General features: G+C 71.5%; 41 protein-coding genes and 1 pseudogene. 19 read left to right on the top strand and 23 right to left on the bottom strand.

Going from position 1 to position 45978, the window contains the following annotated elements:
• Positions 1-91 precede the first annotated feature (91 nt).
• Positions 92-583, bottom strand: coding sequence for a DUF5709 domain-containing protein (locus ABT116_RS09375; RefSeq protein ID WP_351630181.1), 492 nt, complete (start codon positions 581-583; stop codon positions 92-94).
• Positions 584-991: 408 nt separating this feature from the next.
• On the opposite strand from ABT116_RS09375, the gene ABT116_RS09380 reads away from it, so the two are divergent.
• On the top strand, positions 992-2461 hold the full coding sequence (locus tag ABT116_RS09380; RefSeq protein WP_351630085.1) for an APC family permease: 1470 nt from the start codon (positions 992-994) through the stop codon (positions 2459-2461).
• Positions 2462-2471: 10 nt separating this feature from the next.
• The gene (locus ABT116_RS09385) at positions 2472-3440 is read left to right on the top strand and encodes a hypothetical protein (protein WP_351630088.1); all 969 of its coding nucleotides are present in this window, start codon (positions 2472-2474) and stop codon (positions 3438-3440) included.
• A 218-nt stretch (positions 3441-3658) separates the two neighbouring features.
• Here the strand turns inward: ABT116_RS09385 and nicT are convergent, their stop codons facing one another.
• The 5 genes from nicT to ABT116_RS09410 form a co-directional block, all read right to left on the bottom strand.
• Positions 3659-4807: a Nickel transporter NicT gene (gene nicT, locus ABT116_RS09390; protein WP_351630090.1), complete on the bottom strand. Its 1149-nt coding sequence runs from the start codon at positions 4805-4807 to the stop codon at positions 3659-3661.
• 236 nt (positions 4808-5043) lie between these two features.
• The gene (gene prcB / locus ABT116_RS09395; protein ID WP_351630093.1) at positions 5044-5892 is read right to left on the bottom strand and encodes a proteasome subunit beta; all 849 of its coding nucleotides are present in this window, start codon (positions 5890-5892) and stop codon (positions 5044-5046) included.
• Between the two features lie 75 nt (positions 5893-5967).
• On the bottom strand, positions 5968-7446 hold the full coding sequence (locus ABT116_RS09400) for a hypothetical protein (RefSeq protein ID WP_351630096.1): 1479 nt from the start codon (positions 7444-7446) through the stop codon (positions 5968-5970).
• Between the two features lie 117 nt (positions 7447-7563).
• Entirely contained in the window at positions 7564-9918 is a 2355-nt protein-coding gene (locus ABT116_RS09405; RefSeq protein ID WP_351630099.1) for a glycoside hydrolase family 65 protein, read from the bottom strand.
• Positions 9915-10652 carry a beta-phosphoglucomutase family hydrolase gene (locus tag ABT116_RS09410; RefSeq protein WP_351630101.1) on the bottom strand — a complete coding sequence of 246 codons (738 nt, stop codon included), beginning with the start codon at positions 10650-10652 and terminating at the stop codon, positions 9915-9917. The genes ABT116_RS09405 and ABT116_RS09410 overlap by 4 nt, the downstream gene beginning before the upstream one ends.
• 145 nt (positions 10653-10797) lie before the next feature.
• Between ABT116_RS09410 and ABT116_RS09415 the strand changes: the two genes are divergently transcribed.
• Both ABT116_RS09415 and ABT116_RS09420 read left to right on the top strand, forming a co-directional pair.
• Entirely contained in the window at positions 10798-11454 is a 657-nt protein-coding gene (locus tag ABT116_RS09415; protein ID WP_351630104.1) for a nucleoside/nucleotide kinase family protein, read from the top strand.
• Positions 11455-11587: 133 nt separating this feature from the next.
• Positions 11588-12124, top strand: a complete 537-nt coding sequence (locus ABT116_RS09420; RefSeq protein ID WP_351630107.1) for a GNAT family N-acetyltransferase — start codon at positions 11588-11590, stop codon at positions 12122-12124.
• Between the two features lie 237 nt (positions 12125-12361).
• On the opposite strand, the gene ABT116_RS09425 is transcribed toward ABT116_RS09420, so the two are convergent.
• The 5 genes from ABT116_RS09425 to ABT116_RS09445 form a co-directional block, all read right to left on the bottom strand.
• A complete protein-coding gene (locus ABT116_RS09425; protein WP_351630109.1) occupies positions 12362-14080 on the bottom strand; it encodes a hypothetical protein in 1719 nt (572 codons plus the stop codon).
• A gap of 2 nt (positions 14081-14082) precedes the next feature.
• Positions 14083-14985, bottom strand: coding sequence for a carbohydrate ABC transporter permease (locus tag ABT116_RS09430; protein WP_351630112.1), 903 nt, complete (start codon positions 14983-14985; stop codon positions 14083-14085).
• Positions 14982-15893 carry a carbohydrate ABC transporter permease gene (locus tag ABT116_RS09435; RefSeq protein WP_351630114.1) on the bottom strand — a complete coding sequence of 304 codons (912 nt, stop codon included), beginning with the start codon at positions 15891-15893 and terminating at the stop codon, positions 14982-14984. Before ABT116_RS09435 ends, ABT116_RS09430 begins: the two co-directional genes overlap by 4 nt.
• 119 nt (positions 15894-16012) lie before the next feature.
• Positions 16013-17335 carry an extracellular solute-binding protein gene (locus ABT116_RS09440; protein ID WP_351630117.1) on the bottom strand — a complete coding sequence of 441 codons (1323 nt, stop codon included), beginning with the start codon at positions 17333-17335 and terminating at the stop codon, positions 16013-16015.
• 274 nt (positions 17336-17609) lie between these two features.
• Positions 17610-18755, bottom strand: coding sequence for an ROK family protein (locus tag ABT116_RS09445; protein ID WP_351630119.1), 1146 nt, complete (start codon positions 18753-18755; stop codon positions 17610-17612).
• Positions 18756-19007: 252 nt separating this feature from the next.
• On the opposite strand from ABT116_RS09445, the gene ABT116_RS09450 reads away from it, so the two are divergent.
• The 3 genes from ABT116_RS09450 (at position 19008) to ABT116_RS09460 (ending at position 23740) form a co-directional block, all read left to right on the top strand.
• Positions 19008-19916 carry an N-acetylglucosamine kinase gene (locus ABT116_RS09450; protein WP_351630122.1) on the top strand — a complete coding sequence of 303 codons (909 nt, stop codon included), beginning with the start codon at positions 19008-19010 and terminating at the stop codon, positions 19914-19916.
• Positions 19917-20119: 203 nt separating this feature from the next.
• Positions 20120-22039, top strand: coding sequence for a phosphatase PAP2 family protein (locus tag ABT116_RS09455; RefSeq protein WP_351630125.1), 1920 nt, complete (start codon positions 20120-20122; stop codon positions 22037-22039).
• A 135-nt stretch (positions 22040-22174) separates the two neighbouring features.
• Positions 22175-23740 (top strand): ArnT family glycosyltransferase, encoded by a 1566-nt coding sequence (locus ABT116_RS09460; RefSeq protein ID WP_351630183.1) that lies wholly within the window; start codon positions 22175-22177, stop codon positions 23738-23740.
• Between the two features lie 19 nt (positions 23741-23759).
• Here ABT116_RS09460 and ABT116_RS09465 read toward each other — a convergent pair whose 3' ends face one another.
• The gene (locus ABT116_RS09465) at positions 23760-24161 is read right to left on the bottom strand and encodes a DUF3662 domain-containing protein (RefSeq protein ID WP_351630127.1); all 402 of its coding nucleotides are present in this window, start codon (positions 24159-24161) and stop codon (positions 23760-23762) included.
• A gap of 53 nt (positions 24162-24214) precedes the next feature.
• Entirely contained in the window at positions 24215-24376 is a 162-nt protein-coding gene (locus ABT116_RS09470) for a hypothetical protein (RefSeq protein ID WP_344455851.1), read from the bottom strand.
• A 155-nt stretch (positions 24377-24531) separates the two neighbouring features.
• Between ABT116_RS09470 and ABT116_RS09475 the strand changes: the two genes are divergently transcribed.
• From ABT116_RS09475 to ABT116_RS09490, 4 genes are all read left to right on the top strand, one after another.
• The gene (locus tag ABT116_RS09475) at positions 24532-25449 is read left to right on the top strand and encodes a MurR/RpiR family transcriptional regulator (RefSeq protein ID WP_351630130.1); all 918 of its coding nucleotides are present in this window, start codon (positions 24532-24534) and stop codon (positions 25447-25449) included.
• Positions 25450-25708: 259 nt separating this feature from the next.
• Positions 25709-26089: a hypothetical protein gene (locus ABT116_RS09480; RefSeq protein WP_351630133.1), complete on the top strand. Its 381-nt coding sequence runs from the start codon at positions 25709-25711 to the stop codon at positions 26087-26089.
• Positions 26090-26132: 43 nt separating this feature from the next.
• Positions 26133-26699 (top strand): antibiotic biosynthesis monooxygenase, encoded by a 567-nt coding sequence (locus ABT116_RS09485; RefSeq protein WP_351630136.1) that lies wholly within the window; start codon positions 26133-26135, stop codon positions 26697-26699.
• A 211-nt stretch (positions 26700-26910) separates the two neighbouring features.
• Positions 26911-29214, top strand: a complete 2304-nt coding sequence (locus tag ABT116_RS09490; protein WP_351630186.1) for a SpoIIE family protein phosphatase — start codon at positions 26911-26913, stop codon at positions 29212-29214.
• A 245-nt stretch (positions 29215-29459) separates the two neighbouring features.
• Here the strand turns inward: ABT116_RS09490 and ABT116_RS09495 are convergent, their stop codons facing one another.
• Together ABT116_RS09495 and ABT116_RS09500 are read right to left on the bottom strand one after the other, a co-directional pair.
• Complete coding sequence (locus ABT116_RS09495) at positions 29460-29948, bottom strand: flavin reductase family protein (protein ID WP_351630139.1); 489 nt, start codon at positions 29946-29948, stop codon at positions 29460-29462.
• A gap of 9 nt (positions 29949-29957) precedes the next feature.
• Positions 29958-30668 (bottom strand): peptidoglycan-binding domain-containing protein, encoded by a 711-nt coding sequence (locus tag ABT116_RS09500; protein WP_351630142.1) that lies wholly within the window; start codon positions 30666-30668, stop codon positions 29958-29960.
• A 219-nt stretch (positions 30669-30887) separates the two neighbouring features.
• Here ABT116_RS09500 and ABT116_RS09505 point away from each other — a divergent pair, with 219 nt between their 5' ends.
• Entirely contained in the window at positions 30888-31553 is a 666-nt protein-coding gene (locus tag ABT116_RS09505) for a TetR family transcriptional regulator (RefSeq protein WP_351630188.1), read from the top strand.
• Between the two features lie 151 nt (positions 31554-31704).
• Positions 31705-32115, top strand: a complete 411-nt coding sequence (locus tag ABT116_RS09510; RefSeq protein WP_351630145.1) for a Zn-ribbon domain-containing OB-fold protein — start codon at positions 31705-31707, stop codon at positions 32113-32115.
• 129 nt (positions 32116-32244) lie between these two features.
• Here ABT116_RS09510 and ABT116_RS09515 read toward each other — a convergent pair whose 3' ends face one another.
• Together ABT116_RS09515 and ABT116_RS09520 are read right to left on the bottom strand one after the other, a co-directional pair.
• Complete coding sequence (locus ABT116_RS09515; RefSeq protein WP_351630148.1) at positions 32245-32625, bottom strand: PPOX class F420-dependent oxidoreductase; 381 nt, start codon at positions 32623-32625, stop codon at positions 32245-32247.
• A gap of 30 nt (positions 32626-32655) precedes the next feature.
• A complete protein-coding gene (locus tag ABT116_RS09520) occupies positions 32656-33834 on the bottom strand; it encodes a MalY/PatB family protein (protein ID WP_351630152.1) in 1179 nt (392 codons plus the stop codon).
• 24 nt (positions 33835-33858) lie between these two features.
• Between ABT116_RS09520 and ABT116_RS09525 the strand changes: the two genes are divergently transcribed.
• Both ABT116_RS09525 and ABT116_RS09530 read left to right on the top strand, forming a co-directional pair.
• A complete protein-coding gene (locus ABT116_RS09525) occupies positions 33859-34848 on the top strand; it encodes a VHS/ENTH/ANTH domain-containing protein (RefSeq protein WP_351630155.1) in 990 nt (329 codons plus the stop codon).
• A 122-nt stretch (positions 34849-34970) separates the two neighbouring features.
• Positions 34971-36317, top strand: coding sequence for a S1 family peptidase (locus ABT116_RS09530; protein ID WP_351630158.1), 1347 nt, complete (start codon positions 34971-34973; stop codon positions 36315-36317).
• 32 nt (positions 36318-36349) lie between these two features.
• On the opposite strand, the gene ABT116_RS09535 is transcribed toward ABT116_RS09530, so the two are convergent.
• From ABT116_RS09535 to ABT116_RS09545, 3 genes are all read right to left on the bottom strand, one after another.
• The gene (locus ABT116_RS09535) at positions 36350-37174 is read right to left on the bottom strand and encodes an EamA family transporter (RefSeq protein ID WP_351630161.1); all 825 of its coding nucleotides are present in this window, start codon (positions 37172-37174) and stop codon (positions 36350-36352) included.
• Between the two features lie 70 nt (positions 37175-37244).
• Positions 37245-37403, bottom strand: coding sequence for a hypothetical protein (locus ABT116_RS09540; protein ID WP_162494364.1), 159 nt, complete (start codon positions 37401-37403; stop codon positions 37245-37247).
• A gap of 163 nt (positions 37404-37566) precedes the next feature.
• The gene (locus tag ABT116_RS09545) at positions 37567-38727 is read right to left on the bottom strand and encodes an ROK family transcriptional regulator (protein WP_351630164.1); all 1161 of its coding nucleotides are present in this window, start codon (positions 38725-38727) and stop codon (positions 37567-37569) included.
• Positions 38728-38899: 172 nt separating this feature from the next.
• Between ABT116_RS09545 and ABT116_RS09550 the strand changes: the two genes are divergently transcribed.
• Genes ABT116_RS09550 through ABT116_RS09565 form a run of 4 tightly spaced genes read left to right on the top strand, consistent with a single transcriptional unit; the run spans position 38900 to position 43390 of the window.
• Entirely contained in the window at positions 38900-39865 is a 966-nt protein-coding gene (locus tag ABT116_RS09550) for a carbohydrate ABC transporter permease (RefSeq protein ID WP_351630167.1), read from the top strand.
• A gap of 18 nt (positions 39866-39883) precedes the next feature.
• On the top strand, positions 39884-40801 hold the full coding sequence (locus ABT116_RS09555) for a carbohydrate ABC transporter permease (protein ID WP_351630170.1): 918 nt from the start codon (positions 39884-39886) through the stop codon (positions 40799-40801).
• A gap of 10 nt (positions 40802-40811) precedes the next feature.
• Complete coding sequence (locus tag ABT116_RS09560) at positions 40812-42161, top strand: ABC transporter substrate-binding protein (RefSeq protein ID WP_351630172.1); 1350 nt, start codon at positions 40812-40814, stop codon at positions 42159-42161.
• Between the two features lie 29 nt (positions 42162-42190).
• Positions 42191-43390, top strand: a complete 1200-nt coding sequence (locus tag ABT116_RS09565) for a Gfo/Idh/MocA family protein (RefSeq protein ID WP_351630174.1) — start codon at positions 42191-42193, stop codon at positions 43388-43390.
• A gap of 30 nt (positions 43391-43420) precedes the next feature.
• On the opposite strand, the gene ABT116_RS09570 is transcribed toward ABT116_RS09565, so the two are convergent.
• From ABT116_RS09570 to ABT116_RS09580, 3 genes and pseudogenes are all read right to left on the bottom strand, one after another.
• Positions 43421-44116 carry a L,D-transpeptidase family protein gene (locus ABT116_RS09570; RefSeq protein WP_033312439.1) on the bottom strand — a complete coding sequence of 232 codons (696 nt, stop codon included), beginning with the start codon at positions 44114-44116 and terminating at the stop codon, positions 43421-43423.
• Between the two features lie 184 nt (positions 44117-44300).
• Positions 44301-45215: an SDR family oxidoreductase gene (locus ABT116_RS09575; protein ID WP_351630178.1), complete on the bottom strand. Its 915-nt coding sequence runs from the start codon at positions 45213-45215 to the stop codon at positions 44301-44303.
• 90 nt (positions 45216-45305) lie between these two features.
• Positions 45306-45893, bottom strand: a pseudogene (locus ABT116_RS09580) (MBL fold metallo-hydrolase); the annotation flags it as partial.
• Positions 45894-45978 lie beyond the last annotated feature (85 nt).

Genomic DNA, 45978 nt, shown 5'->3' on the forward strand with positions numbered 1-45978 from the left:
GGCGCCGGCGGCGGCCCCGGGGCCCCCCGGGGTGGCGGGGGGGCGGGGGCCCCCTCTGCGTGCCGGCGGCGACCGCACACCGGCGGACGGGTCACACGCTGCCGTCGTCCTCCGGCAGTGCGCTGTCGTCCTCCACCACGTGCACGGCGGCCTCCTCCGCACCGGCCGCCCCGCCGTCGATGCCGACGTCGGAGGCGACGGTCTCCTTCGTGGTGTCGGCGTGGGCGCCCTCGTCGGGGGCGACCAGGCGCCCGGCGCGGGCGGTCCCCGCCTCGGGGTCCACCGGTTCGCCGTCGCTGTCGGAGCTGTCGCCCACGCCGTCCCCGGCGGGCTCGGCGGACACGTCGGGGACCTCCTGGGCCAGCCGTTCGTCGAGGCTCTCACCCTCGTGCTGCTCGGCCGCGGTGGTGCCGCGCTTGGTGACGCCCAGGGGCTTCTCCGGCGGGGAGTAGCCCTCGTCGAGCATGTCGTCGTACGTCCGTTCGTCGACGGCGTCCTGCAGGTCCAGCGGCGCGGCGTCCTCCTGCTCCTCGTTGGTACCGGTGGGCTGGTAAGCGTCGTCCGCCATCGGTTCGGGGCGCATCGGTTCCGTGCCCATCACTCCTGCCTTCCTGTGCGCTGCTCGGCTCGTTCGTCTCGCCTGTCCGTTCCGCGTTTCCCGTTACGCGGGCTCTAACCTCGGCGGACGTCCTCCGAAACGGGGAGGGCGCCCGAACGTCACGCGGGCCAACACGAGTCAAAACCGTGGGCGGGCCCGGACATTACCCACCGGTTAATCTTGAAAGCTCAATGAGTGGGACTATCATCACTCGCACACACGGTGTGACCGGCTGCCGACGCGGCGGCAGCACGGTATCCGCCACCCCTTCTCACGCCACCGGGACCGAGGCCACCCTTTCCTCCGTCCGGCGGCGAGCTCCACCCCCACCCCCCAACGCCGCCGGGACGGCCTGCCCGCCTCCGGTCATGCACAAGTGAAAGCAGCGCATCCATGAGCTACAGCAGGGGCAGAGGGCTGCAGGCCAATGTCCTCAGCACGTTCGACACCGTGGTGATGGCGGTCGCGGGCAGCGCCCCGGCGTATTCGCTGGCGGCCACCACCGCCGTGCTGGTCGGCGCGGTCGGGCTGGCGAGTCCGGCCGCCCTGCTGTACTGCGCGATACCCATGCTGGGCATCGCGCTGGCGTTCAGCTACCTCGGCCGGATCGACGTCAACGCGGGCGCCAGTTACTCGTGGGTGGGGCGCACGCTCCACCCCTTCCTGGGCTTCATCAGCGGCTGGGCGCTGGTGATCTCGGCGACGATCTTCATGGTGGCCGGGTCGCTGCCCGCCGGTTCGATGACGCTGGCGCTCTTCGACGACAACCTCGCGGACAACACCGCGCTGTCCACGGTGGTCGGCGCGGCCTGGTTCCTCGTGATGCTGGGCGTGGTGCTCGGCGGCGCCCGGCTCACGGTGCGCGCCCAGCTGATCATGTCCGGCGTCGAGCTGGCCGTCCTGGCGTTGTTCGCGGTGCTCGCCTTCTTCCACACCGGCAACGCCCGCGCCTTCGACTGGTCCTGGCTCGGCTTCTCGCACTTCGACGGCATGGCCGGCTTCGCCTCGGGCGCGCTCATCGCCGCGTTCTACTACTGGGGCTGGGACGTCACCAGCAACCTCAGTGAGGAGACCCGCAACAGCCGCCGTACGACGGGCCTCGCGGGCCTGATCGGGGTGGGCATCGTCTTCCTGCTGTTCGAGGTGTTCACCATCGCGGTGAACGTGATCCTCTCCTCGAAGCAGATCGAGGAGAACGACGCGAACGTGCTGGCGGTGCTCGGCGAGGAGATCTGGCCGGGCTGGGGCGGCAAGCTGCTCATCGTGGCCGTGATGCTGTCCACCATCGCCACCCTGGAGACGACGCTCATCCAGGTCACGCGCTCGCTGTTCGCGATGGGCCGGGACCGTACGATGCCGGCGGCGCTGGGCCGGGTGCACCGCCGGTGGAACACCCCCTGGGTGGCGATCGTGGTGGTCGGGGCGGTGGCGCTGCTGATGTTCATCGCCTCCAACGCCCTGGGCTCGGTGGGCGACATCCTCTCCGACGCCATCTCGGCGATCGGCCTGCAGATCGCCGTCTACTACGGTCTCGCGGGACTCGCGGTGGTCGTCGCGTACCGGAAGATGCTGCTCAAGTCCGCGGCCAACTTCCTCTTCGGCGGCCTGTGGCCGCTGTGCGGCGCCCTGTTCATGTTCTGGGTGTTCGTGGAGTCGCTGGGCGAGCTGAGCGGCGCCGCGATCTCGATCGGCATCGGCGGGCTCGCGGTCGGGCTCGTCCCGATGCTCTGGTACTGGAGGCAGGGCAGCGACTACTACCGGCCCGCGAAGCTGGACGCCTCGCGCGCGGTCGAGACGGACTACGTCCCCGACGAACAGGACGCGCGCGCCCGGGTCCACGAGGGTCTGTCCACCGACTTCTGAGGGGGCCCCGATGGCACGCGGACTCAGACGCGGTTTCACTCCCGACTTCGACCCCGACTGCGGGGACAGCGACCTCACCTCCGCCCGCCAGGACGTCGTGATCGGCCGCTGGCAGGGACTTCGGGACCTCCTGGGCGCCACCGGCCGCGACTGGACGGCCCGGGGGCACCGGATCCGGCAGCTCGCGCAGGTGTGCGCGGGCAGTTCGACGGTGGAGTCCTGGCTCTCGGCCGACCCCCACAGCGCCGACGCGCTGGTGCTGCGGGCGGCGACGGAGACCGCGCGCACCTTCAACGTGGCCATCGCGGCGGGGCGGGGCGTGCCGATCGGCCAGCACCGCGTGGACGCGGCGGTGCTGGCCTGCCTGACGGCGGCGGAGGCGCACCCGGAGGACCCGACGCCGTGGGTGTCGCTGATCTCGGTGGCGCGCCTGTACCCGACGGGGGTGCGCCGACAGGAACTGGGTCGCTGGTGGGACGAGTTGCACGGCCGGGACCCCTACAGCGTCGAGGGGCACCTTCAGGTGCTGCACTACTACTCTGCGCGCTGGCACGGCACGCACGGCCTGATGTACGACTTCGCCCGGGACGCGGCCGGAGTGGCGCCGCCGGGCTGTCCGCTGCCGGTGCTGGTGCAGTACGCCCGGGTCGAGGAGTACCGCTTCGCCCTGGACGCGGCACAGGGCAGGCACTCCGCCGTGGGCCTCTCACAGCACTGGAGCCATGACGGTGCGTCGAGCGACCTGCGGCGAACCTGGCAGCGCTGGGTCATGGGCCGGACGCAGAGCGGGATCGCGCCCGGCGAACTGCGCGACTTCAACTACCTGGCCCACGCGGCCTGCTCCGCCGGCGCCACGGACATCGCGGGCGTCCTGCTGGGCATGCTGGGACCCCGTGCGACGCGCACGCCGTGGTCGTACACGGGTGATGCGGAGAAACAGATCACCAAGTGGCGCAAGGAGCTGCGGCTGGGGGCGTGAGCGGCCGACTGTATCCTCCCCGCCGGGAGGGTGTGATGGCTGAGAACGGCTGGTACGAGGACGGCGACGTGATCCGGGAGGCCGCACGCGCGCGTCGGGTCGCCCGGCTCGGCTGTCCGTGGTGACGGGGCTGTTCGGGGCGGTCGTGATCGCGATGGCCGCCCTCGTCCTCGCGGTGTCCCTCGCCCTCGCGGTGTCCCTCGCCCTCGCCCTGGCGGTCATGGACTGACGCCGCGCCCCGGCCCGGCCAGATCCCCCGACCACTTCTCCTCGATGCGTCCGACCCTCCACACCACCAGCGCCACCACCCAGGTGGCGAAGAACAGGGCGACGACGACATAGCCGAGGATGTTGAGGTCGAGGCCGGAGATCCGGTCCCAGAAGGGTCCGTGCAGGCCGAGTCGTTCGGCGAGGAGGCCGAGGAGTTCGACCGTGCCGATGAGGAGGGCCACGGCGACGGACAGGCCGGTGATGGTGAGGTTGTAGTAGACCTTGCGGACCGGCTTGGAGAAGGCCCAGCCGTAGGCGAAGTTCATGAACGAGCCGTCGATGGTGTCGAGGAGGCACATCCCCGCGGCGAACAGGACGGGCAGGCACAGGATCGCGTACCAGGGCAGTCCGGAGGCGGCGCCGGAACCGGCCAGGACGAGCAGGGCGATCTCGGTGGCGGTGTCGAAGCCGAGGCCGAACAGCAGGCCCAGCGGGTACATGTGCCAGGGCTTGGAGACCGACTTCATGACGCGGCCCAGCAGGCGGTTCATGAACCCGCGGTTGTTCAGCTGCTCCTCCAGGGCGGCCTCGTCGTAGCGGCCCGAGCGCATGGCGCGGAACACCTTCCAGATGCCGGCCAGGACGACGAGGTTGACGGCCGCGATGAGGTAGAGGAACGTGCCGGAGACGGTCGTGCCGATCAGGCCGGTGACGTCGTGCAGGGCGGAGCCGTCGTCCCGGACCGGCCCGGCCAGGGTCTTCACGCCGAGGGTGAGCAGGAAGGCCAGGGCGAAGACGACGCTGGAGTGGCCGAGGGAGAACCAGAAGCCGACGGACAGCGGCCGCTGCCCCTCCCCCATCAGCTTGCGGGTGGTGTTGTCGATGGCGGCGATGTGGTCGGCGTCGAAGGCGTGGCGCATGCCGAGCGTGTACGCGGTGACGCCGATGCCGACGCCGAAGGTCTGCGCGCCGATGGCGTGGTGCTCCGGGGCGACGATCGCGACGAGGGTGAACCAGCCGATCACGTGCAGGGCCAGGATGAAGGCCGCCATCCCCCCGACCCTGGTCCACTCCCGCCGCGTCATGGAGGAGCGGACGCGGTGCCAGGCGGTGCGCTGGGCGGGGAGGGGCGGAGTGGACTCAGGGGCGGCCGTCATCGGGGGGAAGGTCTTTCTGCCGGACGGACGGCTGCGGTGAACAGCCTCGTGCCATCCTGCGGTACCTGCAAGTGCTGTGCAGTAAAGCCCGTGACAGGTCTTGTCCATGGAACCGAAAACTCCGCCGGGCCGCCGGTCGGGCAGGCGCTCGGACCGGGCTCTGACCGGGCTCGGGGCCGGGCTCGGGGCCGGGCTCGGGCCGCGTCGGCCGGGCCGTCGGTCGGACCCGCCGGGTGTCAGGCCTCGGCGTTCGGTCCGTCCGGCCGGTTGTGACGCTGCTCGACCATCTCTCGGCTCAGCTCCTCCGTCTCCGCCTCGGCCAGCCGCTCGAAGCCTTCCTCGGTGATGACCGAGACGATCGGGTAGATGCGGCGGGTGAGGTCGGGGCCGCCGGTCGCGGAGTCGTCGTCCGCCGCGTCGTACAGCGCCTGCAGGGCCGCCAGAGCCGCCTCGCGGCGGGACATGCCCGGGCGGTACAGCTTCTTCAACGCGCCCCGGGCGTAGGGCGATCCGGAGCCCTCGGCATGGAAGCCGAACTTCTCGTAGCGGCCGCCGACGACGTCGAAGGAGAAGATGCGGCCTTGTTCCCCCTCGGGGGCCGCGGGGTCGTAGCCGGCCAGCAGCGGGACGACGGCGAGGCCCTGCATGGCCTGGCCCAGGTTGTTGCGGATCATGGTGGCGAGCCGGGTCGCCTTCGCGGCGAGGGTCATCGGGATGCCCTCGATCTTCTCGAAGTGCGCCAGCTCGACCTGGTACAGCTTCACCATGTCCACCGCGAGCCCGACCGTACCCGCGAAGGCGACCGCGCAGTGGTCGTCCGCTGGGTGCACCTTCTCCAGGTCGCGCTGGGCGATGAGATGGCCCATCGTCGCCCGCCGGTCGCCGGCGATGAGCACGCCGTCCCGGTAGGTGAGGGCCAGCACGGTCGTGCCGTGCGGGGCGCCCTCGGCCCGGACGCCCTCCGGCAGGACGCGGCGGGTGCTCAGCAGCTCGGGGCGGTGGGCCGCCAGGAAGTCGGTGAAGGACGAGGACCCCGGAGTGAAGAACTCCTCGCCCAGCCTGCCCTCGTGGTCGCTCCCCGTCATGCCGTTCCCCCTCGATCGTGACCGTCAACCCGGCTCCTACCTGAGCCGGACGGGCGGGAAACGCGATCGGAGGTGTCAGCGGCCCGGTGCCACGCGGACGTCCAGGTCCGAGATCCGGTGGACGGGCCAGGATCGCGCGTAGCGGGGTGGCGTGCCGCCGGCCGGAGCCAGGTGTGCGACCGGGAGACGGTCCGCGGTGCGCAGGATGCCGGCCACGGTGATGTTCTCGTTGTTCCCGGACGTCGCCCCCGAGGAGCAACCGGTGTAGTAGCCGATGGGGATGGCCTCGTGGCCCGTGAGCAGACAGGGCGGGCGGACACCGATCCGGTGCAGGGCGTCGGCGGTGCGGTCCCAGTCACGGCGGCTGTCGATGTTGCGGGACACCGCGCCGTGCAGCACGGCGAGTTGTGCCGCGAGGTGCCCGGCCAGGCAGAGCGCCACGAGTGTGGCGGCCACCGGGCGCCAGGTCCCGCGCGGGGTTCTGACCAGGTGCCACAGGGCGTCGGCGACCGGGATGGCGAGCAGCGCGTAGGCCGGCTGGAGGAAGCGCGGCGCCGCGTAGCCGATCATGAAGAGGTACGGCAGCGCGGCCGTGGCGGCGCAGGCCAGCGGGACCAGGGTCCGTCCCGCGCGCCCGGCCCGGACCGCGACGACCAGCCCGAGGCCGGCCAGGACGGGCAGGGCGAACCACCAGAGGGTGACCAGGGGGGTGGGCATCGGCCCGGTGCACGGCCGGCACAGGGCGCGTCCGCCCAGGCTGCGCAGCTGGTCGTCGACGGCGATCTGCCAGCCGAGACCGCCCTGGATCCGGGAGGCCTCCGCCAGTCGCTCCCCCAGCCCGCCGTAGCTCGCGTACGCCTCGATCACCCATGGCACGGCGCCAGCCGCGAGACCCGCCACGAGCACGAGGAGGAGTCGCCATCGGCGGCGCGCCAGGGCGAGGACGAGCAGCGGCAGGGCCACGTGAGCCGCGTCGGTGGGACGCATCCAGGCCATGAGGGCGGCGCCGGCCGCGAGACCCCACAGGACCACCGGGGCGGAACGTTCCTCCCGGGCCCGCAGGAAGCATCCGACGCCGATCAGGGCGCCGATCGCGACCCAGTAGTTGGGCATGGCCTGCGGGCCGTAGAAGAGGGTCATCCACAGCGAGGCGAAGAGGGCACCGCCGACGACCAGGACGCGGGTCGGGAACAGACCCCGCCAGGCACGCAGGGCCAGGTAGAGGGCGAGGCCGGACAGCAGGGCGAGATAGACGCGCAGCAGAGGGACGGACGACGACCAGGACGCGACGGGCGCGACCAGCAGCGAGACGCCGCGGGAGCGGGGGGCGCTGAAGAAGGCCGCGGGGTGGTGCGAGGTGACCTGGCTGACGTAGACGATCTCGTCCCAGCCGAGGCCCAGGACGGGGCGGACCAGGACGAGCTGCGCGAGGGTGAAGACGGCGGCCAGGACGGCGAGCGGCCGGTTGCCGCGCGCCCCGAAGGCGGCGCGCGGCCCGGCCGCCTGTTCGCGTCTTCGCCTGCGGACGAGGATGGCGTTCGCGCCGTCAGGCATGTTCCGCCCCTTACCCAGATGATCGGAAAACACGATCAAGCTAACCCGCGGGGCGGGGAGGTGCAGGGCGGAACTCGGCCAAGTGCCTGACCCGTGGCCCGTGGCCCGTGGCGAGGATCAGCGGGCGTGCGGGGCGCGGTGCGGGGGCTGGCTCGGGGCCGGGCGGTGGGTCAGCTCGGGGATCGGCCGGGAGACGGGGGCGTCCTCACTCACCGTGAGTTCGGTGCCGTGGTGCCGGATGGTCAGGGGCATGCCGGAGTTCAGGGTGTAGGTGGCCTGGTCGGCGGTCAGTTCCACGCGCAGGCACCGGCCGAGGAAGCCCACCGTGAAGGCGAGCCGGCTGTACCGCTCGGGCAGGCGGGGCGCGAACCGCAGGGCGCCGTCGCTGCACCGCATGCCGCCGAACCCGGCGACCAGCGCCATCCAGGTGCCGGCCAGCGAGGCGATGTGCAGTCCGTCGCGGGTGTTGTGCTCCAGGTCGCCGAGGTCCATGAGCGCCGCTTCGGCCGTGTAGTCGCCGGCCAGGTCGAGATGGCCGGAGCGGGCTGCCATGACGGCCTGGACGCAGGCGGACAGGGAGGAGTCGCGAACGGTCAGCGGCTCGTAGTAGGCGAAGTTGCGGGCGATCTGCTCCTCGTCGAAGAACTCCTCGAAGAAGGCGCCGCAGGTGTACATCGCCAGCACCAGGTCCGCCTGCTTGATGACCTGCTTGCGGTACAGGTCGAAGTAGGGGAAGTGCAGCATCAGGGGGTACTGGTCGGGCCCGGTGCGGTCGAAGTCCCAGCGCTGGTAGCGGGTGAAGCCGGAGTGCTGCTCGTGCACGCCGAGCTCGTCGTTGTAGGGGACGTTCATGGCCTCGGCGGCGTCCCGCCAGGCGGCCCGCTCCTCCTCGTCGGCGCCGAGCCGCGATGCCTCGTCGGGGTGGCGCTTGCAGGCGTCGGCGGCGGCCAGCAGGTTCGCCCGGGCCATGAGGTTGGTGTAGGTGTTGTCGTCGGCGATGGCGCTGTACTCGTCCGGTCCGGTGACGCCGTCGATGTGGAAGACGCCCCGGTCGTCGTGGTGGCCGAGGGAGCGCCACAGGCGGGCGGTCTCCACCAGCAGCTCCACGCCGACCTCGCGTTCGAAGGTCTCGTCGCCGGTCACGGCCACGTACCGCACGACGGCGTCGGCGATGTCGGCGCCCACGTGGAAGGCCGCCGTGCCGGCCGGCCAGTACGCGGAACCCTCCGAGCCCTCGATGGTGCGCCAGGGGAACGCGGCGCCGCGCAGGCCGAGTTGGGCGGCGCGTTCCCGGGCGGCGGGCAGCGTGTCGAGGCGCCAGCGCAGGGCCTCGGCCGCGGACTTCGGCGCGGTGTAGGTCAGCAGCGGCAGCACGAACGCCTCGGTGTCCCAGAAGGCGTGGCCGTCGTAGCCGGAGCCGGTGAGTCCCTTGGCGGGGATGGCGCGCTGTTCGGCGCGGGCGCCGGCCTGGAGGACGTGGAAGAGGGCGAAGCGGACGGCCTGCTGGATCTCCTCGTCGCCGTCGATCTCGACGTCGGCCCGTGCCCAGAAGTCGTCGAGGTACGCCCGCTGGTCCTCCAGCAGCCCTGTCCAGCCGCTGTGCCCGGCCGCGGCCAGGGCCGCCTCGACCTGGTCGCTCATGGCGGGCCGGGAGCGCACACCGGACCAGCCGTGCGCGACCAGCTTCTCCACGCGCAGCCGCTCCCCCGGTTCGAGGACGGAGGTGACGGTCAGTCGGGCCACGTCCACGTTGCTCTCGCTGCTCGTGGTGGTCCGTTCGGGGCCGGTGACGGTGTGGTCGGCGGCCACGGCGACCCTCAGGCCACTGCGGCGGGTGCGGTGGACCAGGCGCAGCCTGCTGCCCGCGGCGAGGTCCTCCTCCGGCTCCAGCGGCGACTTCAGCGCCTTGGCGGCACGCGGGTCGCCGTCCGGCTCGGGCAGGCTCTCGTTGGCGACCAGTTCCGACTGGACGACCACGCGGGTCCGGCTGTCGACGGGCTCCACCTCGTACGCCACGGCGGCTATCGCGCGCTGGGTGAGGGACACCAGGCGGGTGGAGCGCACCCGGACGGTCGAGCCGGCCGGCGAGGTCCATTCGCAGACCCGCTCCAGGACGCCCCGCCGCAGGTCGAGGGTCCGCTCGTGGGTGACGAGCCGCCCGTAGCGCAGGTCGAACGGCTCGTCGTCGACGAGAAGCCGCAGCACCTTGCCGTTGGTGACGTTGATGGAGGTCTGGCCGGACTCGGGGTAGCCGTAGCCGGCCTCGGCGTACGGCAGCGGGTGCAGTTCGTGGACGCCGTTGAGGTAGGAGCCGGGCAGGCCGTGGGGTTCGCCCTCGTCGAGGTTGCCGCGCCACCCGATGTGGCCGTTGGACAGCGCGAAGACGGACTCGCTCTGCGCCAGGACGTCGAGGTTGAGTTCCGTCTCGCGTACGGCCCAGGGCTCGACGTTGTACGCCCGCTGCGTGATCACTGCTCGTCCCCCAGTTCTGCGAGATCCTGCACCACGATGTCGGCGCCGTGCCGGTACAGCGCGTCGGTCTGCCCGACCCGGTCGACTCCGACGACGTATCCGAAGCGCCCCGCGCGGCCCGCGTCCATGCCGGCCAGGGCGTCCTCGAAGACGGCCGCTTCGCAGGGCTGGACGCCGAGGTCCTCGGCGGCGGCCAGGAACGTGTCGGGGTGTGGCTTGCCGGGCAGTTTGCGCTCGGCGGCGACGACGCCGTCGATGCGGACGTCGAAGAAGTGCTCGGCGCCGATGGAGCGGAGCACGTCACGGCAGTTCGCGCTGGAGGAGACGATGGCGGTGCTGAGTCCGTGGGCGCGGACGGCCTCCAGATAGCGCAGGGTGCCGTCGTAGGCCTCGACACCGTCGGTGCGGATCTTCTCGAGGACCAGCTCGTTCTTGCGGTTGCCGAGTCCGTGCACGGTCTCGGCTCCGGCTGGGTCGCCGGGGTCGCCGTCGGGCAGGTCGATGCCGCGGGAGGCGAGGAAGGTGCGCACCCCGTCGGCGCGTGGTCGCCCGTCGACGTACTCGTCGTAGTCCGCCGCCTCGAACGGCCGGAAGTCCGCGCCGTCGCGCTCGCGCAGGAAGGCGTCGAACATCTCCTTCCAGGCGGCCGCGTGCACGACGGCCGTCTTGGTGACGACGCCGTCGAGGTCGAACAGACAGGCATGGATGCTTTCGGGAAGACCGAGCTGCGTCATACAGGACCGGTTCCCCCTGCGGAGACGTTCCAGTAAGTGGCGCACGCCACACGCCGGGGGCGCGAGGGGTTCGGAGCCCGGGCGCCCGAGCGGGGCTCTGATCCCGGCCCCCGCTCCGGGGCTCCGGGGTGACACAATTTCCTCCGTGCCGCTCACCCTCGACGACCTCGTCCACCGCGCCCGGGCCCTCCCCCAGGGCGGCCGGCGCGCGCTCCTCGGCATCGCGGGCAGCCCCGGCGCGGGCAAGTCGACGCTCGCGGAGTACCTGGTGCGGGAGTTGAACGGCACCGGTGACCCCTGGGTCGCGCACGTCCCCATGGACGGCTTCCACCTCGCCGACGCCGAACTGGAGCGCCTCGGCCGCCGGGACCGCAAGGGGGCACCCGACACGTTCGACGCGGCCGGATACGCGGCCCTGCTGCGGCGGCTGCGCGAGGAGCCCGGTGACGACGTCGTCTACGCGCCCGGCTTCGAACGCGTCGTGGAACAGCCGATCGCGGGAGCGATCCCGGTTCCCCCGACGGCCCGTCTCGTCGTCACCGAGGGCAACTACCTGCTCCTGAGCACCGGTTCCTGGCCCCGCGTGCGCCCCCTGCTCGACGAGGTGTGGTTCTGCGAGCTGCCCGAGCGGGAGCGCGTCCGCCGGCTGGTGACCCGCCACGAGCGGTTCGGCAAGACGCACGAGGAGGCGGTGGCCTGGGTGGCACGCTCGGACGAGCGCAACGCCGAGCTGGTCGCGACGACCCGAAGGCGGGCGGACCTGGTGGTGCCGGAGTCGGCACTGCCGCGCGCGCAGGCCTGAACGTGCTCCAGGCGGCCAGGCCGGCAGCAGCGTCGACCCACGCGACGACGGAGGTGAACATCGCGCCGCCACCACCGACTCGCCCCTTCCCGACAGGTTCCGGGCCGCTCGGCGATGGGGCATGATCTGCCGCGTGATCAGATCCGCCGGCCCGGAGGACATCCCCGAGATCCGCACGATGATCCGCGAACTCGCCGCGTACGAACGGGCGGTGGAACAGGCACGAGCCACCGGGGAGCAGCTGCGCGAGGCACTGTTCGGTGAGCACCCCGCCGCCTTCGCCCTGATCGCCGAGGACGACGGCACGGGTGAGGTCATGGGCTACGCCCTGTGGTTCCCGCGTTTCTCGACCTGGACGGGCACCCGCGGCATGCACCTCGAGGACCTCTACGTCCGTCCGCACGCCCGCGGCGCGGGTCACGGCAAGGCCCTGCTCGCCGCCCTCGCCGCGACCTGCCGGCGCAACGGGTACGACCGCTTCGAGTGGTGGGTTTTGGCCTGGAACACGCCGACCATCGACTTCTACACGTCGCTCGGGGTGGAGCTCCTGGACGAGTGGAAGGTGTGCAGGCTGAGCGGTGGCCCCCTCAGGGAGCTCGCGGCGCAGGCACCGCCCGTCCGCAACCCGGCCGCCGAAGCGCAGGAGAGACACTCGTGCGACCCCCGGTGACGCGGCCTACGTGGGCGGCACGGACGGGCGGAACGCGATCACCGAGGCCGACGCTTCACCGAGGCCGACAGGAGCCGGCCAGTGACCTTCCGTGACGCGGACGTCTCGGCGACGGTCCACGCCCGATGACGCGAGGCGTGGATCCACATGGTGGCCCCGGACCCCGGCGTACGGCCGCGGGACTGGCCGCAGTGGACACCCGCTCGTCCCGAGAGGCCCTGGCGTGGGTCGTCGGAGTCACCCGGCGGGTGCGGTCCTGCGGGCGCGTAGTGCGACGGTCAGTGTGTGCGGGCCGAGTCCACCGATGTAGACGCGGTTCCCGGTCGTCGCGTCGGTGCCGCCCACCACGGTGTAGTCCTGCCCCGGGTCGTATTGCAGTACCTCGCTCCGGTCCGGCCCGGCCAGCGCTTCACCTGCCTGGACGTCGGCCTCGATCCTGATCTCGTCGGCACCCGCCCGGTAGGTCATCGGCCCGGTCGTCAGGCACCAGCGGCCGTCGCCGATCGGTACGGCGCCCTCTGGCACGCCACCCGGCCGGAAGGTCAGTTCGAGGGCCCAGGGCACCCGTGGTCCGCTGATGTCGATCCGCAGGTCGGCACCGTCCTCCCGCAGGTCGACCTCCACGCGGGTGGTGTGTGAGACCTCGTCCCGAGGCCGGTCGGGGAAGGCCATCGCGGCCGAGAAGCGTCCCTCGTCCGCCATGCGGTAGGCGCCGTCGTCCCGTCGCCGGTCCGGCGGCAGCGGCCGGTAGTAGGCGGCCGAGAGGGTTTCGGTGAGCCGGTACCGGTGGTCGGCGGGCTGCTCCACGGTCGCGGCGCGGAACGGGCCCAGGTCGAAGAAGCCCCGCGAGAGACGGACCGCGTCGAGGACCGCGTCGCCGGCGAACAGGCGCAGGAAGGTGGGGTTGCAGGCGAGGCCGGAACGGATGCGCCGGTGCTCGGGCACGTCGGAGCCGCCGTACACCACCGTGTGCGCGGTGGCCGAGGCGCGCGCGGCGAGGCGGGCGGTGGTGAGGTACCGGTCGCGGGGCAGGGTCTCCGCGGCCGGGGCCGGCAGCGCCTGGCACAGGTCCGGGGTGAGGAGGGTCTCGGCGAGCAGGTCGGGGTCGTCGATGCCGCCGGCGGCCGCCAGCGTCGCCGCCCGGCTGAAGTCGCCCCGCCCGGTGCGGATCGCGAGCAGCCGGTAGTGCGGCAGGTAGGGCGCCAGCGGGAACGGGTGGTTCTGGTCCTGCCGACGCGAGTGGACGGTCTCCACCGTGCCGTCCGGCCTGATGAGGTCCAGGGTCGTGGCGAGGTTGCGTTCGACGGCGTCCAGCAGGTCGGTACGGCCGAGGACACCGGCCAGCAGCAGCAGCGACGGGTTGGAGACGTGCGCCGCGTAGTTGGCGCTCCGTTCCGAGTACAGGCCCTCCGCGTCGATGTCGACGCCCTCGGACAGCCACTCCTCGATGCGCTCGAGGAGCCGGTCGTCGGGGAACGACCGGTGCAGCCGGGCCAGTGCCGCGCACAGCTCCCAGCGGTGGTTCGGTGTGTGCACCCCACCGGTCAGGAGACTGCCGGAGGCGGCGCGGGCGACTTCGGCGAGCGCGGCCGTGACGTCGCGCAGTTCCGGCCCCCCGCCGGCGGCGAGGACGTGCGCGTCGCACACGTCGTTGACGGTGAACGCGGAGTCCGGAGGCGACTGCACGTTGTCGCCGCCGGCGAAGAGGCCGGTGGCTGTCTGCGCGGCCCGCAGGGCGCGGAGGTGGGTCGTCGCGGCGGCGATGGCCTGCCCGCTGCCGTGCAGCGCCGAGTCCGGGGACCGGTACGCCGCGACCAGGGTCTTCACCCGGCGCGCCAGAGCGCGGTGGGGCACCCCGGCGGGTTCCTCGCCGGGGGCGGCCGCCAGCGGGGCGGCCAGCCGGTCGGCGGCGGCCGCCGCCGCGCGGACGAATGCGTGGTCGAGCGGGGTGGGCAAGGTCAGTCCTTCAGTCCGGCGTTGATGTCGGCGCCCATGACGTAGCGCTGGAAGACCAGGAAGACGGCGATCAGGGGGATCATGGAGATGACCGATGCGCCGAGCAGTACCGACCAGTTGATGTTCTGGGCGCCGACGATGCTCTGGATGCCGATCTGCACGGTGAACTTGTTGGGGTCGTTCAGCATCAGGAGCGGCCAGATGTAGTCGTTCCACCGCCACTGGAACGACAGGATCGCGAGGGTCAGCATGATGGGCCGCGAGACCGGCACCATGATCCGCAGGAAGATCGACAGTTCGCGGGCGCCGTCGATGCGTGCGGCTTCGACGAGCTCGTCGGGCACCGTCAGGAAGAACTGGCGGAACATGAAGCATCCGGTCGCGGTGAGCACGGCCGGGAGGATGATGCCGGCGAACGAGTTGTAGAGGCCGAGGTTGCGGACCACCAGGAACTCAGGGGCGAGCATGACCTCGCCCGGCAGCATCGTGGTGGCCAGGATGCAGATGAAGAAGGCCTTGAGCCACCTGTTGTCGTACTTGGCCAGCGCGTACCCGGTGCAGCAGCTGACTCCCACCGTGAGGATCGTCGTGATCACGCACACGATGGCCGTGTTGATGAAGTACTGGGAGAAGTTGGCACTGTCCCACGCTGCCTTGAAGCCCGTCAGGGTGGGGTTGTGCGGGACCAGCGTCAGCGGATAGGAGAACAGGTCGCTGGCCGGCTTGAAGGAGCTGAGGATGAACCACAGCACCGGCACACCGTACAGGCACGCCAGGATCCACAGCAGTGCCGTCGCGGACACCGCCCGCCGGAGACCGCCGCCGGCCGCGTTGCGGGGCCGCTTCCTGGACAGGGGCTGTTTGGCGTCGGTGTCGAGCGGGCGGGGCATGTCTGTGGTTGTCATCGGTTCTCCACCCGCCGGTTGACGATCAGCTGGACGATCGCGACGGCCATCAGGATGAGCATGAGCACGAACGACGCGGCGCTCGCGTAGCCGATCTGGCCCCGTTTGAAGCCGGTCTCATAGATGTACTGGACGAGCAGGTTGTTCGAGGTTCCGGGTCCGCCGTTGTTGAGGGCGACGAACACCGGGTATTCCTTCATGGCGTTGATCGTGTTGAGCAGGATGACGATGAACGAGGTGGGCGCGATGCTCGGCAGCGTGATGCTGACGAACTTGCGCCACGGACCGGCGCCGTCGAGCTCGGCCGCCTCGTAGTACGACACCGGGACGTTCTTGATCGCCGCGATGAACAGCAGCATCGTGAAGCCCGTCCACGCCCAGGCTGCCGCCATCACCACGACCAGCAGCGACAGGTCCGCGTTCGACTGCCACGGAACGGCGCCACCGCCGAACTTCTCGATGACGTAGTTGACCAGTCCGAAGTTCTCACCGAACATCCACCGCCACAGGACGCCGACCACGATCGGCGACAGCAGCCACGGGATGAAGAAGATGACGCGGGCGACCGACGAGCCCTTGGCGTGCTTGTTCACCACCAGGTTGGCGGCGAGCAGCGAGAGCGCGAAGTTCAGCGGGACGAAAAGGATGGTGTACAGCAGCGTCCGGGTCAGCGCGTCGTAGAACGTGGAGTCGCCGAACAGGTTGTGGTAGTTGTCCAGTCCCACCCACTGGAACACCCCCACGCCCGTGTAGTTCGTGAAGGAGTACAGGAGCCCGATCACCGCGGGCCAGACGAAGAACAGTGCGAAGAGCACGACGTTGGCCGCGATGAGGACGAGCGGCGCAAGGGTGTACTTGCTGCGTCTCCTGGGCGGGCTCGCGGACACGTCCGAGGCGCGTTTTGTCATCTTCCTGACTCCGTGCTGGTGGAAGGGATTGCAGGTGGGCTCACGCCATGAGCCCGGAATCGCGGGGCGCGTCCAGGGCCGGGCGGCGGCGTCTCACCCCCGCCGCCCGGCCCGGCGGCCTACGATCCGCCGCCGACCTGCTGGTTGTAGCCGGCCACGATGTTCTCCAGGGCCTTGTCGGGCGACTGCTGGCCGTTGATCGCCTTGCCGAGCTCCGTCTTGGTCGGGTCCTCGGTGAGGCTCTTGCCCTTCAGCACCCACTGCGTCTGCGCGCCGTTGAAGTAGCCGGAGATCGGGGCGTAGAGCGGGATCGACTCGTTGTACAGCTTGAACGCCGCCTGCGCCGCCTCGGACTTGAAGGGGTACTTCGGGTTCAGGCCGTTCTCGACCGGCAGGAAGCCGGAGGCCTCGCACAGCACGCGGTAGTTGTCCGGCTCGTAGACCCAGGACAGGAACTTCTTCGTGGCGGTGGCCGCGTCACCGTTGTTGTTGAAGCCGACCATCAGGCCGCCGCTGTTGACGTCGCTGGCCTGCACCGGCTGGGCGGGGGTCGGGACGCTGGCCCAGTCGAACTTCTTGATGCTCTCGGAGAAGGCGGCGACCTGCCACACACCGGACCAGTAGGCGACCACGTCGCCGCTCTGGAACATGGCGGACGGGTCGGCGCCGCTGGTCCACACCGACTTCGGCATGGTCTTGTTGTCGTTCCATCCGACGAAGGTGTTCACGGCCTTCTTGGTCGCCGCGTCCACCGAGAACTTGCCGGAGGAGTCCGCGTGGACGTACTTGCCGCCCATCTCGTACACCATGGCGCGCAGCCGGGACGGCGACTGGTCGAAGGTCAGGGAGTACTTGGCGCCGGTCTTCTCGCGGACCTTGTTCGCCGCCTTGATGAACTCGGTCCAGGTCCAGGTCTTCTGGGGCGAGGTCGGGAAGGAGACGCCGGCCTTCTTGAACAGCGACTTGTTGATGAACATACCGGACGCGGTGACGTCCGAGGGGATGGCCAGCACCTTCCCGGACGAGTCCTTGGCGAGGAAGTTGGTGTTGATCTTGTTGCTCTTCTTGTCGGCGATGGACTTGAGGTCGATCAGCTTGCTCGACCAGATCGGGTCCAGCGCCGGCACGGCCGCCACGTCGGGCAGGGAGTTCGCCTGGGCGGCGTTGTGCAGCTTCGTCGTGTAGCCGTCATAGGGGATGTTGACGAGCTTGACGGTGACGCCGGTGTCCTTCTTGTACTGCGACACCATCTTCTTCCAGCCCGCGTCCTGCCCCGGAACCGTGGAGATCCAGAACGTCAGCGACTTGGAGGTCCCGCCGGAGTCGGAACCCGACCCGCAGGCGGTGAGCAGAAGGGCACCTGCCGTGGCCACGGCAGCGAGGGGAACCACGCGGCGTATGCCGCCGAGTCGGCGGGAGCGCCGCACACCCACACTGATCATGTTCGATCCCTTTTCTTCGTAGCGGAAGAAGCACGGCGCCAGCCGAGGCGGCACGGGTGCATTTTGCAGGAGATTTCGCTTTCCGGGGGCACGGCCTCGCCCGGCCGCGTCGCCTTGACGGGTGGGGTCCCCGGCCACGACGGCCGGCGTCGCACAAGCACGCCCTCGTGCGGCTGCCGTACTTCGCGTACGGGCGGGAGGCTCACCCGGAGTCGGCGTCCCGGCCGACTCAGAAAGCGCTTGTCCGGACATTGGCATGACGAGTCGGAAGCCGTCAATCCTTCGCCCCGGCGACCTCGGTCACGGTTTGGACTCCTCGGGAGACCGCGAGCCTGGCGGCACCCACGACGGTGCCGAGATCGCCGACCGTGCTGCTGACGACTTCGGTGGGCCAGCTCAGCCGGGCGAGCTCGGCCCGGACACCGTGCAGGAGCTGGGGGTACGCGCCGGTGCTGCCCCCCAGTACGACCAGCCCCGGGTCCAGTACCGCGGTCACGGCGGCGGCCAGCCGGCCCACGTCCACGGCATGGCGGTCGACCACGGCCCGGGCGGCGGCACGGCCCTGTCCGGCGAGGGCGAAGAGCTCCTCGACGGTGCGGGGGCACGGCCCGTCGGTGTCCGGCCAGGCCTCGGCCGCGCGCCGCAGCAGCGAGCGCGAGCCGATGTACTCCTCCAGGGCCTCGTGGCGGGGCTCGCGGCCGTCGTCCCACGGGTAGGGAATCCGGGCCAGCTCACCGGCGGCGCCGTTCGCTCCGCGCAGCACCCGGCCGCCGACGACGATGCCGAGGCCGATACCGACGCCGATCCGCAGGTAGCCGAAGATGTCCCGGCCCCGGGCGGCACCTTCCTGCAGCTCGGCGAGGGCCGCGCAGTTGACGTTGTTCTCCAGGTGGACGGGGACGCCCGGCGGCAGCGCGACGGCCACGGCGTCGAAGACGGGGCCGGCCTTGGCGGTCGCCGGACGCATACCGGTGCCCTCCTTGCGCGGCGCGGTGACGTCACCGACGGCGACGACGATGGTCCGCAGCGGGGCGTCGGCGGGCAGCGCGTCGAGCGCCTCGCGCACGACGTCGGCGGCGCCCTCCCGGGTCCCGGTGGCCTCGGCGAGCATCGTGCCGTCCAGGGCGCAGCCGCGGACCCGGGTGAGGGCCGGGCCGAGGTCGACGGCGAGCACGGCCCCCGCGGCCGGCCCGAGACGGTAGACGGCGGCGTTGCGCCCCGTGCCGCTGGAGGCGGTGCCGGAGTGAGCGGCGAGCCGGACGCTCTCCAGTTCCGCGACGGCGGAGGACACCGTCGGTTTGGACAGGCCCGCGAGGCTCGCGAGCTGCGGCCGGGTCGCACGGCCGGCCCCGGCCAGCACGGCGAACACCGCGCCCGCGCTCTCGGTCAGGCGGGGGGCTCTTGCCAGGTCTTGTTCCAACAGTTACCCCACACAGGTCACGGGCCGCTCTCCCCGGGGCGGTCGGCTTCGCGACCGGCTCCGTGGATGCGGCGATGGGATTCCTCTTGACGCACCATACTTCGTTAGTTAACTTCCTAACGAACATCACGGTACTCGCCTGCCGTGACTCCGCCAGAGGCCCGTCCCGGGGCCTCCAGAGTTCTCGACTGCCCTTCTCTCAGGCACGGTTCGCCCGCCGTCGCAGCACTGCGCACCGACGAAAGAGGATCCGTGCAGGACTCCACCTCCGCCAGCCCTCTCGTGCTCGGCATCGACGTGGGCGGCACCAAGACGCACCTCCGCGCCCTCGCGGGGGACCAGCGCGTCGTCGATCACGTCCGTACGAGCGCCGGCTGGCGGCCGCACGACCCCGCGGCCGCGGCCGGCTGGCTGACCGGCCTGGTCCGCGAGACCCTGCCGGCCGACGCCCGGCCCTCGGCCCTTGCCGTGGGCGCGCACGCCTGCGAGACACCCCGCCAGTGCGCACGGATCCGCGCCGCTCTGGAGAGTGCCTTCGGCGTGCCCGCGCTGGTCGTGGGCGACGCGGAGCTCCTCGTTCACGCCGCCGGTCTGGACAAGGGCGTCGGCCTGGTCGCCGGCACCGGGTCCGTCGCCGTGGGGCGACTGCCCGACGGCACCACTGTCCAGGTGGGCGGCTGGGGCGCCGTGCTCGGCGACGAGGGCGGCGCCGCCGGTCTCGTCCGGGAGGCGGCCCGTGCCGCCTGGGCGGCGCACGACCGGGGCGAGGAGCCCGACGAGCTGGCGCTCGGCCTCGTGGCCTCGCTGGCCGTGCCGGAGGTACCGGCGCTGGGCGCGGCTCTGGAGAGCGCCACCGACGTCTCCGCCGAGTGGGGCCGGCACGCTCCCGTCGTCTTCACGGCCGCCGAGGCGGGCTCGACACTCGCCCGTGCCGTGATCGTTGAGGCCGGCCGCTCCCTCGCCGCGCTCGTCGCCCGTCTCGCCGCGCGCGGGGCGGTCGTCGACGACGTGGTGGTCGCGGGCGGCACCGTGCTCTCCCAGCCCGCGCTCTACGACGCCCTCACCGCGGCCCTCGCCGACACCGTGCCCGCGGCCCGTACCAGGCCGCTGCGCGAGCCGCCGGTCGAGGGTGCGGTGGCACTGGCACGATCGCTGCTGTGACGCGCCGGGTCACGGGTGTCCCCTCGTTCACCCGCGGGACATGTCCGGGCCGCAGCGCCCTCGCCGCTGGGACACAACCCGGCCGTAGTTCTTCGCTCGTAGGCACCACCTGACGCACGGGACTCTCAACTCCCCCTCGCATCAGGCAAGATCGCACGATCGCACCCGGCCGCAGGGCCGCAGAACTGAAGAGAGGCACACCCATGCCGTCATCCGCCGGGCACCACTCCCCCACCCTGAACCGGAGGGGTTTCCTCAGAACCTCTCTGGGCGGCTCGGCCGCGCTGGTCGCCGCGCCGGCCTTCGTCGGGTGGCTGGGTGCCGCGGACGCCAAGGCAGCCACCGCTCCCGCCGCGTTCGTCGACGACTACAAGACCAACGTGATGGCGAACCAGACCGCCGAGACCAACGCGGTCGTCCGGGCCCTGGGGGGCTTCGCCCAGGTGTGGAAGACCGGCGGCGCCTGGAACACCGGCACACCGCTCATGCCGGACATACTGCGCGCCAACGTGCGCTACTGCGAGCGGATCACCGCCGAGCGCACCGACGCGGAGGCGAAGAAGGCCTTCGTGATCGACCGCCAGCACCAGAGCTACTCGATGATCGACGGACTCGGCCCGCTCGCCGCCCTCTACAAGACCGGGGCCAAGGCGGTCACGTCGATCACCAGCGCCCCGGACGGCACACCCCCGGCCAAGATCGACGACGCCGTGCCGGCCGGCGCCCCGGCGGGCTCCGCGCTGGGCGCCGGCTCGTACGACTCCGAACTCGGCCAGGTGGCCCGGCTGGTGGACACCCTGCGCGGCAACTGGGCGTCCGGCAACCCGTCCAAGTTCGCCTATCTGTACCCGCGGCCGTGGCGGATGAACGAGGACAGCCAGGTCGTCGACACCGGCAGGAAGGACGAGTTCGGCTTCCCGGTGTACGAGTCGAAGGTCGTCGTCGCCCCGCAGCTGCTGCGCCAGCGCAGCGACAAGCCGGCCGAGGACGGCGGTTTCCCCAGCGGCCACACCAACGCCCTGCACCTGGCCTCGCTGGCCTACGCGTACGCGGTGCCCGAGCGTTTCCAGGAGCTGGTGACGCGTGCCCTGGAACTGGCCCACACCCGGATCGTCGCCGGCATGCACTCCCCCGTCGACGTGCTCGGCGGCCGGATCATGGCCACCGCGCTGGCCGCCGCCACCCTGTCGGACCCGGCCAACTCCGGGCTCAAGGCGGCGGCCCGCGCCCAGGCCCTGGCCTACTTCACGGAGAAGACCGGCACGACGGCCGACACCCTGTACGCGTACGCGCACTCCGCTGGCACGGGCACCGACCCCTACGCCGACCGGGACGCCAACGCCCGTGCGGTCCGGCCCCGGTTGACGTACATCCTGCCCCGCCGGGGCCGTAAGGACCCGCTCGCGGTGCCGAAGGGTGCGGAGGTGCTGCTGGAGACGCGGCTGCCGTACCTGACCGCCGCCCAGCGGCGCGAGGTGCTGCGGACGACCGCGCTGCCGTCGGGGTACGTCCTGCTGGACGGCTTCGAACAGTGGGGCCGGCTGAACCTGTTCGCCGCGGCGGACGGTTACGGCGCCTTCGAGCGGGACGTCGTCGTGACGCTGGACGCGGCGGCCGGGGGCTTCCACGCGGCCGACAGCTGGCGCAACGACATCGAGGGCGACGGCGGTCTGACCAAGCGCGGTTCGGGCACGCTCACCCTGACGGGCCACAACTGCTACCACGGTGGGACCGCCGTCGAGGCCGGCACCCTGGTGGCCGCCTCGCCGGGCGCCCTCGGCGAGGGCGACGTCCACGTCACGGGCGGCACGCTCCGCGCGGACAAGGTCGCGCGGGTGCGCGGCTCGTACGTCCAGGAGGGCGAGTCGACGCTGGAGCTGCCGCTGCGCAGGAACCACGGCCCGGCCCTGACGGTGAGCCGGCGGGTTCTGCTGGGCCGGGGCAGCGTGCTGTCGCTGCGGCTCGACGCCGAGCGGCCGCCGGTCGCGGGGACGACCGTTCCCGTGCTGTCGGCTTCGCAGCTGCGCGGCCGGTTCGACCGTGTCGAGCTGGACTCGGCGTCGCTGCGGGCCGTGCCGGTGTACACGGCTGACGGTCTGTCGGTGCGACTCGTGAGGCGGTAGCGCTTTCTTCGGCGGGGGCTGATGCAGAGTGAGTCCATGAGGGACCTCTGGATCGCTCCCGCCGTTCCGCGGCCCGTGTCGCTGTCGCCCCCGGCACCGGCCCCCACCCCACGCGCAGAGGGCGGACGGTGGCCGATGCCGCTCCTCGTGGCCGTGCTGCTCGCCCAGATGGCCTTCGCGATGGTCACGACCGCCGTGCAGCAGACCCCCACCATCGACGAACCGGTGTACGTGGGCGCGGCCGTGGAGTACGTGCACGAGCACCGGCTGCGGCACAACCCCGAGCACCCGCCGCTCGGCAAACTGGTCATCGGCGCGGGGGTCGCCCTCGCGGATCCGCACGTCGGTCCCCCCTTCGTCGGGGACCAGGGGCAGTTGGGCCGCGATCTGCTGTACGAGTCGGGCAACGATCCCTGGCGTTTGATGCTGTGGGCCCGCCTTCCGATGATCGCGCTGACCCTGTCGTTCGGCCTGGTGGTGTTCGTCTTCGCCCGTGAACTGGCCGGGCCCGTCGCGGGGTCGGCCGCTCTCGCGCTGTACTGCTTCTCCCCCGACGTCATCGCCCACGGCTCGCTCGCCACCCTCGATGTGCCGGCCGCCGGGTTCGCGCTGACCTCGGCGTGGCTGGTGTGGCGGGCGCGCCGGAGACCGCGGCTGTACGTGCCGCTCGCGGGACTGGCGCTCGGCGCGGCGCTGGCCACGAAGATGAGCACGTTGCCCGCCGTGCCGGTGCTGATGGCGCTGGCCGCGGTGTCCGTGCGGCGGGCGTCCGGCGGCGGCCGGCGCCGGGCCGTGGCGGCGGCGTCGGCTGTGGCCCTGGTCGCGGTCGCCGTCGTGTGGGTCACGTATCTGATGGTCGATCCGCGGCTGCGCTGGGTTCCGGAGCAGCATGTGCCGGTGGTGCACGGGTTGCGGGGGCTGCTGGTGGAGATGATGCCGTTCCCGGAGGCCTACCGGGACGGGATGCGCGTGCAGTTCGGGCTGGAGAACCGGCACTGGCAGGGGTTTCTGTTCGGGCGGCTGTACAACGGCTCGCTCTGGTACTACCTGCCGGCCGCGCTGCTGGTGAAGACGCCGCTGGGGACGCTCGCGCTGTGGGCCGGGGGTGCCGCGGCCGTCATCGGGGTCCGGCGGCTGCGGCCCGCCGCCCCCTATGTGCTGGCAGCTCCCCTGGTGCTGCTGGCGGCCGCCATGCAGGGGGCGCGGGATTTCGGGACCCGGTACGCCGTGTTCCTGCCGCTGTTCCTCGCGGTGGCGGCGGGGTGCCTGCTGGTGGTGCGGCGGCGGTGGGTGTCCGTGGGCGTGGCGGTGCTGGTCGCGTGCGCCGGGGTCAGTTCGGTGCGGGCGTACCCGTGCTATCTGCCGTACTCCAACGAGGCGTTCGGCGGGCCGGGCCGCACCCGGGAGTGGTTGCACGACTCGAACGTGGACTGGGGGCAGGACCTCGGGCGGCTCGCGGACCGGCTGCGGGAGCGGTATCCGGGTGAGCGGGTGTGGCTCGTGTACAAGGGCGGTGGGGTGCCGTCCGCCTACGGTATCGAGGCGTCGGATCCCCGGCGGGTGCCGGTCCGTGAAGTGCGGGGGCTGCTGGCCGTGTCGGACTCGGCGGCCGCGAAGGCCACGGGGCGGCTGGCCGAGTTGATCGGCGGCAGCCGCCCCGTCGACGACGTCGGGCACTCGATCACGCTGTACCGCCGCTGAGTGCCGTGGCACGCACGGGTCAGTGGGTCGCGTAGAAGAACCCGTCCGCGCTCACGTGCTGCATGACCCTGCTGGCCACCCGGTAGCGGCCGTTGGGCACCTCCGGGCACCTCGCCACGTGGACCGCCAGCGGGCCGGCGAACTCGTAGCCGCGGCGTTCCGCGTGGCGGGACAGGCTGTCGGTGAGGGCCTGCCCCACGTCGGTGCCGGTGCGGGTCAGATGGTCGTGCACGTCGTCGGGGAGTTCCACGTCGTACGCGTTGGGGACCATGACGCGGCCCGCACGGCACACGACGGCGTTGTCGTCGCACTCGCGCCGCAGGGCGTCGACGACCTCGACCGGTTCCTTGTCGAGGAGCCGCGCCCACAGCGCGTCCCAGCGGTTCTCCAGGGTCTGTTCCAGCGCACTCAGCGCGCCCATGCCGTCTCTCCTGCCCGAAGCGTCGTCGGTTGGTCGGGGTGTCGGGGGATGCCCTAGCGGTCGTCGAAGTCGTCGGGGCGGACCTCGGCCTCCTCCAGGGCCTCCCGCATCGTGCGGCCGGTGGCGCCCGGCGGGCGGGTGCGGTTCTCGTCGTGCTGTTCCAGCAGTTCGTCGGTGGTCTCCGTCTTGGGCCGGTTCTCCTCGGGGACGGTCATGACGGCGGCTCCTCTCTTCGGTCGCGTGCGGCGGCGGGTTCCCGCCCGGCGTACGGGTAACCCCCTGCCGGGCAGGTCATGCTGCCCGGAGAAGCCCTGGTCACCATGTGCGTGAGCTATGTTGAACGTCCGTGGGAGACGAAGGAGGCGCACCGGTGCCATCGCCGCAGCAGGCACGCGCACAGGCATCCGCGATCACCTCGGGGAAGGCCGCCCCCGAAGCGGAGGTCTCCCCGTCCGCCCAGCTCAGGGCGCTCTTCGACCGTCCCCGGCTGTCCCCGGGGCAGCGGCGCATCGCGCAGTACCTGATCGAGCACATCACCGAGGCGGCGTTCCTGTCGATCACGGATCTCGCGGACCGGGTCGGCGTCAGCCAGCCCTCGGTGACGCGGTTCGCCTCGGCGGTCGGCTTCAGCGGTTACCCGGCGCTTCGGGAGAAACTGCAGTCGATCGCGCTGGGCACCCTCGCGGTCGGCCCGGCCGAGGAGATGCGGGGCAACGAACTGCAGGCGGCGGTCGACGCCGAGATCGAGAACCTGGAGAACCTGCGGCGGGACCTGGCCGACCCGAACGTGGTCATCGACGTCGGCCGCAAGCTCTCGTCGTCGGCCCCCCTGACGGTCCTCGGGCTGCGCATCTCCGTCTCGCTCGCCGAGTACTTCGCCTACGCCGCCCGCCGGATCCATCCCGACGTACGCCTCGTGACGCGGGGCGGCAGCGTCGCCTACGACGCGCTGCTGCAGTCGCGTGAGGCCGGTGGGACCTGGGTGCTGGCGTTCTCCATGCCCCGGCACGCCCAGGAGACCCTGACGGCCGTGCGGGTCGCGCGGGGCGCCGGGCTCAAGGTCGCCCTGATCACCGATCTGGCGCTCGGGCCGCTCGCGGACGAGGCCGACGTCGTCTTCGCCATCGGGACGGGGTCGCGACTGGTCTTCGACTCCTACGCGGCCCCGGGCGTGATGTGTTCGGCGCTGCTGCAGGCCATGACCGACGCGGACCCGGAGCGGACGCAGGCGCGGCTGGAGGAGTACGAGCAGGTCGCCGACCAGCACCAGTTCTTCCTCAGGGACTGAGCGGCACCCGTTCGCTCCCACAAGGGGACCATCCACAACAAAGCGCGCATGAATGTTTTCATGCTCCTTGCAAACCGGATGGCATATATAAATACTGCTCACGGATCGCGACCCGGCCGGTTCCGGATCCGTTCCGCACCCGTGGAGCCGGGTCCTACCCACTCCGGGTCCCGGGTGTCCGTGGCGGCCCCGGTCATCCCCTAGGCCGGGGCCGCCCCGACCCGTCGTCCACCCTTACGACGCCGCACACCCGGAAGCGATGATCATGCAACTGACGACCACGCGCATCAGCCCCGACTGGCCCTGCCAGGTCAAGACGCCCGGGAGCTACGACTGGGAGCGCTCGGCGGCCAAGTGGCTGCGCGAACTGGTGCCCACGCGCTACGCCGGCTATCCCGTGTTCATCCGCCACCCCGTCCTCCTCGCCCGGCACGCCCACATCCAGGTCCAGAACGAGATCCGGATCGCCCGCACCGCCCTGCAGACCGCCCGCGCCGACCTGCCCGGACTGGGCCTGCACGAGGGGGTCATCGAGCACACGATCAAGCTGTACGCGGCCGAGGTCATGCAGCTCCAGCACATCGCGCGCAGCGTCCGGGCGGTCACCCAGGCCCTGGTCGAGGCGAACCGCCAGCCGTGAGCCGCCGGGCATGACCGGCGCCGCGCGTGGCACACGTGGGGGAATGAGCACCACGAAAGCCCGGCGCGGTGAGCCGGTGACCACGGTCCTGACCTGGCAGGTGCGCCCCGGCCGGGAGCAGCGGTTCGAGGAGTGGACGCACGGGATCACGCGCTGCGCGAGACAGTTCCCCGGCAACGAGGGCGTCTCCTGGCTGACCCCCGAGGACGGCCACCGCTACCACGCGGTGCTGCGCTGGTCCGACCAGCACCGGCTGGCCGCCTGGCTGGAGTCCGAGGAACGTGCGCGCTGGCACCGGCGGATCGAGGACGTCGCCACCGAGGTCAGCAGCGAACGCCAGTCGACGAGCGGGATGGAGACCTGGTTCAGCCTGCCGGGCACCACCGTGCAGGCACCGCCCCGCTGGAAGATGGTCCTCACCACCTTCCTCGCCGCCTACCCCTTCACCCTGCTCATCCAGTGGCTGGTGACACCTCACACCACCGGCTGGCCGCTGCCCCTGCGGGCCGCCGTCTTCCCGCTGGTGCTGCTGCCGCTTCTGACGTACCTGGTGATGCCGCGGCTCAGCCGGCTGCTGCGGCTGTGGCTCTATCCGCGCGACGGCAACTGATCGGTTCGCGTGAGGCCGATGTGAGTGAGGCCGATGTGACTGCAGGGGCTTGTGTGAAAGGCGATCAGTCCGTGCGCACAAGGCGGTCTGCGAATCGGGCCAGGTGTGCAATGCTCAACGCGTGACGAGCGAGCCCGTGACGCCGGCGCAGCCCGGTGCCGCACCGGACCTGGTCGAACTGGCCAAGATCGTCGCCCGGCAGCGCGCCGAGATGGACCGGCTGCGCGACCAGGCGGCCGTCTCCGCTGTCGTGGAGCGGGCCAAGGGCGCGGTGATGGCGCTGACCGGCTGTTCCGCGGACGCGGCGGGTGAGCAGCTGCTCCAGCGGGCCAAGTCCGGCCGTCACACCCTGCTGGAGGAGTGCTGGATCACCCTCGGCACGCTCGCGCCGGTGCCGCCCGGCCCGGGCAGGGCCGGCGAGTCCTGCGGCATCGGGGCTCCCGGCTGGGCAGGTGCCCTGGAGCAGTCGGACGCGCCGGACGACGTCACCGCCGCCCTGGCCCACCTCGGCCAGGCCCTCGTTCGGGTGATGACACCGCCCGAGCTCGCCCGGTGTCTGCTGGAACATCTCGGCCCCGACATGTCGGCGGACGCGGTCCTGATCTACGCCCGCAGGCCAGACGGCGGCCTGGGGCTGATCGGGCACGCGGGCATCGACGACAAACTGGCGGCCCAGTGGGGCCAGGTGCCGCCGTTGAGCGGAATGGCGGCGCTGGACGCGCTGCAGGCCGGCGAGCCGCGCTGGCTGGAGGACTTCGCCGCGGACGAGCGACGGTACCTGCTCATCGGTGACCCTCCTGACCGGTGGCGCTCGCGGGCCTGGCTGCCCGTGCTCGCCGCGGGCTCCGCCGAGGTCTGCATCGGTGTGCTGCGCGGCCGTGCGGGGGCGTTCACCCCACGCGATCGCACCCACCTGCGGGGCGTCGTGGGGCTGTGCGCCGGCCGGCTGCGGGCCTTCGACACTCCGCCCGAGCGCGACACCGACGCCGCGACGGACGCGGTGCAGGCGTTGTTCGAGGCGCTGCCGGTCGCGGCGATGCTGCTCACGCCGCTGCGGGCCACGACGGGCGAGACCGAGGACTTCCGGGTGGAGGCCGCGACCGCGCAGGTGGGCGACCTGCTGGGGCGGACCGGTGAGGAACCGGCCGGGCGGCGGCTGCTGGAGCTGCGCCCGGCCCTCGCGGTCGAGCCGCTGTGGCAGGGCTGTCTGCAGGTGCTGGCCACCGGGACGGCGTACGAGGGCGAGCCGTTCGCGCACGAGGAAGTCGTGGCGGGCGTCGCAGAGCTGTCCGTGTACAGGGCACGGGTGGCGCCGCTGGGCGACGCCCTCGTCGTCTCGTGGATCCGGCACGGCTCCTCCGACCGGCAGGAACAGCGGCTGGCGGACCTGCAGCGGCTGGGCAATCTCGGCTGGGCGAACTGGAACCTGGCCACCCAGGAGGCGTCCTGGTCGACCCAGGTGTTCTCCCTCCTCGGCCGGGACCCCGCACACGGTCCGGTGCCCCTGCCCGAGGTGCCGGAGCTCGCGCTGCCCGAGGACACCCCCGCGCTGACGCGCGCGGTCGGGGAACTCGTCCACGACGGGCGGCCGTTCGACGTGCCGTTCCGGATCCGGACGAGCGGCGGCATCCGGCATCTGCGGCTGGTGGCGGAAGCGGTGCCCGACCGGCACGGCACACCCGTGGAGGTGCACGGCTTCGTACAGGACATGACCGCCCGGCGGCGGGCGGAGCTGGCCCTGGTCGAGAGCGAGCGGGCGATCCTGACGCAGCACGATGTGCTCCAGGCCGAGCGGACCCTGGCCTCCCGGCTCCAGCACGCGCTGCTGCCGATGTCCAACCGGCCCGTGCACCTGTCCGGGTTGCGCGTCGAGGTCGCCTATCTGCCGGCCCAGTCGGGTGTGCACGTGGGCGGTGACTGGTTCAGTGCCATCGAACTGCCCGACGGGGACGCCCTGCTCGTGGTCGGCGACGTCGCAGGGCACGGGGTCGACGCCGTGGCCACGATGGCCCAGCTCCGGTTCACCGCCAAGGGCATGGTCATCACGGGCTCGTCCCTGACCGGTGCGCTCGCCCGGCTGAACACGCTGCTGCTGCACTCACGCGACTCCCACACGACCGCCACGATGGTGCTGGCCCGCTACGAGCCCCGCCGCCGACGCCTGGTCTGGGCCCAGGCGGGGCATCCCCCGCCGCTGCTGCTGCGTGACGGCGAGGCGCAGTACCTGCGCCGACCCGGCGGCATGCTGCTGGGGGCGGCCGCCACGCCGGTCTACCAGGAGGCGGAGTGCCGTCTCGATCCGGGCGACCGGCTCATCCTGTACACCGACGGCCTGGTCGAACACCCTCCGGACAGCATCGACCGGGGTCTGGAGCAGCTCGCCGAGGCGGTGGCGGCTCCGCACGGCGACGGGCCCGGGTCGCTGGGGCCGTTGCTCGCGCGGATGCTGCCCGACGTGCGGCGGGACGACGTGTGCGTGGTGGATGTCAGGGTCCCCGGGGTCCAGGACCGGTAGGGCACGCCCGCCTCAGGAGTCCCCGCGGTGGCGCCAGTACCACCACAGGCCCACGAGCAGGGCCAGCAGGAACAGGGCGGGCAGCACCAGGCCGGGGATGCGGGAGCCGTTCATGGGCGTGGCCTTCGGTTCGCGGCGGTTCGGGCGCCTCGTGCGTCGCCCAGGGCCAGGGTGCGGCCGCGTGGCCTCGCCGTTCCGCTGCTTTTCCCAGCCGTTGCCCGGCGTTCGATTATCGGGGAGTGTCGTCAGTCGACCGGGTGGCCCGGGTCGATGGTGACGGCGTCGGACAGGCGCAGCAGCGGCCCGTCGTCCTCCCGGTGGCCGCCCCACTCGACCGGGTCGAGGACGAAGCCGATGTGGTCGCCGCCCCCGGTGCGTGTCACGATCCGGCCGACGAACCAGGCCGGCGCGTCCGGCAGGACCAGGGCCCCGCCGTACGCCTCCCGCAGGGAGACGTCCTGGAATTTGTCGGTCCGGTCGCCGGTGTGCCCGCCGAACAGCTCGGCGAGGGCGTGCTGTTCGCGGCCGAGCAGATGCACGGCGAGGACTTCCGCGTTCCGGGCGACCCGGAAGGTGTGGTTGAGCTCGGACAGCCACACCACGAACCGCACGGGCCGCAGCGAGCACTGCGAGGCGAACCCGACCAGACAGCCCGCTCGTTCACCCCCCGCGGCGGCGGTGACCACATACATCTCGGGGTTCAGCCGGTCGATGAACTCGTCCATGCCGGCCATGGTCACACATCAGCCCGTGCCCGCCGGGGTGCGGGACTCCAGGGCCGCCCGGGTGTCGTTGCCGTAGACGCCGGTCTCGTCGCCGCGGATGCCGTACCAGAGCTGGAAGCGGGCGACCGCCGCGGTGAGGGTGGGGTCGTAGCGACCGCTGGTGGAGCCGTCCCGGTAGACGTCCGGGATGCGCAGGAGGCGTTGCTGGAGTTCGGTCACCTCCGGGCCGGATGCTCCCTCGCGCAGTGTGCCGGCGCCGTCCGGGTCCACGGGTGCGGCGGCGGGCGGCGCGGGCGAGGTGGGTGTGGGTGTGGGTGTGGGTGTGGGGTCAGGGGTGGAGGCGGCGGACCGGGGTGGCCCGGGCGCGGGCGCCGCGCTGTCGTCCGTGTGCTCGCCGCGGAGCAGGAGCGCACCACCGAAGCCGATCACCGCGGCCGCGAGGACGGCCACCGCGACGGCTGCGCGGCGCAGCCCGGCTCCCGGGGGTACGGCGTCCGCGGGCCGTCGGATCTCGCGGGCGACGGGCGGGAGTTCCTGTGTCAGGGCCTCGGAACCGGCCGGCCGTCCGGGCAGCGCGACGGACTCGTGGCCGCCGGGTTCCTGACCGGTCTCCCGCCGGAACTCCCGCATCAGTTCGGCGAGCGCGTCGGTGCGGCGGGGCCGCAGGACGCGGATGGGTTCGAGGGCCGGGCCGTCCTGCGGCGGCCTGGGCTCGGACGGTGTCGACACGTTGCTCTCCTTCGTCCGGGCCCGGGGCGCCCGTCTTCGAGGATCGTCCGACGTTGGATACGCGGCCACCGCGTCCGGGGTTCAGAGGCGGGTCACGTCCGGTCGGCAGAGCACTCAGTACCTCCTGCCGAGTGCACCGAGTGCCATGGGTGTCCTTCCGGTGCTACGTTCGCGCTCATGAGCTCCGAGAAAGCCGAGGCGGGCACCGGGAAGCCGCCCATGCGGGACGCCTTGGTCGCGGCGGCCTTCCAGCTGTTCCTGGAGCGGGGGTACGAGCAGACCACCGTCGACGACATCGTGGCCCTCGCGGGAGTGGGGCGGCGCTCGTTCTTCCGCTACTTCCCCTCCAAGGAGGACGTGGTCTTCCCGGACCACGAGCGCTGCCTGGCCGACATGACGGCCTTCCTGGCGGACGGCTCCGACGACGAACCCGTGGGGCGGGTCTGCGACGCGGCCCGGCTCGTGCTGCGCATGTACGCCGAGAACCCGACCTTCTCCGTGCAGCGCTACCGCCTCACCAAGCAGGTCCCGGGTTTGCGTGCCTATGAGCTGTCGGTGGTGTGGCGTTACGAGCGCGCCCTGGCCGCGTACCTGCGCCGGCGCTTCGCCGCCCGCCGGGACGGCACCCTGCAGGCCGACGTGATCGCGGCGGCGGTGGTCGCGGCGCACAACAACGCGCTGCGCTCCTGGCTGCGTTCGGACGGGGAGGGCGAGGCGAGCGCGGGGGTCGACCGCGCGCTGGCCTATGTGCAGTCGGCGTTCGGCGGCGTACCGGTGCCGCCCGCGGTGGAGGAGCCGGAGGACGTGGTGGTCGTCGTGTCGCGGCGCGGGGCACCGCTGTGGCGGGTCGTGCAGGAGATCGAGACGACCCTGGGGCGGGGCTGAGCCTCCGCACATTGAGGGTACGGAGTGCCTTTACGAGTGGCACTGAGTGCCATACTCTGTGCTGCGTGCACGGTGGCACGGCGAGCCGCGCACCCGTGTGCGCGAGTGATCGCGTACGCGGATTCCGGCCGAGTGCAGGGAGTTGACCAGCGTGTACCACTCAGGAAGCGTCACTCAGCAGGCAGCCGGCTCCGCGACGGGTCTGCTCGACCCGAGGGGCCAGGACTCCGAGGCCATCCTCTACCAGCGCTGCACCTGGTGCGGCACCGCCATGTACCACCGGTTGCTCTGTCCGGTCTGCCGGGGCAGCGAGCTGCGCACGGAGCGGGCCGAGGGCACGGGCACGGTGCGCCACTCCACCGTGGTGCACCGCAACACCCCCGCGGCGCGCAACGTCTCCCTGATCGAGATGGCCGAGGGTTTCGTGGTGCGCGGCCGGGTGATGGGCCCGCCGATCGGCATCCACAGCGGCGACCGGGTACGGCTGTCCACGGCCAAGGACCCGGTACGGGGCGAGCCGGTCTTCCAGCTCCTGGACGAGCCGTACCGGGCCTGGAGCTGACGTCGCCTCAGCCGGCGAGCGGTTCGCCGGTGCGCACCGGCCGTCCCGTGCCGCAGCTCCGGTCGGCCGCCGGCCCTCCTGCCAGGGGGCTGCGGCCAACAGGGTGTGCCGGGTGCGCGCCTGAGGCCCTCACAAGGTGATGCGGATGCCCACGGTGCCGTCCACGCCCCGGCGCAACCGGCTGCCGAGCAGGGTGAGCCGGCCCGTCAGGCCGTACTTGCGGGCGATCAGCTGCCGGTAGCGGGCGGTGGTGGCCGGGTCGCAGATCTCCGCCGTCGCGGGCACCTGGTCGCCGGTGGGGTTGCCGCGCAGGTCGCAGGGCCCGACCAGTACGTCGGCGCGGTTGCGGATCCGCTTCACCTTCCAGGAGTCGGCGGCCGTCCACGCGCCGAGCGCCGTACCGTCGCGTACCACCCAGACCGGGGTGGCGACCGGCGTGCCGTTCCTGCGGTAGCTGGTGATCAGCAGGTACTTTCCCGCGCCGAGTGCGTCCAGCGTTGTGTCGTCCATGGCGGGCAGTGTACGAGCGTGTCCCGAGGCTCAGCGGAGCGCCGCCGCCATTCTGCGCACCGCCTCCGTGAGCACCTCTTTCGAGGTCGCCAGGTTGAGACGGGCATGGCCGGTGCCACCCGTGCCGAAGGGGAGGCCGGAGCTGAGGGCGACCCGGCCGTGGTGCAGGAAGACGTCGGCCGGGTCGTCGCCGAGCCCGAGCGCGCGGCAGTCGAGCCAGGCCAGGTAGGTGGCGTCGCCCGGCCGGTAACGGATCGCGGGCAGGTGCTCGGCGAGCAGGTCCGCGAGCAGCCGCCGGTTGGCCTCGAGGCCGGCCAGCAGGGCGTCCAGCCAGGTCACGCCGTCGCGCAGGGCGGCGGTGTGGGCGATGACGGCGACGTGGCTGGGGCCGTGCCCCACCTCCTCGGGCATCCGCTGCAGGTCGTCGGCGGCCCCGGGCCCGGCGATCGCGAGGGCGGCCTTGAGGCCGGGCAGGTTCCAGCCCTTCGAGGCGGACATCAGCGACAGGCCGCGCTCGGCGCCCGGCACACTCAGATACGGCACGAAGCCGGCGTCGCCGAGCACGAGCGGGGAGTGGATCTCGTCGGCGACGACGCGCACGCCGTACCGCTCGGCGAGGGCCGCGACGGCGGACAGCTCGGCGGCCGTGTGCACGGTGCCGGTCGGGTTGTGGGGGCTGCACAGCAGGTAGGCGGCCCGTCGCCGGTCCGTCACGGCCCGCCGGAAGGTCTCCTCCAGGACGTCGAGGTCCAGGCGCCCGTCCGCCCCCAGCGGGGCCTCGGACACCCGTCGGTCCATGTGCTTCACGAACAGGTGGAACGGCGGGTAGACGGGCGGGTTGAGGACCACGGTGTCGCCGGGGCCGGTGAGCAGTTTGAGCATCTCGACGACACCCAGCATGACGTCGGGCACGAGCGCGGTGCGCTCCACGGCGAGCCCCTCCCAGCCCCACCGCTTCCCCGCGAAGTCGGCCAGGGCCTCCGGGTAGGCGGTCCCGGCCGCGTAGCCGGTGTCGCCGAGGTGGAGCGCGTCGGTGACGGCGCGCACGACGGACTCCGCGAGCGGCACGTCCATCTCGGCCACCCACAGCGGCAGCACGTCTTCCGGGTAGGTGCGCCACTTCACGCTGGTGCGCTGCCGGAGGCGGTCGAGGGTGAGGGCTTGCAGGGGATTAGGTTCACCGGACGACTCGTGCGGGATCCTGGTCATGGGCACACGATAGGGGGCTGTGCGGTGAGCGGGAATCTTGCGGACGGGGAGCGGGGCAGGGCGGCGGACGCGGTCCTGGAGGTCGCCTGCGACGAGTCGGGGTCGGACGGTGAGAACCTCACCGGCGGGAACACGGACGTGTTCGCGCACGCCGGCGTCTCGCTGTCCGAGGCGGCGGCCGCGGCGACGGTGCGGGAGATCCGGGACCGGATCAGGTCACCGGCCGAGGAGTACAAGGCGAACCACCTGCTGCGGGAGAAGCACCGCGCGGTGCTGGAATGGCTGCTCGCGTCGCGGGGACCGATCCACGGGCGGGCGCGGGTGCACCTCATGGAGAAGACGTTCTTCGTGGTGGACCGGACGGTCTGCCTGCTGCTGGACGACGCGGTCGAGGCGGCCGTCCTGTTCCGCGCGGGGCGCCCGGCCTTCGGGGAGGCCGGCTGGCGGGCGTTCCTGGAGGCGGCCAACCAGCTGCTGCGGGTCCGTCAGGACGGGGACCCGGTGGACGCCTTCTACGGCACCGTCGACAGCCTGCTCCGGGCACGGCCGCGGTCGGACGCGGCGAGCATCCTGGAGCGGCTCGCCGCGACCCGGCCCCGCGCGGTGTCGTACCGCGACGGTCTCCTGGCGGGGCCGCCGCTGATCCCGCTGCTCAACCCGCTGCTCCCGGCGATCGTGCGCACGGCCGCGCTCTGGAGCGGTGACGGGCGGCCGGTCCACCTCGTGCACGACCGGCAGAACATGCTGACGCCGGACCGCATCGCGTGGATCGAGGGAACGGCCCGGCGGGCCGGGATCGGCCTGGCCGGGCTGCGGCTGGTCGTCGCGCGGGACGACGCACGGGTGCAGGTGGCGGACTTCCTCGCCGGGATCGCCCGCAAGATCGCCTCCGACGAGCTGAACGGCCGCGGGGACCCGGCGCTCACCGCCCTGCTGCGGCCCTTCGTGGATCCGGGTTCGGTGTGGGGCGACGCTCGCAGCGGGGCCCTGCTCGCGGACCCGGTCGCCGGGTGACGCCGAAGAGATCACCGGTGCGCTGAACACGGCGCGGCTGCGCCCCGTATGGATGAGGGGCACTCAACTCCAGGAGGGCCCCGCGGTGTTCGCACCGTGATGTTCGGGTTCGGGAGCCATGCATGAGGCACGCACGACGACGGGTCGTCCGGCGAGTGACACGGCTGGCGGCCGTCGGCGGACTCCTCCTCGGAGGAGCCATGGTCACCAACGCCGTGGCGAGCGAGCCATCGGACCCGGTCATCGGCGTCCCGTTCACCGCACCGCCTGCGACCGGCGATGGCACCGACCTCGTGTCCCGGCTCGGGAACACGCGCACGGCGGGCAGCTGGATCGACTCGTCCGGGCGGCCGGTCGTCGCGGTGACGGACGAGAGGGCGGCCGCCGAGGTGAAGCGCGCCGGCGCACAGGCCAAGATGGTCAGCCACAGCATGAGCGACCTCAAGTCCGCCGCGGCGACACTGCGTTCGGCCCCCAGGGTCTCCGGCACCTCGTGGGCCCTGGACTACAAGAACAACCAGGTGGTGGTACGCGGCGACAGCACCGTCTCCGCTTCCGCCTGGTCCAGGATGACCGAGGTCGCCGAGGGCATCGGCTCCTTCGTGCGCATGGAGCGCACCGAGGGCGCGTTCACGACACGGCTCAACGGCGCGCAACCCATCCTGTCGACCGCCGGGCGCTGTTCGGCGGGGTTCAACGTGACCGACGGGGAGAGCGACTTCATCCTCACGGCGGGGCACTGCGGTCCCGACGGTTCGGTCTGGTTCGCCGACGACCGGGGCCGGCAGCAGGTCGGCACCTCGCTCAAGGGAAGCTTCCCCGGCGACGACTACTCCCTGGTGAAGTACGACGCCGGCCGCGCGGGCAAGGGCGCGGACGTGGTGGCGGTCGGTGACGGCAAGGGCGTGCGGATCACGGGCGTCGCCGACGCGGAGGTCGGGCAGAAGATCTTCCGCAGCGGCAGCACCAGCGGACTGCGCGAGGGAGAGGTGACCGCGCTCAACGCCACGGTCAACTACCCCGAGGGCACGGTCAGTGGCCTCATCGAGACGAACGTGTGCGCCGAACCCGGTGACAGCGGAGGCCCGATGTTCGCCGACGGCATCGCGCTCGGCCTGACGTCGGGCGGCAGCGGGGACTGCAAGGCGGGCGGTACGACGTTCTTCCAGCCGGTGACGAAGGCGCTGACCGAGCTGGGCGTCAAGCTGATCGTGGCCAAGTCGGCCGGCGGCACGGGCGCCGCACCCGCCCCGTCGGCGTCGCCGGGCGCGGCCTCGCCCGGTTCGTCGGCGCCGATCACGGGCACGGATGTGTCGACACTGCTGAGCCGCCTCACCGACCCGCGCAATGTCGGCCCCGGCATGCTCGTCATCGCGGGCAGCCTCGTCGCCCTGGTGGCGACCCGGTGGATCCGCGCGGAGCAGGACCGCAAGGCGTACCGGCAGTACTACTCGGCGACTTGGGGATGACGCGGGTGGCCGGCGGTCGCGGGATCGGGCCGTCAGCCCAGGGTGAGCAGCACGGTCGCGATGCCCGCCCCCAGCAGTCCCACCGCCTGACGGCGGCTGATCCGCTCGTGCAGCAGGACGAGGCCGAGCACCACGGGAAGGGCCGGGTAGAGGGAGGCCAGGACCACGGCGACGGCGAGCAACTGCCGCTGGGCGGCGAGCAGATACAGCACGAGGCCGAGGGCCGCACCGGCCCCGGTGAGCACGGCCTGGACACAGCGCACGGGCGGCAGCTTCAGCCGAGGGGCGTGACGCGCGGCGTCCGGCAGGAGCACGAGGACCGCGGCGACCCGGCCCGCGGCGACGGGCCACAGCCCGCTTCCGGCACCGGCCTGACCGAGCGCGAGGTACTGCACCGCGACGCCCGCGCTGGCGACGAGCCCGTCCGCCGTTCCCCTCCCCGCGCCGCCCTTGCCCCCTGCCACGAACCACAACGCGGGCACCGTGACGGCGATACCGAGCCAGGCGACGGCGCCCGGGCGGTCGCCGAGGACGAGGACCCCGCACAGCACCGACAGCGCGACACCGGTGACGGCGCTCACCGGCACCACGACGCTCATGTCCCCTCTGCTCAGCCCGCGGTTGAGGAACCACATGGCGGTGCCGCTGCCGACGCCGGACAGCGCGCCCCACAACAGGTCGGCACCCTGGACGGCATCGGCGGGCAGGAGGAGCGCGGCGGCGCAGGCGAGCAGCAACCCGCCCAGCTGGCCGAGGAAGGTGACGGCCGTGTGATGTGCGCGACGGGACAGCAGACCGCCGGCGAAGTCAACAATGCCGTAGACGACGGCCGAGGACAGTGCGAGAAGGGCACCCATTGGATCAGGGGTGCCCTTCGAGGAGGGTCCGATGCGTCAGTGGATCGGAACGAGGTCAGGCCGCGGGCGCCTACTGCGGGGCCGCGGCGGCCCACTCCAGGACGAGCCGCTGGTACTCCTCGCGCTGCTCGACGCTCAGTGTCCCGCCCGACCGGCGCCACAGCGCACGGATCTCCTCGTTGACCTCGTCAGCCGATCGCTCGGATGAGGTTTCAACAGTGGTGGACATGCTGTGAAGCATACGTCGCCGGACGTGAAGGCGATGTGAGTAATCACGAACTAAACGGTCATTTCGGACAGTGTTGCTGATCACGTCCATCTCCCGGTAAACGTGAGGCTGTTCACATCCACCGCCTGTGAGTACCTTTCGCCTCCGCGGAGTTCGCCGTCGTTCACGCTTCGGCCGATCCCAGCACCAGCACCTTGATGGCCAACACGGCCGCACCGCGGGCCCAGTCGTGGAAGTCGGACACCTTCGTCTCCAGGCCGACCGGCGCGGCGAGCGGGTGCCTGAGCTCACGAACCGTCTCCTCGACCGTCTTTCCGGCCACGTCCATCAGCCCGACCCCCTCCCCCGCCAGAAGGATCTTCTGCGGCATGACGAAGTTGGAGATCTGCGCGACGAGCGTACCCAGGGCTCGCGCCGCCTCGCCGACGACCCGGGCGGGCATCGGGTCCCCGGCGGCGGCCCGGGCGAGGATCTCCTCGTAGGTGCGGTCCTCGCCGGTGGCGGCCCTGATCTGGTAGCGGATGCTGGGGATGGTCAGCAGCGAGACGGCACTGCCGCGCCTGCCGTCCGGGGTGAGCGGCCCGTGGGAGTCGACGATCCAGTGCCTCCCGAAGCCACGGTCCTCCTCCGCGAAGGGCACCCGCTTGCCGCCCAGGACGAGCCCGTAGCCGAGGCCGGCGCCGATGGTGAGGACGACGAAGCGGTCCAGTCCGCGCCCTGCGCCGAACCAGGTCTCCGCCTCGACCAGGGCCGCGACGTCGTTCTCGACGACCACCGGCAGGCCGGTGCGCTCCTCGACCAGTTCGGCGAGGGGGACGTCCCGCCACAGCAGGAACGGGGATTCGCCGACCACGGCACGGTCTTGGACGAAGCCGCCGACCCCGATGCCGATCCCGGCGAGGCGGGGGTGGCCCTTGGCCAGTTCGGCGGTCATCTCGGCCAGCACGTCGGCGACTTCGGCGGGGTCGTGGGTGGTGAGCACGCGGTCGTGGCGGGCGACGATCTGGCTTCGAAGGGTGGTGACGACACCGTAGACCGCGTCCTCGGTGATCTTGAATCCGAGGAAGAAGCCCGAGTCGGCGACGACGTCCAGCGGCTGCGAGGGGCGGCCCTGGCGCGCCTCCGCGGGCGCCCCCGCCTCGGGCACCTCGACCAGCAGGCCCGACTCGATGAGCGGTTTGGTCAGGCGGGTGAGGCTGCCGGCCGACAGACCCAGCCTGCGGGCGAGTTCCGTGCGCGACAGCGGGCCGTGGACCAGCACTTCGATCGCCACGGAGCGCTCGCCGGGGCTCAGCGGCAGCCAGCCGGAGGTGCCTTCGGTCATGAAAGGTCCGACTCCCCTCACCCGTTTTTTTCGCACTGAAACCAACATGACCACTCTAGGCAGATGTCGGTTCCTGGGAAAAGATGTTTGCAGGGCTCTTGACGCAGCAATTGTTTCGCACCAAAAGTAAGTCCCGCCAGAGGACGAGCCGCCGCAGCGAGGGAGTCTCCCGATGACCATCGCCTCCAGCAGTCCTCCTTCGCGTCTGCCCTCGGGCGACGCGGCGGAGGCCCGCAGCAGGACCGGGCCGCGACAGGGGGTGTCCGGCGAGGACCGGGGGGACGGCCGGCTGGCCGCGCTCTTCATCGCGCCGGCGCTGCTCGGCTTTCTGGTCTTCCTGCTCTGGCCGACGCTCCGGGGCATCTACCTGAGCTTCACCCGCTTCAACCTGCTGACGCCCGCGGAGTGGGTGGGCCTGGACAACTACGTCCGCATGGTCAACGACCCCATCTTCTGGGACTCGCTGTGGGTCACCGTCGAGTACGTCGTCATCAACATCGGTGTCCAGACGGTCGCGGCGCTGGCCATCGCCGTCCTGCTCCAGCGGCTGACGCAGTCGGCGATGCTCCGCGGGATCGTGCTGACGCCGTATCTGATGTCGAACGTCGTCGCCGGTCTGGTCTGGCTGTGGATCCTCGACACGCAGCTCGGCATCGGCAACGAGATCATCAGCGGCCTCGGCGTGGACCGCATCCCGTTCCTCGCGGACGAGACCTGGGCGATCCCGACGATCGCGCTCATCAACGTGTGGCGGCACGTCGGGTACACCGCCCTGCTGCTCTTCGCGGGTCTGCAGGCGATCCCCAGTGACATGTACGAGGCGGCCCGGGTGGACGGCGCGAGCGAGTGGCGGATGTTCTGGCGGATCACCATGCCGCTGCTGCGGCCCGTGCTCGCGGTCGTGCTGATCATGACGGTGATCGGGTCGTTCCAGGTGTTCGACACCGTCGCCGTGACCACCGCGGGCGGTCCGGCGAACGCGACCAACGTCCTGCAGTACTACATCTACGGCTCCGCCTTCGGCCGCTTCCAGTTCGGCTACGCCTCGGCCATGTCCGTCGCCCTGCTGGTCGTGCTGAGCGCGATCACCGTCCTGCAGTACCGGCTCACCCGGGCCGGCCGGACCGACCTCGGCTGACGGAAGGGAGACACCGCCATGACTGCCGTGACGACAACGACACCGACGACCCTGCGACAGCGCAGGTTCCCCTTCGGGCGGGTCGCCGCCTGGACCGTGATGGGGCTGATCGTCCTCATCACCCTGCTGCCGTTCTACTGGATCCTGCGCACCGCGCTCTCCACCAACGCGGGCCTGAGCGCCGACCCCACCCACCCCCTGCCGGTCGACCTCACCACCAGCGGCTTCCAACGCGCCCTGGGACTGCAGTCGGCCGAGGAGGCCGTCGCGCAGGGCGGCGCGGGCGGCGGGCTGGACTTCTGGCGCTACCTGCTCAACTCGGTGCTGGTCTCGACCCTGATCACCGGATGTCAGATCTTCTTCTCCGCGATGGCCGCCTACGCCTTCTCCCGGCTGCGCTGGCGGGGCCGGGACAAGGTGTTCGGGCTGTTCCTGGCCGGGATGATGGTGCCGGCCATCTTCACGCTGCTGCCGAACTTCGTGCTCATCAAGCAGCTGCACCTGATCGACACGCTCCTGGGCATCGCGCTGCCCACCATGTTCATGACGCCGTTCGCGGTGTTCTTCCTGCGCCAGTTCTTCATGAACATCCCGAAGGAGGTCGAGGAGGCCGCGCTGCTCGACGGCGCCGGGAAGATCAAGATCTTCTTCCGGGTGGTCCTGCCGATGGCGTCCACGCCGATCATCACGCTGGCCGTGCTGACGTACATCACCTCCTGGAACGACTACTTCTGGCCGCTGATGGTCTCCTACAGCGACAGTTCGCGCGTGCTGACCGTTGCGCTCGCGGTCTTCCGGGCGCAGACCCCGGCGACCGGCGTCGACTGGTCCGGGCTCATGGCCGCGACGCTGATCGCCGCGCTGCCGATGCTGGTGCTGTTCGCCTGTTTCGCCCGCCGCATCGTCAGCTCCATCGGCTTCACCGGGATCAAGTAAGGGGACTGGGATGCGAATTCGATTTCGTCCGCTCGTCGCGGCGACCGGAGCGCTGGCATTGTCCCTGCTCAGCGGATGCGCGCAGGGAGGCGCCGCCGGATCGTCCGCGAACACCGTCACGTACTGGCTGTGGGACGCCAACCAGCTGCCCGCCTACCAGGCCTGTGCCAAGGGGTTCGAGAAGGAGAACCCCGGACTGCACGTCAAAATCACCCAGTTGGGCTGGAGTGACTACTGGACCAAGCTCACCGCCGGGTTCATCGCGGGCACCCAGCCGGACGTGTTCACCGACCACATCCAGTACTTCGGCCAGTTCGCCGACCTGAAGGTCCTCGAACCGCTCGACGACCTCGGCATCGAGGACTCGGACTACCAGCCGGGCCTCGCCGCCAACTGGATCGGCAAGGACGGCCACCGCTACGGCGCCCCGAAGGACTGGGACACGGTCGCGCTGTTCTACAACTCCAAGATGACCGAGGAGGCCGGACTCGGCGCCGAGCAGCTCAACAGCCTCTCCTGGAACCCGAAGGACGGTGGCAGCTTCGAGAAGGCCGTCGCGCACCTCACGATCGACAGGAACGGCAAGCGGGGTGACGAGCCGGGCTTCGACAAGAACAACGTCAAGGTGTACGGCATGGCCAGCAACGGCGGTGGTTTCGGCGACGGCCAGACCCAGTGGAGCAACTTCGCCGCCTCCGCCGGGTGGAGCTACCTCGACAAGCCGCGCTGGGGCACGGAGTACCAGTACGACAGCAAGACCTTCCAGTCCGTCATCCAGTGGTACTTCGGACTGGCGAAGAAGGGCTACATGCCGCCGCTGTCCGACTACAACGTCCAGTCCAACCAGGCGAACACCCAGGTGGCGGCGGGCAAGGCGGCCACCGCGTTCGACGGGGCCTGGATGATCTCCACGTACGCCGGCTTCAAGGGCAAGGACATCAAGACCGCCCTGACGCCGGCCGGCCCGACCGGCAAGCGCGCCACGATGCTGAACGGCCTCGCCGACTCCGTCACCAAGGCCTCCAAGAACAAGGCGGGCGCCCGCAAGTGGGTGGCCTACCTGGCCTCGGACCGCTGCCAGACCGTCGTCGGCAGGTCCGGAGTGGTCTTCCCCGCCACCCCGGCCGGCACCGAGGCGGCCGTCGCCGCATACCGGAAGAAGGGCATCGACGTCTCGGCGTTCACCGAACCCGTGGCCGACAAGAAGGACTTCCGGACCTTCTCCTATCCGATCGCCAGCTACTCGGCGGACATGACGGCGCTGATGGCCCCCGCGATGGAGGACATCTACGGCAACGGAAAGCCCGTGAGCAGCCTCGACCAGACCAATGAAACGCTCAACCTGATCCTCTCGCAGTGATCCCCCGACCAGTGAAGGGCACGCCCCCCATGACGTTCTCCCTCGGCATCGTCGGCGCCGGACAGTTCTCGGGCCAGTTCGCCACCCTGTTCCAGGCCCACCCTGGCGTCGGCGACGTCTACGTCACCGATCTGCTGCCCGAGCGGGCCGCACAACTCGCCTCCGCGCAGGGACTGGCGGGCACCTTCCCGTCCTACCAGGCCATGCTGGAGTCGGAGGACGTCGACGCCGTCGCGATCTTCACCCAGCGCTGGACGCACGGGCCGCTGGTGCTCCAGGGCCTCAACGCCGGCAAGCACGTGTACTCCGCGGTGCCCATGGCGATCAGCACGGAGGAGATCGCGGCGATCATCGACGCGGTCAAGGCCACGGGGCTGACGTACATGATGGGCGAGACCAGCGAGTACAACCCGGCCACGGTCCACGCCCGCAACCAGATCGCCGAGGGCGCCTTCGGGCGGCTCTTCTACGCCGAGGGCGACTACGTCCACGACATGGACCTGGGATTTTACGAGGCCTACCAGTACAGCGGAGGCGAGAACTGGAAGGCGACCGCCAGCTATCCCCCGCTGCTGTACCCGACGCACGCGGTCGGCGGGGTGCTGGGCGCCTGGAAGACGCACGCGGTGAGCGTGTCGGCGATCGGTGTCGTCGACGACCGGGGCGACGGCGTCTTCGACAAGGACGTCAGCCAGTTCGGCAACGACGTCTCCAACGCCACCGCGCTGTTCGAGGTGGCGGGCGGCGGCTCGTTCCGTACGAACGAGTTCCGGCGGGTCGGTTACCCCTCGCACATACGGGAATCGCGCTTCCGCTTCTTCGGCACCGAGGCGAGCATGGAGCAGCTCGCCACGGTCGCCCTGTGGCAGGACAAGCAGGGGGTGAAGGACATCAGCGAACTCCTGGAGCCCAAGCCCACCATGGCGCCCGACGACCCCTCGCTGCAGCACATCGCGCCGGAGCTGCGGGCCGCCTTCACCTCCGGGTCGGCGCCCGTGCACGACCGGGCGCGGCTGCCGAGGGAGTTCGACAGCCTGCACAACGGCCACGAGGGCAGCCACCACTTCCTGGTGGACGACTTCGTGACCGCCGTCAACGACCGCACGCTGCCGTCGGTGAACGCCTGGGTGGCGGCCCGCTACACCCTGCCGGGCATCGTCGCGCACGAGTCGGCGCGGCAGGGCGGGGTCAGGCTGGAGATCCCGGACTTCGGGGACGCGCCCCAGTAGGGGCGCCGGGCGCGAGCCGGGTGCCTGGGATCAGGTGCCCGGCTTGCGGCCGTAGACGAAGACGTCGTCGCCCTTCTTCAGCAGCGACCAGTACTTCTTGGCGTCGGTCTTGGTCATGTTGACGCAGCCGCGCGAGCCGGGCGGGTTCCACATGCTGACGTTCGCCTGGTGGAAGGCCTGGCCGCCGTCGAAGAACTGGGCGTAGGGCATCGGCACGTCGTAGATGGACGAGACGTGGTCGATGTTGCGCCAGTAGATCTTCTTCAGGCCGGTGCGGGTCTCGTCGCCGTTACGGCCGGTGCGGACCGGGACGGGTCCGTAGACGAGCTCCTTGCCGTCCTGGATCCAGCTCAACTGGAGCGTCAGGTTCACACAGGCGATGCGGCCCTTGTTCACCGGGCACTTGCCGTCCTTGTTGGGGTTCGACCCGACGGCCTTCTGCTTCTGCATCAGGTCCATCACGCCCCAGGTGACGGATCCGGCGTAGCCGATGTTCGGCGAGATGCCGTGCTTGGTCTGGAAGGCCTGGATGGCCTTGCAGTCGGCGGCGGACTGCTTGCCGTCGACCGGACGGCCGAGGAACTTCTCGACCTTCTTCTGGTACGGGCCGGCCTGCGTGGTGCAGCTGGCGGCCTGCGCCGGTGCGGCGCCGAGTGCGAGCGTGAGCGGTGCCACCAGACCGGTGATCCCCAGTGCGACGGCGCTCCGTCTGCGTACGTCCCCCATGGCTGGTCATGCCCTTTCGCGAAAACGGATCGGTGATGTCTGCCAGCTAGACGGACGGCGAGGGGTTCCGGTTGTGCGGTCGGGCGCGCTGGGACGGAACAGTGACATACCCCACCGGCGCGGAGTGGACATATCCATGCATGGTGGGGGATATCGGAGACCAGGTTTCCGGCTCGTCCGTGTGTCAGCGGTAGCCGGTCGTGTCCGCCGGCTTGCCTGCGTCCTGGACCTCCACCAGGTAACGCCAGGCGTCCGGACGGCTGCCGTCAAGGTCGGTGAAGCCGTACGCCCGGGCGAGTCCGCCGCTGGACAACGACTGGCCGTTCCAGCGCGCCACGTCCGCGTCGGCGGCGAGTGCGGCCACGGCCCGGCCCACGTAGTGCGGAGTCTCGGAGATGGCGAAGTGGGGGACGCGTTCCAAGGCGTCGCGCCAGTTCTCCTCCCGCACTCCGAAGCCGTCCAGCATCAGCTCCGAGCGCAGCCAGCCGGGGGTGAGGGCGACGGCGGTGGCGCCGCGCGGGCCGAGTTCGTGACCGAGGGCGAAGGCCATGCGCAGCACGGAGGCCTTGGCGAGGTCGTAGAAGAAGTTCACACGGTAGTTCTCGCGGTTGTAGTCGGCGGTGCCGTCGGTGACCTCGACGACCAGGCCGCCGGGGTTGCGCAGCAGCAGGGGCAGGGCGTGGTGGCTGGTGACGGCGTGCGTCTCGACGGCGAGCCGGAGCAGGCGCAGGCCGCTGTCGAGGTCGTGCTCCCAGAGCGGGGTGTCCCACTCGAAGAGCTTCTCGCCACCCCAGATGTCGTTGACGAGGACGTCGAGGCGGCCCTGTTCGTCGGCGATCCTGTCCACGAGCGCCTTGACCTGCGCCCGGTCCAGGTGGTCGGTGGGGACGGCGATGCCCCGCCCGCCGGCGGCGGTGACCAGGTCGGCGGTGTCCTCGATGGTCTCGGGCCTGTCGTACTCCGAGCGGCGGGCGCGGGTGGTGCGGCCGGTCACGTAGACCGTGGCGCCGGCCGCGCCGAGTTCGACGGCGATCCCGCGCCCGGCACCCCGGGTCGCACCGGCGACCAGTGCGACCTTGTCCTGCAACGGAGCTGACATGTCCGACCTCCCGTGACCGTGACTGCTTGGCGCCTTCAGCGTGACGGGTAAGCCGGACATCTTCTGTCGCCTTTTATGGGCGCGTCGCGGTCAGTGGCCCCGGCTGATCCATTCCTCCAGGTGCGGGGCCTCCGCGCCGATGGTCGTGGAGTCGCCGTGGCCGGTGCGGACCGTCGTCTCCGGCGGCAGGGTCAGCAACCGGTCGCGGATCGAGTCGATGATCGTCGGGAAGTGCGAGAAGGAGCGGCCGGTGGCGCCGGGGCCGCCCTGGAAGAGAGTGTCGCCGGTGAAGACGGTGCCGAGGCCCGGGTCGTAGAGGCAGACCGCGCCGGGTGCGTGCCCCGGGGTGTGCAGGACGCGCAGGTCGGCGCCGCCGGCTTCGATCACCTGGCCGTCGGTCAGCCAGGCGTCGGGCTCGCGGTCCGGGTGGGTCTGCTTCCACAGCGGCAGGTCGTCGTGGTGCAGCCAGATGGTGGCGCCGGTGCGCTCGGCGAGGGCTGGGGCGGCGTCGATGTGGTCGTTGTGGGCGTGCGTGCACACGATGGCCGTGAGCCGGCGGTCCCCGACGGCTTCGGCGATGGCGTCGGCGTCGTGGGCGGCGTCGATGACGACCGCCTCGTGGTCGTCGCCGACGATCCAGACGTTGTTGTCGACGTCCCAGGTGCCGCCGTCGAGGCTGACATGGGCTCAGCTCGATGAACTCACCGCGCCTGAGCGGCGAGGCGTAACCGCCGCTCTGCACACCGGTGTTGTACGAGTCGAG

Source organism: Streptomyces sp. NPDC002130 (assembly GCF_040296465.1).
Taxonomy (GTDB): Bacteria; Actinomycetota; Actinomycetes; order Streptomycetales; family Streptomycetaceae; genus Streptomyces.

Coding starts and splice junctions, on each gene's coding strand:
- ABT116_RS09505 (WP_351630188.1), top strand. CDS start 30,888: ATGCGGGACGCCTTGGTCGCGGCGGCCTTCCAGCTGTTCCTGGAGCGG.
- ABT116_RS09375 (WP_351630181.1), bottom strand. CDS start 583: ATGCGCCCCGAACCGATGGCGGACGACGCTTACCAGCCCACCGGTACC.
- ABT116_RS09570 (WP_033312439.1), bottom strand. CDS start 44,116: ATGGGGGACGTACGCAGACGGAGCGCCGTCGCACTGGGGATCACCGGT.
- ABT116_RS09465 (WP_351630127.1), bottom strand. CDS start 24,161: ATGGGCGCGCTGAGTGCGCTGGAACAGACCCTGGAGAACCGCTGGGAC.
- ABT116_RS09495 (WP_351630139.1), bottom strand. CDS start 29,948: ATGGCCGGCATGGACGAGTTCATCGACCGGCTGAACCCCGAGATGTAT.
- ABT116_RS09575 (WP_351630178.1), bottom strand. CDS start 45,215: ATGTCAGCTCCGTTGCAGGACAAGGTCGCACTGGTCGCCGGTGCGACC.
- ABT116_RS09545 (WP_351630164.1), bottom strand. CDS start 38,727: ATGACCGAAGGCACCTCCGGCTGGCTGCCGCTGAGCCCCGGCGAGCGC.
- ABT116_RS09440 (WP_351630117.1), bottom strand. CDS start 17,335: ATGATCAGTGTGGGTGTGCGGCGCTCCCGCCGACTCGGCGGCATACGC.
- ABT116_RS09530 (WP_351630158.1), top strand. CDS start 34,971: ATGAGGCACGCACGACGACGGGTCGTCCGGCGAGTGACACGGCTGGCG.
- nicT (WP_351630090.1), bottom strand. CDS start 4,807: ATGACGGCCGCCCCTGAGTCCACTCCGCCCCTCCCCGCCCAGCGCACC.
- ABT116_RS09480 (WP_351630133.1), top strand. CDS start 25,709: ATGATCATGCAACTGACGACCACGCGCATCAGCCCCGACTGGCCCTGC.
- ABT116_RS09435 (WP_351630114.1), bottom strand. CDS start 15,893: ATGACAAAACGCGCCTCGGACGTGTCCGCGAGCCCGCCCAGGAGACGC.
- ABT116_RS09535 (WP_351630161.1), bottom strand. CDS start 37,174: ATGGGTGCCCTTCTCGCACTGTCCTCGGCCGTCGTCTACGGCATTGTT.
- ABT116_RS09430 (WP_351630112.1), bottom strand. CDS start 14,985: ATGACAACCACAGACATGCCCCGCCCGCTCGACACCGACGCCAAACAG.
- ABT116_RS09550 (WP_351630167.1), top strand. CDS start 38,900: ATGACCATCGCCTCCAGCAGTCCTCCTTCGCGTCTGCCCTCGGGCGAC.
- ABT116_RS09540 (WP_162494364.1), bottom strand. CDS start 37,403: ATGTCCACCACTGTTGAAACCTCATCCGAGCGATCGGCTGACGAGGTC.
- ABT116_RS09565 (WP_351630174.1), top strand. CDS start 42,191: ATGACGTTCTCCCTCGGCATCGTCGGCGCCGGACAGTTCTCGGGCCAG.
- ABT116_RS09455 (WP_351630125.1), top strand. CDS start 20,120: ATGCCGTCATCCGCCGGGCACCACTCCCCCACCCTGAACCGGAGGGGT.
- ABT116_RS09485 (WP_351630136.1), top strand. CDS start 26,133: ATGAGCACCACGAAAGCCCGGCGCGGTGAGCCGGTGACCACGGTCCTG.
- ABT116_RS09555 (WP_351630170.1), top strand. CDS start 39,884: ATGACTGCCGTGACGACAACGACACCGACGACCCTGCGACAGCGCAGG.
- ABT116_RS09410 (WP_351630101.1), bottom strand. CDS start 10,652: ATGACGCAGCTCGGTCTTCCCGAAAGCATCCATGCCTGTCTGTTCGAC.
- ABT116_RS09460 (WP_351630183.1), top strand. CDS start 22,175: ATGCCGCTCCTCGTGGCCGTGCTGCTCGCCCAGATGGCCTTCGCGATG.
- prcB (WP_351630093.1), bottom strand. CDS start 5,892: ATGACGGGGAGCGACCACGAGGGCAGGCTGGGCGAGGAGTTCTTCACT.
- ABT116_RS09490 (WP_351630186.1), top strand. CDS start 26,911: ATGGACCGGCTGCGCGACCAGGCGGCCGTCTCCGCTGTCGTGGAGCGG.
- ABT116_RS09515 (WP_351630148.1), bottom strand. CDS start 32,625: ATGGACGACACAACGCTGGACGCACTCGGCGCGGGAAAGTACCTGCTG.
- ABT116_RS09520 (WP_351630152.1), bottom strand. CDS start 33,834: ATGACCAGGATCCCGCACGAGTCGTCCGGTGAACCTAATCCCCTGCAA.
- ABT116_RS09400 (WP_351630096.1), bottom strand. CDS start 7,446: ATGCCTGACGGCGCGAACGCCATCCTCGTCCGCAGGCGAAGACGCGAA.
- ABT116_RS09560 (WP_351630172.1), top strand. CDS start 40,812: ATGCGAATTCGATTTCGTCCGCTCGTCGCGGCGACCGGAGCGCTGGCA.
- ABT116_RS09470 (WP_344455851.1), bottom strand. CDS start 24,376: ATGACCGTCCCCGAGGAGAACCGGCCCAAGACGGAGACCACCGACGAA.
- ABT116_RS09380 (WP_351630085.1), top strand. CDS start 992: ATGAGCTACAGCAGGGGCAGAGGGCTGCAGGCCAATGTCCTCAGCACG.
- ABT116_RS09385 (WP_351630088.1), top strand. CDS start 2,472: ATGGCACGCGGACTCAGACGCGGTTTCACTCCCGACTTCGACCCCGAC.